53 protein-coding genes and 1 pseudogene (1 of these 54 running past the window's edge) are annotated in these 57,671 nt (G+C 55.8%); 38 read left to right on the forward strand and 16 right to left on the reverse strand.

Annotated elements, in window-relative coordinates; genetic code table 11:
• The 3 genes and pseudogenes from ACZCED_RS15005 to ACZCED_RS15015 form a co-directional block, all read right to left on the reverse strand.
• Positions 1–1,632 (reverse strand): tetratricopeptide repeat protein (locus ACZCED_RS15005; RefSeq protein WP_464861118.1); only part of this gene is annotated, 1,632 nt, incomplete at its 3' end.
• 91 nt (positions 1,633–1,723) lie between these two features.
• Positions 1,724–2,023: pseudogene (locus ACZCED_RS15010) on the reverse strand (O-linked N-acetylglucosamine transferase family protein); the annotation flags it as partial.
• An 86-nt stretch (positions 2,024–2,109) separates the two neighbouring features.
• The gene (locus ACZCED_RS15015; protein WP_464861119.1) at positions 2,110–4,431 is read right to left on the reverse strand and encodes a tetratricopeptide repeat protein; all 2,322 of its coding nucleotides are present in this window, start codon (positions 4,429–4,431) and stop codon (positions 2,110–2,112) included.
• Positions 4,432–5,075: 644 nt separating this feature from the next.
• On the opposite strand from ACZCED_RS15015, the gene ACZCED_RS15020 reads away from it, so the two are divergent.
• Positions 5,076–6,275 (forward strand): hybrid sensor histidine kinase/response regulator, encoded by a 1,200-nt coding sequence (locus tag ACZCED_RS15020; RefSeq protein WP_464861120.1) that lies wholly within the window; start codon positions 5,076–5,078, stop codon positions 6,273–6,275.
• Positions 6,276–6,517: 242 nt separating this feature from the next.
• On the forward strand, positions 6,518–7,105 hold the full coding sequence (locus tag ACZCED_RS15025; protein WP_464861121.1) for a hypothetical protein: 588 nt from the start codon (positions 6,518–6,520) through the stop codon (positions 7,103–7,105).
• Between the two features lie 28 nt (positions 7,106–7,133).
• On the opposite strand, the gene ACZCED_RS15030 is transcribed toward ACZCED_RS15025, so the two are convergent.
• From ACZCED_RS15030 to ACZCED_RS15055, 6 genes are all read right to left on the reverse strand, one after another.
• Positions 7,134–7,442, reverse strand: a complete 309-nt coding sequence (locus ACZCED_RS15030) for a PilZ domain-containing protein (RefSeq protein ID WP_462969822.1) — start codon at positions 7,440–7,442, stop codon at positions 7,134–7,136.
• Positions 7,443–7,594: 152 nt separating this feature from the next.
• Entirely contained in the window at positions 7,595–8,083 is a 489-nt protein-coding gene (gene ilvN, locus ACZCED_RS15035) for an acetolactate synthase small subunit (protein WP_462969823.1), read from the reverse strand.
• Positions 8,084–8,270: 187 nt separating this feature from the next.
• On the reverse strand, positions 8,271–9,803 hold the full coding sequence (locus ACZCED_RS15040) for an aldo/keto reductase (RefSeq protein ID WP_464861123.1): 1,533 nt from the start codon (positions 9,801–9,803) through the stop codon (positions 8,271–8,273).
• A gap of 4 nt (positions 9,804–9,807) precedes the next feature.
• On the reverse strand, positions 9,808–10,236 hold the full coding sequence (locus tag ACZCED_RS15045) for a DUF3783 domain-containing protein (protein WP_462969825.1): 429 nt from the start codon (positions 10,234–10,236) through the stop codon (positions 9,808–9,810).
• A gap of 44 nt (positions 10,237–10,280) precedes the next feature.
• Entirely contained in the window at positions 10,281–10,667 is a 387-nt protein-coding gene (locus ACZCED_RS15050) for a hypothetical protein (protein ID WP_462969826.1), read from the reverse strand.
• Between the two features lie 75 nt (positions 10,668–10,742).
• Entirely contained in the window at positions 10,743–11,444 is a 702-nt protein-coding gene (locus ACZCED_RS15055) for a YkgJ family cysteine cluster protein (RefSeq protein WP_464861124.1), read from the reverse strand.
• Between the two features lie 433 nt (positions 11,445–11,877).
• Between ACZCED_RS15055 and ACZCED_RS15060 the strand changes: the two genes are divergently transcribed.
• The 12 genes from ACZCED_RS15060 to thiS all read left to right on the forward strand — a co-directional run bounded on the left by ACZCED_RS15060 (position 11,878) and on the right by thiS (position 26,068).
• Positions 11,878–13,752, forward strand: coding sequence for a proton-conducting transporter transmembrane domain-containing protein (locus ACZCED_RS15060; RefSeq protein WP_464861125.1), 1,875 nt, complete (start codon positions 11,878–11,880; stop codon positions 13,750–13,752).
• Between the two features lie 78 nt (positions 13,753–13,830).
• Positions 13,831–14,751: a respiratory chain complex I subunit 1 family protein gene (locus ACZCED_RS15065; RefSeq protein WP_464861126.1), complete on the forward strand. Its 921-nt coding sequence runs from the start codon at positions 13,831–13,833 to the stop codon at positions 14,749–14,751.
• Entirely contained in the window at positions 14,748–15,389 is a 642-nt protein-coding gene (locus tag ACZCED_RS15070) for an NADH-quinone oxidoreductase subunit K (protein WP_464861127.1), read from the forward strand. Before ACZCED_RS15065 ends, ACZCED_RS15070 begins: the two co-directional genes overlap by 4 nt.
• Positions 15,390–15,400: 11 nt before the next feature.
• On the forward strand, positions 15,401–16,822 hold the full coding sequence (locus tag ACZCED_RS15075) for a proton-conducting transporter transmembrane domain-containing protein (protein WP_462969831.1): 1,422 nt from the start codon (positions 15,401–15,403) through the stop codon (positions 16,820–16,822).
• Complete coding sequence (locus tag ACZCED_RS15080) at positions 16,822–18,330, forward strand: hydrogenase large subunit (RefSeq protein WP_462969832.1); 1,509 nt, start codon at positions 16,822–16,824, stop codon at positions 18,328–18,330. The genes ACZCED_RS15075 and ACZCED_RS15080 overlap by 1 nt, the downstream gene beginning before the upstream one ends.
• 206 nt (positions 18,331–18,536) lie before the next feature.
• Positions 18,537–19,280 (forward strand): NADH-quinone oxidoreductase subunit NuoB, encoded by a 744-nt coding sequence (nuoB, locus tag ACZCED_RS15085; RefSeq protein ID WP_462969833.1) that lies wholly within the window; start codon positions 18,537–18,539, stop codon positions 19,278–19,280.
• A 653-nt stretch (positions 19,281–19,933) separates the two neighbouring features.
• On the forward strand, positions 19,934–20,959 hold the full coding sequence (locus ACZCED_RS15090) for a molybdopterin-binding protein (RefSeq protein ID WP_462969834.1): 1,026 nt from the start codon (positions 19,934–19,936) through the stop codon (positions 20,957–20,959).
• 78 nt (positions 20,960–21,037) lie between these two features.
• Positions 21,038–21,916, forward strand: a complete 879-nt coding sequence (locus tag ACZCED_RS15095) for an FAD binding domain-containing protein (protein ID WP_464861128.1) — start codon at positions 21,038–21,040, stop codon at positions 21,914–21,916.
• A gap of 87 nt (positions 21,917–22,003) precedes the next feature.
• Positions 22,004–22,456: a (2Fe-2S)-binding protein gene (locus ACZCED_RS15100; protein WP_462969836.1), complete on the forward strand. Its 453-nt coding sequence runs from the start codon at positions 22,004–22,006 to the stop codon at positions 22,454–22,456.
• An 87-nt stretch (positions 22,457–22,543) separates the two neighbouring features.
• Positions 22,544–24,901, forward strand: a complete 2,358-nt coding sequence (locus ACZCED_RS15105) for a molybdopterin cofactor-binding domain-containing protein (RefSeq protein WP_462969837.1) — start codon at positions 22,544–22,546, stop codon at positions 24,899–24,901.
• A gap of 119 nt (positions 24,902–25,020) precedes the next feature.
• Positions 25,021–25,782: a HesA/MoeB/ThiF family protein gene (locus ACZCED_RS15110; protein WP_462969838.1), complete on the forward strand. Its 762-nt coding sequence runs from the start codon at positions 25,021–25,023 to the stop codon at positions 25,780–25,782.
• Positions 25,783–25,849: 67 nt separating this feature from the next.
• Positions 25,850–26,068 (forward strand): sulfur carrier protein ThiS, encoded by a 219-nt coding sequence (gene thiS / locus ACZCED_RS15115; RefSeq protein ID WP_464861129.1) that lies wholly within the window; start codon positions 25,850–25,852, stop codon positions 26,066–26,068.
• 47 nt (positions 26,069–26,115) lie between these two features.
• Here the strand turns inward: thiS and ACZCED_RS15120 are convergent, their stop codons facing one another.
• Positions 26,116–26,910: an IclR family transcriptional regulator gene (locus tag ACZCED_RS15120; RefSeq protein ID WP_464861130.1), complete on the reverse strand. Its 795-nt coding sequence runs from the start codon at positions 26,908–26,910 to the stop codon at positions 26,116–26,118.
• A gap of 225 nt (positions 26,911–27,135) precedes the next feature.
• On the opposite strand from ACZCED_RS15120, the gene ACZCED_RS15125 reads away from it, so the two are divergent.
• Positions 27,136–27,834: a Crp/Fnr family transcriptional regulator gene (locus ACZCED_RS15125; protein WP_462969841.1), complete on the forward strand. Its 699-nt coding sequence runs from the start codon at positions 27,136–27,138 to the stop codon at positions 27,832–27,834.
• A 46-nt stretch (positions 27,835–27,880) separates the two neighbouring features.
• On the opposite strand, the gene ACZCED_RS15130 is transcribed toward ACZCED_RS15125, so the two are convergent.
• Together ACZCED_RS15130 and ACZCED_RS15135 are read right to left on the reverse strand one after the other, a co-directional pair.
• The gene (locus ACZCED_RS15130) at positions 27,881–28,003 is read right to left on the reverse strand and encodes a hypothetical protein (protein WP_462969842.1); all 123 of its coding nucleotides are present in this window, start codon (positions 28,001–28,003) and stop codon (positions 27,881–27,883) included.
• A gap of 16 nt (positions 28,004–28,019) precedes the next feature.
• A complete protein-coding gene (locus tag ACZCED_RS15135; protein ID WP_464861131.1) occupies positions 28,020–28,508 on the reverse strand; it encodes a response regulator in 489 nt (162 codons plus the stop codon).
• A gap of 668 nt (positions 28,509–29,176) precedes the next feature.
• On the opposite strand from ACZCED_RS15135, the gene ACZCED_RS15140 reads away from it, so the two are divergent.
• The 5 genes from ACZCED_RS15140 (at position 29,177) to ACZCED_RS15160 (ending at position 33,628) form a co-directional block, all read left to right on the forward strand.
• Positions 29,177–30,202: a TRAP transporter substrate-binding protein gene (locus ACZCED_RS15140; protein ID WP_462969844.1), complete on the forward strand. Its 1,026-nt coding sequence runs from the start codon at positions 29,177–29,179 to the stop codon at positions 30,200–30,202.
• Positions 30,203–30,269: 67 nt separating this feature from the next.
• Positions 30,270–30,758 carry a TRAP transporter small permease gene (locus ACZCED_RS15145; RefSeq protein ID WP_462969845.1) on the forward strand — a complete coding sequence of 163 codons (489 nt, stop codon included), beginning with the start codon at positions 30,270–30,272 and terminating at the stop codon, positions 30,756–30,758.
• Positions 30,755–32,071, forward strand: coding sequence for a TRAP transporter large permease (locus ACZCED_RS15150; RefSeq protein ID WP_462969846.1), 1,317 nt, complete (start codon positions 30,755–30,757; stop codon positions 32,069–32,071). The genes ACZCED_RS15145 and ACZCED_RS15150 overlap by 4 nt, the downstream gene beginning before the upstream one ends.
• 13 nt (positions 32,072–32,084) lie before the next feature.
• Positions 32,085–33,419: a phenylacetate--CoA ligase family protein gene (locus ACZCED_RS15155; protein ID WP_464861132.1), complete on the forward strand. Its 1,335-nt coding sequence runs from the start codon at positions 32,085–32,087 to the stop codon at positions 33,417–33,419.
• Positions 33,420–33,439: 20 nt separating this feature from the next.
• Positions 33,440–33,628: a hypothetical protein gene (locus ACZCED_RS15160; RefSeq protein ID WP_462969848.1), complete on the forward strand. Its 189-nt coding sequence runs from the start codon at positions 33,440–33,442 to the stop codon at positions 33,626–33,628.
• 140 nt (positions 33,629–33,768) lie between these two features.
• Here the strand turns inward: ACZCED_RS15160 and ACZCED_RS15165 are convergent, their stop codons facing one another.
• The gene (locus ACZCED_RS15165; protein WP_464861133.1) at positions 33,769–35,076 is read right to left on the reverse strand and encodes a transferase; all 1,308 of its coding nucleotides are present in this window, start codon (positions 35,074–35,076) and stop codon (positions 33,769–33,771) included.
• A gap of 110 nt (positions 35,077–35,186) precedes the next feature.
• Positions 35,187–35,765 (reverse strand): CBS domain-containing protein, encoded by a 579-nt coding sequence (locus ACZCED_RS15170; protein ID WP_462969850.1) that lies wholly within the window; start codon positions 35,763–35,765, stop codon positions 35,187–35,189.
• A 362-nt stretch (positions 35,766–36,127) separates the two neighbouring features.
• On the opposite strand from ACZCED_RS15170, the gene ACZCED_RS15175 reads away from it, so the two are divergent.
• The 18 genes from ACZCED_RS15175 to ACZCED_RS15260 all read left to right on the forward strand — a co-directional run bounded on the left by ACZCED_RS15175 (position 36,128) and on the right by ACZCED_RS15260 (position 56,228).
• A complete protein-coding gene (locus ACZCED_RS15175) occupies positions 36,128–36,682 on the forward strand; it encodes a CBS domain-containing protein (RefSeq protein WP_462969851.1) in 555 nt (184 codons plus the stop codon).
• A gap of 55 nt (positions 36,683–36,737) precedes the next feature.
• On the forward strand, positions 36,738–38,225 hold the full coding sequence (locus ACZCED_RS15180) for an SLC13 family permease (RefSeq protein WP_464861134.1): 1,488 nt from the start codon (positions 36,738–36,740) through the stop codon (positions 38,223–38,225).
• A 121-nt stretch (positions 38,226–38,346) separates the two neighbouring features.
• Positions 38,347–38,889 (forward strand): CBS domain-containing protein, encoded by a 543-nt coding sequence (locus ACZCED_RS15185; RefSeq protein WP_464861135.1) that lies wholly within the window; start codon positions 38,347–38,349, stop codon positions 38,887–38,889.
• Positions 38,890–39,285: 396 nt separating this feature from the next.
• Positions 39,286–39,756, forward strand: coding sequence for a universal stress protein (locus ACZCED_RS15190; protein WP_462969854.1), 471 nt, complete (start codon positions 39,286–39,288; stop codon positions 39,754–39,756).
• A 69-nt stretch (positions 39,757–39,825) separates the two neighbouring features.
• A complete protein-coding gene (locus ACZCED_RS15195) occupies positions 39,826–40,512 on the forward strand; it encodes a CBS and ACT domain-containing protein (protein ID WP_462969855.1) in 687 nt (228 codons plus the stop codon).
• A gap of 45 nt (positions 40,513–40,557) precedes the next feature.
• Positions 40,558–41,469: a universal stress protein gene (locus ACZCED_RS15200; protein ID WP_462969856.1), complete on the forward strand. Its 912-nt coding sequence runs from the start codon at positions 40,558–40,560 to the stop codon at positions 41,467–41,469.
• A gap of 79 nt (positions 41,470–41,548) precedes the next feature.
• A complete protein-coding gene (locus ACZCED_RS15205; protein WP_462969857.1) occupies positions 41,549–44,248 on the forward strand; it encodes a bifunctional acetate--CoA ligase family protein/GNAT family N-acetyltransferase in 2,700 nt (899 codons plus the stop codon).
• 185 nt (positions 44,249–44,433) lie between these two features.
• Complete coding sequence (locus tag ACZCED_RS15210) at positions 44,434–44,841, forward strand: response regulator (protein ID WP_462969858.1); 408 nt, start codon at positions 44,434–44,436, stop codon at positions 44,839–44,841.
• Between the two features lie 549 nt (positions 44,842–45,390).
• Positions 45,391–47,085 carry a sensor histidine kinase gene (locus ACZCED_RS15215; RefSeq protein ID WP_462969859.1) on the forward strand — a complete coding sequence of 565 codons (1,695 nt, stop codon included), beginning with the start codon at positions 45,391–45,393 and terminating at the stop codon, positions 47,083–47,085.
• A gap of 85 nt (positions 47,086–47,170) precedes the next feature.
• Positions 47,171–47,617 carry a response regulator gene (locus ACZCED_RS15220; protein WP_462969860.1) on the forward strand — a complete coding sequence of 149 codons (447 nt, stop codon included), beginning with the start codon at positions 47,171–47,173 and terminating at the stop codon, positions 47,615–47,617.
• Positions 47,618–47,870: 253 nt separating this feature from the next.
• Entirely contained in the window at positions 47,871–49,721 is a 1,851-nt protein-coding gene (locus ACZCED_RS15225; protein WP_462969861.1) for an SLC13 family permease, read from the forward strand.
• A gap of 26 nt (positions 49,722–49,747) precedes the next feature.
• The gene (locus tag ACZCED_RS15230) at positions 49,748–49,906 is read left to right on the forward strand and encodes a hypothetical protein (RefSeq protein ID WP_462969862.1); all 159 of its coding nucleotides are present in this window, start codon (positions 49,748–49,750) and stop codon (positions 49,904–49,906) included.
• Between the two features lies 1 nt (position 49,907).
• On the forward strand, positions 49,908–50,462 hold the full coding sequence (locus ACZCED_RS15235; protein ID WP_462969863.1) for a hypothetical protein: 555 nt from the start codon (positions 49,908–49,910) through the stop codon (positions 50,460–50,462).
• A 75-nt stretch (positions 50,463–50,537) separates the two neighbouring features.
• Positions 50,538–51,440, forward strand: a complete 903-nt coding sequence (locus ACZCED_RS15240) for a CBS domain-containing protein (protein WP_462969864.1) — start codon at positions 50,538–50,540, stop codon at positions 51,438–51,440.
• 343 nt (positions 51,441–51,783) lie between these two features.
• A complete protein-coding gene (locus ACZCED_RS15245) occupies positions 51,784–53,469 on the forward strand; it encodes an SLC13 family permease (RefSeq protein WP_464861136.1) in 1,686 nt (561 codons plus the stop codon).
• 34 nt (positions 53,470–53,503) lie between these two features.
• Positions 53,504–55,171 carry a sensor histidine kinase gene (locus ACZCED_RS15250; RefSeq protein ID WP_462968942.1) on the forward strand — a complete coding sequence of 556 codons (1,668 nt, stop codon included), beginning with the start codon at positions 53,504–53,506 and terminating at the stop codon, positions 55,169–55,171.
• An 11-nt stretch (positions 55,172–55,182) separates the two neighbouring features.
• Entirely contained in the window at positions 55,183–55,632 is a 450-nt protein-coding gene (locus tag ACZCED_RS15255) for a response regulator (RefSeq protein ID WP_462968941.1), read from the forward strand.
• 41 nt (positions 55,633–55,673) lie between these two features.
• On the forward strand, positions 55,674–56,228 hold the full coding sequence (locus tag ACZCED_RS15260; protein WP_462968940.1) for a CBS domain-containing protein: 555 nt from the start codon (positions 55,674–55,676) through the stop codon (positions 56,226–56,228).
• 111 nt (positions 56,229–56,339) lie between these two features.
• Here ACZCED_RS15260 and mutM read toward each other — a convergent pair whose 3' ends face one another.
• Together mutM and ACZCED_RS15270 are read right to left on the reverse strand one after the other, a co-directional pair.
• Entirely contained in the window at positions 56,340–57,176 is an 837-nt protein-coding gene (gene mutM / locus ACZCED_RS15265; protein WP_462968939.1) for a DNA-formamidopyrimidine glycosylase, read from the reverse strand.
• Between the two features lie 99 nt (positions 57,177–57,275).
• Positions 57,276–57,671, reverse strand: partial view of a GNAT family N-acetyltransferase gene (locus ACZCED_RS15270; RefSeq protein WP_462968938.1) — the 3' portion only. It continues 78 nt past the right edge of the window; 396 of the gene's 474 nt are visible here — the last part of the coding sequence; its start codon lies off the right edge, out of view; it ends in the stop codon at positions 57,276–57,278.

Consider the following 57,671-nt stretch of genomic DNA (forward strand, 5'->3'; position numbering starts at 1 on the left):
CGCCTGATTGAATGAACACAAGACAAATGCGTCTTCCGGCAATCCAAACATTTCTCTGGTATAAATTTGATTCGAAACAATCTGTTGGTAGTCGTTAACCTGATAACAATTCGGTAGATAGACAAGTTCTTCACTGTAATATCGGGTATCTTGTTTGGGAACAACAATCTGATCAGCAATGAGGTAATCAAAAAAATCGGCCCCTGATGTTCCGGCCATTCCCATATAGCGGACTTGAACAGGGGCAGGTCGTAAAGAGGCAATTTCAATTCGTCCACCGCGTGTATGGCCCATTAAATCGATCAAAATGTCTACTTTATCATTATAAATAGATTGAGCCGCTTCTAAGTGATGACAGCTGCGAATGTCGACAAACTTATCACTGCCCCTTTCAATTCGCTTCCTGTAGTCGCTGCAATCGTCCTCACCACTAGAATAGGCGTATATGTTAAAACGACTGCGGTCATGACGTTCGAATAGGCCGGCTATCAGATGTCCCAAGGCATGGTTGCGGAAATTAGAGGACAGGTAACCTATTGTTATTTTTTCACCACTCACTTTTCTATCGTCGAAAATAAAATTGCTTCTTGTTCCAGACATGCGTCGGTTGATGTCCTTGCTCCAGGATCTGGCCACCGCCAAATTTAAAGATGGATCATCATGGCGTGCCAAATTTATAAAAGGATTTTCGATAGGCCGACGGCCTTGTTCAATCGCCTTGATAGTATGTACATCGAGTTTTTCATTGAGTGCATTTAAATGACGCCAGTCGCATGTCCGCATAAGAGCATCGAATAAATTAAAAAGAAAGAGTTCCGACTGCGGCTTAATTTCAAGCGCCTTATGGAAGAATTTGACGGCTTCATCCGGCTTACCCATATCCGTAATGGCAGCACCTATGTTATTGAAAACTTCAGCATAATATGGATCGATCTCGATGGCTTTGCAGTAATGATCGATGGCCTCTACATACCGATCCTGGGATAGCAAAATACTTCCCATATTGTTATACGCCTTGGCAAAATTTGGATTTAGCTTGATAGCTTCCTCGTAACAATTAATTGACTCATGCGCCCGCCCGATTTCAGCCAGGACAATGCCCATATCACTTAGGGCTTCTGCAGAGTCTGGTCTGATCTCCAACGCCTTCTGATAATATCCAATCGCCTCAAGAGGTTTCCCTATTCTTTTTGCTGTGCTGCCCATATTGTGGAAAGCATCGAAACAGCACGGATTTATTTCTATCGCTTTTTGATAGGCGCTCATTGCGTCTTCATTCTGGCCGCCTTGGGATAACACGTTGCCCAAATTGTTGTATAGAATTTCACTTTCGGGTAAATTTTGAATTGCCATGCGGATCAGCGAGATGGACCTTGCATAATCTCCCTGTTTTGCCAGGAGGAGACCTAAAAGATGGAGAGCATCCGGATGCCGGGGATCTTTGTTCAAAATCGCCTGGTAGACGTCTGAAGCCTGCTGTATGTCTCCATTTTGTTGAAGCACGAGTGCTCGATTGAGTTCACTGCGGCTGTCATAAGTTGGCCGCCAGCGTTTTGTCGGCCACATTTTAGCATTGTTAGGTTTGTCTTTTCGATACGTTCTTCTTTTCTTTGTCGTCATTTCATTATCCATGAGTTGAATTCATCCCGTGATATCCATATAGCCATGCGATTTCAACAAGGTGTTTCAGCATACCCCTTTGAGTCCAAAAAGTGATTCCATTTCATTCGCAGACTTCAATCTGAGCGGGTGCTAGACCGGCACCGTAAGCTTGCCACATGATAGTATAAGCGTTTTCAAGGTTTCTTGTCGAACACGCCGCATTAAACAGGGGTTTGACCCGGTATTTTATCTGCAGATTTTTCCGAACCGAAAAGAGAAAGTCAGCATCCTGAGTTATTCGCACGGCCAAATCCTGATATGAAATCTGGTTTGGGGTGATCAATTCTGACATACCAATGGTTTTTAAAATACTGGCGAGCATGCAGGAAAAAAAGTGGTGTCCCATCACAGTTACCACCGGAACGTCGGCCCACTACTCATCACTGGTCATAGCAGCGCCATTTGCAATTCGAGTATCCGACATCGGGTTATTTCTTAAATTCCGTATCAAAGGGTGACCATTCTTGCTTTCTCACCTTCTTCAAATGCCTTCCACACAGCGTTATAGGCCTTTTCCAGGTGACCGACGGTCGCCACGGTGTTGAACAGGTGGCCGCTAACTTTTTGCATGGCTACTTTCTGCTTGAATGACGACATCAGTTGCCCCTCGCGCCTGAGTCGCACGGCCAATGCTTCGTATTCATCCAGGTTGCCGACAATCAACCCTTCGAGCCCGATTGCGTTGAGCAGGCTGGATGACATCCGGGAGGCAAAATGATTGCCCTGCATGGTGACCACCGGGATCCCCGCCCACAAGGCGTCGCTGGTGGTTGCCGCACCGCCGACCAACCGGGTATCCAATGCCAGGTCAGCCAGTCCTAGACGAGCCAGGTGATTTTCCTTGGGCAGCCGGTGGGAAAAGACAAGCCGTTCAGGATCAATGCCGTGGCCTTTGGCCTGGTTGATGAGATGCTGCTCAGCCGTTTGGCCACCCGGGGTCAGCCAGAGTACACTCGGGTCGGTTTGGCGCAGAATGCGCATCCATACCGAGAACATCGGTCGATCCAACTTATAGTGGGATGCAAACGAACAATAGACAAAGGTGTCGGCCGGCAGATTGAAATCCATCTTCGAATACCCGGCATCGGCGATGGGCTGTCGGTCGTGATTGATCTGGTAGCAATGCGGTAGATAAACCAGCTTTTCGCTGTAATAGCGGGTCTGCTCCTCGGGAACGACAACCCGGTCGGCGATTAAATAATCGAAAAAGTCCGCCCCGCTGGTGCCGGCCATCCCCAGGTACCTGACTTGCACGGGGGCCGGCCGTCTCGCGCAAATGCCCAGTCGATGCCCCTGCATGTATCCAACAAGGTCGACGAGGATGTTGATGTTGTCCGAACGGATCCGCTCGGCGGCCTGGCCATCATTCATTTCCCTCAAATCCACAAAGTGATCGCAATCCGTCGCAATCCGTTTTCGGTAGTCGCTGGCATCGTCCTTCCCGTATGAATAGGCGTAAACCTCAAACCGCTTCCGATCATGCAGCCCGAAGAGCCGGATCAGCAGGTGAGCGGTTGGATGATTGCGAAAGTTATTCGACAGGTAACCGATCTTCAAGCGGCCCGCTTTCAATCTGGCCGGAAGGCTTGCCTCATCCTCCGATCTCTCGGGTGACGCCATCACGCCAATTCGGGCAGACAGATTGCGGCTCCATGCCTGAGCCACCGCCAGGTTGGCGGCCGGATCGGCATGGCGGGTGATATTCAAAAATGGGTTTTCAGCCGGCCGCCGTCCTTCGGACAACGCCTTGCGGGTCAATTGATCCAGTTTTCGATCGATTTCTTCGAGTCCATCCCAAACACATGCCTGGCGCATCTGGTGGGCCAGGCTCGCATAGGCCGGTTCATAGCCGGGTTCTATCGTGATAGCTTTTTTACAGTTCGCCATCGCCGCTTCGTAGTCCCCACTATTCTGCGAAACGATGCTGATGTTGTGAAGTGCTTCAGGATAATCCGGGTTGATATCAATTGCCGCCTGATAGCATTTCAGCGCCTGCTCATCCTGGTTGATGCTCAACAGGACATTGCCCAAATTGTTGTGGGCTTCGGCCATCGCCGGGGAAATCGTCAGCAGGACGATATAGTTTTCGATGGCTGCCTCAATCCTGCCGACATCTTTTAACAGGTTCGCCAGATTGAAACGGGCATCGATGAAACCGGCTTTGATTTGAATCGCTTTTTGCATCGCCTGGATCGCTTCTTCCATCATGCCCATGGATCGATAGACATTGCCCAGGCTATAATGGATTTGGGCCAGTTCAGGATCGATTTGAAGTGCCGTTTGCAGGCAGGAAAGCGCTTTTTGATGGTCGCCCGTGGCATGGTAGGCCGCTGCCATGTTGTGATAACCGCCGGAATGATGCGGCTGAATGCCAACCACCTGTCGGTATGCTTCAATGGCCTCGTCAAGCCGACCAAGATGCTGACAGCTATTCCCTAAACCAAACCAGGCGTCGATGTTTCGAGGATCGATATCCACCAACTTTTTATAAGCATCCGATGCTTCGTCTACACGGTTGGAGGCTGTGAGGACCGCACAGAGGTTTTTTAAATATAATATGTTGGATGGCCGCTGACGAATGGCCTGTTCGATCCTCACCACAGCGATATTGACATTGCCCTGTTGATGGGCAACCAGTCCCGAAAGATGCAGAGCATCCGGATGATCTGGGAAATTATGCAGGATTTCCTCATATACGGCCACGGCTGCCTGAAAGCGACCGGCCTGATGGTGCCGGGTGCCTATTTTCAGTTTTGCGGTCACATTCATTTGGCGATCAACTCTATAAATTTGATTGATATTTCATTGGCTTGCATAACCATCACGAAGCCTCACCCCTTGCTTTGGAAACTGCACCGATTTGGTAACCCTCAAAGTTTTTTCTAAGTCAAAAAGGATTGCCTCCTGCGAGATAGCTCCCTACAATCATCACCATGTCCCGTCACTATTCTGACACCTTGCTGTTAAGGGATTGACAAAAAACCTTGGGTTTTTCACAATCGACAGTGTCTCCATCGTTCCATCTGACCTTATCGCAATAACCATACCAAAAAAGGCCACACCTTGGGTGTGGCCTTCTTAACACCGCCTAACAAACGAAGTAAGCGTTTAGGCTATAATATTATAGTTAGATGATCGCAGATGCGATGTTTGTGCCGGTTCTCATCTTTACCCTATACGAAGTGGCGAGTATTGTCGCCAGTTTGAGAAAGAGGGCTTAAGAGTCTAACATGCCGTGAATCCAGATTAAATAGGCTCAATGCGTCCGCCACAACTTCGGTGAATTATATGTGTGGCTTTCCGGCACTTGATTTTTGACTCTTTTCCAAGCTGTCTTAAGTTACCCTATCAACAAACCGATAAGCCTTATAACACCAAACAATCACATTCTTTCCCCGAAAAGCGACCTCAAAATGAATGCAACCGCCAAGCTCACAACAGACCGCCAGGACCTGAAGCGACAGATCCGCCAATTGGAATCCATCGCCGCCCTGTCCGGTGGCATCGCTCACGACTACAACAACCTGCTTACCGCCATCATGGGCAACATTTCCCTGGCGCTGGAACAGGTCGGGTCCGATACCAAGCTATCCAGTCTGCTGGAACAGGCGCTGGCAGCGTCGCGGGTGGCCAAAACACTCACCCGCCGGCTGATCACCTTTTCAAAAGGCGGACAACCGAACAAAAAACCAACCGACCTTGTCAGCGTGATTGAAAATACGGCCGCCTTCTCCCTCTGCGGATCCAACATCCGCTGCGAATTAGGGCACTCCAACGGCATCTGGCCCGCCCACACCGATGCGCAGCAGATCGGACAGGCCATCCACAACCTGGTGATCAATGCGGCCGAATCCATGCCTTCCGGAGGGACCGTATTCATTCGCTTTGAAAATACGACCGTCGACAGCCCCAACAGCATCCTGCCCCCCGGCAGATACATCGATATCGCCATCGAGGATCAAGGTGTGGGCATACCTCCCGAATATATCGAAAAAATATTCGACCCCTATTTTTCGACCAAGGCCAAGGGTGCCGTCAAGGGGACCGGCCTGGGACTTTCGATTTCCCATTCGATCATTTCCAATCATGGCGGTGAGATTACCGTCTGTTCGCGCCTTGGCGCCGGCACCACCTTTCACGTCCTCCTGCCCGCCTCGGAAGCACCGGCTGATCCGGCTCACCCCCTTGAGGCCCGGGAAAACGTCGAACCATCCGACACACCGGTGATGGGCCGGGGCAGAATCCTGGTGATGGACGATGAGGCGATGATCCTGGAACTGACCGGGAACATGCTCGGTCATTTGGGTTATGATGCGGACTTTGCCGAAGAGGGGCAGAACGCCGTGAGGAAATATAAGGCCGCCCTTGACGCATCAGCACCCTACGATGCAGTCATCCTGGACCTGACCATCAAAGGCGGCATGGGGGGCCAGGAAACCATTGCCATGCTCAAGGCGCTTGACCCCACGGTCAAGGCCATCGTTTCCAGCGGCTATTCCGACAACCCCGTGATTGCCAACTACAGACAATACGGTTTCTGCGAAGTTGTGGCCAAACCATACGAAGTGATTGAATTCAGCCGGAAACTCTATCGGGTGGTCAACGACACGTAACTTCAGTTGAACGTCAGGGGCCGGTTAACCACCGGCTGCGCGCGGGATGCAAACGAACAGGCGTTCCCGCGAAGGAAATGCAAGCGCCGGATACGCCCTGCCGGCTGGCCGGCCCTGCAGCCATAGTTAATCCGCTCGGACAAAACCGTCCCTTCAACCGATCCGGCCTGGATTTGCCTTGTTGCGTAACGTATCTATTATCACCAGAAAGATGCCGTTGAACCTGCAAAAGGAGGTGAAGGATGAAATCCAGGCACCGGCGTGACGTCGTCATTATCATTGGCATGGTCATGTTGACCGCTGCCTTCACCGGCTGTGCCCCGTCGACCCAGACGAACGGCAGCAAGACGACGGGTGGCAGCGCGGATCCGATGGTCGCCATCCTTACCCCGGACATCGAAAGGCTTTACCTCGCCTGGCATGAATTGGATCAGGCTTACAAGGATTTCAAATTCCTGGAAAGGGGATTTCTTTTTGATCCGGATGACCGGCAATTGGCCTACATCCAGAAGGCCGGTCTTTATATCCAGGACGCCGCTGTCAGGATCCGCCACCGGTGGGAGCAGCTTTCCGTGCTCGATTACATCCGCCCTGAGATGATGCGCGACTACCTGACCTTGAATGCCAAAGAAATGAAGTCGGCCGTCAAGGAGATTGAATACGATGAGAAATTCCTGACCATTTACGCAACCTTCATCACCCACGAGCCCGTCATCGACGAGCTGGACCGGGTGCGGGAAAGCATTAAAAAGAATAGGGGTGTGTTGATTCAGATTCTCGAGCGCCTGCTGTCGATTGCCGACACGACAACGCCGCCAACCGTTCTTTAAGCGGGCGGCCTGCCGAAAGGTGCATGGTTTACAAGAACTCGACGGCGAACCCTTCTCCGCTGGTCCACAGCACCCTGGCCCGCCGCTTGACGTTTTTTTTGCCGCTGGTGAAAGGGATGCTGATAATAATGACATCGCCTTTGTGGACCTGATTGACCGACAGGGTCAGTACAAACGCCCCGCCCATGCTGATGTCTTTCAGCGTTCCGGCAAAGGCATATCCTTTTAGGGAAAAAACGATATCACGGTTATAGCTTTTGCGTTCGTAGCGCCTTCTGAATTCTCCGGTCCCCATTTCAGCGTGTTTCCTTTCACCGTCGGTCCGCGGGTCGTCCATCTTGTTCCTGCAAACATTCTTGCAAACAGCGTTCCAATTGGGAAAGCATCGGAAAATTGCGATAATCAGGATTGAACCCTCCCGGCGACTTGCCGCGGGGAGGGTTCACCGTAAGGATGATATTCGATTTTCTGTTCGCTCGCATTCGCGCTTCAACCGGGTTCCCGGTAAAGGGCCAGTATGCCGGACCGGGCCACCTTCTTGATACCCATGGGCGCCAGCAGCCGCAGCAGGGCTTCGATTTTTTGCATCTGGCCGGTCACCTCGATAATATAGTGGGTCACTCCGGTATCCACGATACGCGCCCTGAAGCTGTCGACGATGCGCTGAATTTCAGGGCGGCACGACTCCTGCGCATTGACGCAGATCAGGGCCATTTCCCGCCTCACGGCTTCATCGCCGGTCATATCCCTGACCTTGATCACGTTGATCAGCCGCCGCACCTGTTTCATGATCTGCTCCATCTGATCCGGCGTTGCGTTGGTGGTAATCGTGATGCGGGACATATCCGGGTTGGCGGTGGGGGCGCCGCAGATGGTCTCGATGTTGTAGCCGCGACTGGCAAAAAGCCCGGACACGCGGGCCGTCACCCCCGGTTCGTTCTCCACCAGCATGGTGATCGTGTGTTTTTCAGTTTCCATGGAATTATCTCCACCGCACAGGGTTTTATGGGATTACCGGCAAAAACGGGGATGCGGTCGTTGTATCAAAATCGAATACGCAGGGCAAACAGTTAGACGGTCGGGGATCCTGGCGATTGCATGTGGGAAGGGTTTTTGAGGGATTGAGCAGACCATTGAAGGGTTATTCTTTGGCTCGACAGCACCTTCAGCTGGGAAAAATATCAAGCGCACCTTTTCGCAGCCGGTTCCACGAGTCGGTCCGATCGGCCGGGTCGGTCGATCGGTGCAGTTCGGTCAGCACGTCAGAGACATAGGCTTCTTTGCGCATGCCCACCAGGACGCTCGAAATACCCGCAGTCGAGGCGATCGCGCGGATGGCTTTCTGGCTCAACGTACCGGGTTGGGCCCACGCCTCGTCAGCCTGCCCGATCATATTGAGAATTTTCTTCTCCAGAGCCACGGCATCATCGGCATAAACGGAGGCCACGGCGCGAAAGGCACGGTCGAGGGTTTTTTCGTGGGATGGGATCCAGGCGGCCAGGTCGGGGTGGTTGTCGGCATGCGGCAGCAAAAAGTCCATCACCCCCTGCATGCGGGGCAGAAAGATGCCGTCCCTGGCCTCCCGCCAGCGTTCATAGGAGCCGAAGGTCCGCCAGTGATGCTTAAGGGTTTCGGCAAAGCACCCCTGCTGCTTGATACGGACGCGCAGTCCGCCGGGAACCGATTCCATACCGGGGAGAATATTTCGCCACAGCCGGGTTTCACTTTGGGCCAGGTCCTTGATGGAATGGATAATCTCCGAGTAGTCCATCCGGCTGCGCACCTCGATGCCGGCCAGACGAACCATGCGTCGGTCGGTAAACGCGTTCAAGGGGCGGTTGACGAGCACGCCGAGCCGCTTTTCCAGGGCCACATCCAGAACCGTTTTGCGGTCGGGCTGGTTTTTCTCCAGTGCCGCGCCCGTTTCGAACAGGTTGAAGGGAAGCTGGATCACCCGGAAGTGATGATCGCGGCCGATGGATTCGGCGATCTCCCATACCCGCTGCAGCGCAGTGAACTCGGGATCATCCGTGGGCGCGGGGAAGGTGTTGGAGCTGATTCCGTAAAACCGGACACGCCCCGATTGCACCGCTTCTTCCAGAAAATGGAAGGCCTTCCCGATCCGCCGGTAGTACTCTTTCTCTACACGCTCGCGCGCCATCCCCTGCTTGTGGGCCCACCCCAGGTAATACTCGGGGTTGTGCAGCAGGTATCCGTCCAGGGTCTCCAAACCCAGGCGATTCAGGGACCGTTCGATCTGATCGTCGAGAAATTCCGGGTGAATGCAGTGTTCCAGGCCATCCGCGTATTCGACGACATCCTCGAATGGATTGCCTGCTTTTTCGCGCTGGCGGCTCAGGACATAGTTGTTCCCCTGTATATAGCCGCCCTTGGAGACGATCACGACCTGTTCCCTATCGATCCGGCCCGCTTCGATCAGTTCCTTGAGCACCTGACCGACCAGCCGCTCCGAACCGCCGTCGGCATAGTTGGCGCTGGTATCGATGAGATTCACGCCACCGGTGAGGGCTTTTTCCAAGGCCTTCGCATGGGCGGTCACACCGGCATTGACCCGGTAGCAGCCAAACCCGGCACGGCTCACCCGAAGGCCGGTGCGGCCCAGTGGCATGAAGGCCGCGCCGGAAATGCGGTCGCCGATTTGTCGGGTGCCGTCAGGTGTGGCGTATCCACTGATCATCGGATTATTTCTTCCTGCGCCCGGAAAGGGCTTTTCGCTCGGCCTGCAGCTCGCTGAGCAGTTGTGCCAGCGGCCATGTTTCGGACGTCGGCGTCAGCGCGGCCCACAGGGGCTGCTGCATTCCTGATTTTCGGCAGACCGTCATCAATGTGTGAAGCTGGTTCTCCGTGATACCGGAAACGATGATGGCCCGGGGGAGCGCCGATCCCCTGCCCGCTCCGGCACCGTCGGGTAGGTCGAGCAGCACCGCCAGGGTCGCTTTCCCATTTTCTTCGTTGGCCCATACAACGCCAACCTCCTGCAGCCCGGCCATTTTCAAGACCGCCAAGAATTTGGGCTGAGCCTGAACGGAAAACCCGCAGAGCAGCAGTTTTGGGGTGCCATACATGCGCGTATCGGAATGGTGGACCTTTTCGAAAGTACCGTCTGTCATTTTAAAACTCCGGTCGAAGCATGGGTAGGTTCGCGGCCGAGGGGTCAGGAGACGTTGGTCTTGGGCCACTGTTTGATGATTTGCAGGGTTTCACGGACGAACGCGCAGCTGCATTTTACCGGACATGGTGAAAAGTCCGTCTCACTCAGACAATAACCCGGGCATTCGGGTTCACCGGTTTTTTTTATCTTATAAACCGGTCCGTCGTAAAGGTGTTCGAACAGCGAGACCTCGCAAGCCAGGGTAGTACCGCAGCCGTGGTTGAATAAAAAAAGCCCTAGTACCAAGTCGTCGAAGGTCGGCATGTATCCCACCAGTTCGATCGTCGGATCCTGGATGAAGGCATCCAGGTCGTCCCAGTGTTCCTGGCAATTGGTGCAGGTTTTAAATGTCGCGGCGTCATGAGCGGTCGGCAAGGCGCTTGTGGTCATTCTTCAACATCCTCTGGATCAGGTCAGCATTCGCGCGACCTTCATACACCATTTGTCAGCGGCATGCAAATGGGATCAAACGCCCCTGCACCCGGTCAACCGGGCATGCTTGCGACTGCCGGGGTACTGCCGGCAGATCGTGGGTCGGACGTCATGGATGTTGCAGACATAGCGGTTTGGCTCGGAAGAGCGGGCCAACCAGGGACAGGTTGGGGCAAAATCGTTGGTCCCGGGGGTCACCCAGATGCGGCAGGCAGTCACCTCTTTGCCTTGTCGAACCACGCCCACCCAGTCGAGGATGTCGGTTCTTCCGAGATCCTGCCAGCGCTGGTAATCGCTCACCCGGCAGCCGTCGCGGTAATCCAGCGTCCGGCAGCATCGGCCGCACTGGGTGCAGGTAAAATCATTCATGCCGGTGTCGATCCAGAGTCCGTGAAACGCCCCCGGTTCCGGTCCCGGACCGGCCGTGACACGCACGCCGAACACCAGGCGGCAGATCCGGGCAAGGTGTTGCGGGTCCGGCGGCAAGCGATTCAGGCGATCCATGATCTGTTTTTTCAAATCCGCTTCGCTGGACGGAATCAGTTTGGAATTGGCGGAAGCTTTTGCCCATACCGAGCGGCTGCGGGCATTCTTCAGAACATAGGCCCCGTCCCCGAAAACCATGGGCCATATCACGGCAAGCAGGTTAAGTTGGGAACCGTAATGCGCGAAATCGGCACGAACGGCGTCCAGGGCCTCGTCGAAGGTTAGAAAGAGTCTCTCTTTTTTCGGCATTTCACCTCCCCCCGATCAGATGGAAAGGGAACGCAGTCACACGACTAGTTTTAGCACGCCTGCCTGTTTCAGACAAACCCTTTACCCATCGGCATTGAAGATTTCCTGCGGCCAGCCGTGGGAAATACACTCGCCAAAGCGGTTCACATACGAACAATCTCGGATTTCTTGAATTCCGATATTGACTTGAAGCATGTTTTTGCAATAGGTTCCCTTGAATTATCCTGTAACCGTTTAGCCTAGCCGTACCAACTCCATATCCCGCGAAAAAAAACTTGATTTCCGGCAGCCGAGTGTCACGAGCACCGTTATATAGCCCGGCAGTGGGATCAGGAGGACTGAAAGGGAGCGAATGAATCTATTTTTTCTTTCAATAATGATCATTGCTGCAGGCGGCATCCTTCCTCTCTTGTCGTTCAGGCAGTTCACCTTGATGAAAATCCTGGGAGTTCTGGGAATCGGCGCCGGCTGCTGTCTGGGTATGCTAGACGCCTTGTCCAGGCTTAGCTACGATGGATCCGCCAGCACCTCGATTGCATATCTCAATACGCTCTCGCTCGCCTTTCAAATCGATGGCCTTTCCGCGCTTTTTCTGTTGGCCATCTTTGCCGTTTGTCTGCTGGCTGCCCTCTATAGCTTCCATTATATGAACCAACCGGAAAAGGCCCTTCGCACGGCCACCAACTATTTCTTCTTCAGTCTGTTGGCAGGTGCCATGGCCCTGGTGGTTGTCGCCGACAACATGATCACCTTCTTGCTGTCATGGGAAATCATGTCCCTGTCCTCCTTTTTCCTGGTGATCTATGATCACCAGGCACCGGAAAACAGAAAGGCCGGCTATCTCTATTTTATCTTTTCCCACGTGGGGGCCATGTTTATTTTTGCCGCCTTCGCCATTCTGTACGGGCAGACGGGCAGTTTTGGATTTGAGGCGGCCGGCCTCACCGATGCGACCAAGATCCTTATATTCAGTCTGGCCTTTGTCGGATTCGGCTCCAAGGCCGGCGTGTTTCCCTTTCATGTCTGGCTGCCTCACGCCCACCCGGCGGCCCCCTCTCACATATCTGCGGTGATGTCCGGCGTGATGATCAAAACAGGCATCTACGGTATCCTCAAAATGTATAGCATCCTGAACCTGCATACACCGGTAATTGGCGGAATCGTTTTGATTGCTGGAATGGTGACCGGTATTTTAGGCGTGGTTTACGCACTCGGCCAGAATGATATCAAACGGCTCTTAGCCTACTCGAGCGTTGAAAATGTCGGCATCATTTTGATCGGTCTGGGTGTTGGGATGATCGGTGTGGCGCTGGGCAATCCGATTATGGCGGTCCTCGGTTTTTGCGGGGGAATGCTGCATGTGTTGAACCATTCCCTATTCAAATCGTTGCTGTTCATGGGAGCCGGCGTCGTGGTCCATAAAACGGGGACGAAATCGATCAATGCCTTGGGCGGCCTGCTTAAAAATATGAAGATCACCGGCGCCACTTTTCTCATTGGTGCATTGGCCATTTCGGGCCTTCCGCCCTTCAACGGATTCGTTGGTGAATTTTTTATTTACATGGGCGGCTTCCGTGGGGTCGCAGCCGACTCTCAGGCATTTGTCATCAGCCTTTGTGCCATCGTCAGTCTGGCGGTCATCGGTGGGTTGGCCCTGGCCTGCTTTACCCGTTTGCTGGGTGTCGTTTTTCAGGGCGAGCCCCGAAGCCAGGTCGCTGTGGATGTCAACGAAAACGGAGCTTTCATGTTGATACCCATGGTCATCCTGGCAGCTGCCTGCGTCATCATCGGCATCTACCCCGGCGCCTTCATGTTCATGAGCCTGAAAGCGGTGGCCGCGCTGAAACTGGGGTATGGCCGCGTACCCATCGAACCCTTTGCCCAGATGTCCGCCAACATTACCCTGGGAGCAACCCTCTTTCTGGCTGCGTTGCTGATCATTCTGGCCCTTCGTCGGTTTCTTTACCAGGGTAAAACCATCGGACGCAGCGGCACTTGGGGCTGCGGGTTTACCCAGCCCACAACCCGCATGCAATACACCGGGACCTCCTATGCCGCATCGATTCTGGAATTCTTTAAACCGGCAGCACCGCTTGAAGAAGCCCACCCCTCGGTCAAGGGCCTGTTTCCGGAAAAGACCTATTACCAGAGTCGCGTGCACGACATTATCGAGTTGAACATGAACCGGGCCATCGTCACCCCTGTCCTGTGGCTGTTCGATAGACTGCGCTGGATTCAGCACGGAGATATCCATCTGTATATCGGATATATCCTGCTGGCCATCGTCATCCTGCTGTTTTTCGTTTAATCGATAAAATGGCTTGACGTTGCCTTACCATCAGGATCGGACGATGACTGTTGACCCCATTAAGAATGAGAAAAGCTCATGATTGAATCCGTCTTGCTCTGGGCATTGGCCGTGATGACTGCACCGCTGTTTGCCGGTATCATTTTCAAGGTGAAGGCATTTTTCGGTGGCCGTAAAGGCTCACCGGTGCTGATCAACTATTACACCCTGATCAAACTGTTTAAAAAAGGATCGGTGTACAGCAAAAGCACCACCTACATCTTCCGATTGGGCCCACTGGTCTCATTGGGATCGGCAGCCACGGTACTGCTATTTCTGCCCATTGCCGGACATGCGCCAGTCCTCACCTTTAACGGTGATGTGATTTTTATCCTTTATCTGCTGGGGATCGGCCGCTTTTTCACCATTGCCGCCGCCATGGACACCGCTTCACCGTTCGAGGGCATGGGCGCGGCCAGAGAAGCCTACTTTCCGATCATCTGCGAAGCCAGCATGTTCATGATCCTGATCCTGTTTTACCGGTTGACCGGCGATCTGAACCTGGCCGCCTACTTTTCCGGCGCCCAGCCCTTCGGTTTCTGGCAGACGGCAGGCTCGCCCATGCTTTTCGTTGTGATCGCTTTTTTCATCATCCTGCTCACGGAAAACGCCCGGGTGCCGGTGGACGACCCGGCTACCCACCTGGAACTGACCATGATCCACGAGGTCATGGTGCTGGATCACAGTGGTCCGGATTTCGGATTCATTGAAATGGGTGCGTTCCTGAAAATGTTTTTCTACGCAACGATTGTTTCTCGCATGATACTGCCCTTTGAACTGGGCCATCCGGCATTGAATCTGGGGCTATTCTCCCTGGGTCTGTTGATCGTCTATGTAACCGTGGGCGTCACGGAATCGGTCATGGCACGCTACCGCATGGACCGCGTGCCCAAGTTTGTGCTCACGTCTTTCGCCCTGGCCTTTTTTGCAACCGTTATCACCCTGGAGTTTATAAAATGATTCATCCGGTCGATACCATCCTATCCCTGGCGCTGCTGTCGATCCTCTTCTCCTTCGGGTCCAGCCGCCTGCCGGGCCTGATTAAAGTAATGGCCTTTCAGGGCGTGGTGGTGAGCATCGTACCCCTGACGATCGGTCATGAAATGTCAACCGGCGGCGTCGTCTTCACCATCGTGACGTTGACCATCCGGGGCATCATCATTCCCGGATGCATCTACCTGGCCATTAAAAAAGTAGCCATTGGACGTGAGGTGGAACCCATCGTCGGCTACCACGCCAGTATCCTGGCCGGTTTGCTGCTGATCGTCGGCGCCACCTTTGCCAGCCATCGCATTGATGTGCCCTATAGCGGTGTCAGCGCCCTGCTGCTTCCCGCGGCCATCTCCCTTCTGGGGGCCGGCATGTTTCTGCTCATGGCCCGCCGCAACGCCATCGCCATGGTCCTGGGCTACATCATGATGGAAAACGGCATCTACCTGGTGGGCACCACTTTCTCCACGCGGGCCCGTCACATCGTGGAATTCGGCATCCTGCTGGATGTGCTGGCCGGTGTCATGATCATGGCCGTCATCCTGCAGAACATCAAACAGACCTTTGACGACGTTGATACGGCCCGCTTGCGAACCTTAAAGGAATAGGTGGTCATTTCATGCTTGAAATCGTTTTTTTGATACCATTTTTTACCGGTACCGCCGCATTCTTTCTTCCTGATAAAATCGGGAGGTGCCTGCTGGTGCTCACCGGCGCCGTTCACCTGATGCTCTCCGTGATGGTCTGGGCAGGCCAACTGGCGCCCTCGTTTCCAGACTATTTTGCGGTCACGCCGGAAGGATTGCTTTCCCTGCTGGTCATCTCCCTGCTTTTTTTCCTGATTTCCATTTACACCATCGCCTATCTCAAGGCATCCGACATCCATTCGGAAAACATTTTCACCGGGTCCATGCTGCTGTTTTTGTCTACCATGACCATGGTGACCCTGTCCGACCATATCATGGTGATGTGGATTGCCATCGAGGCAACCACCCTGGCCAGTGCACCGCTGATCTACACCCACCGCTCGGCAGCCTCCCTGGAGGCCACCTGGAAATATGTGCTCATCTGCTCGGTGGGCATCGCCATGGCCCTTTTGGGATCGGTGCTGGTTACCGTGGCTATGGACGTGGGCAAGGTGGGCGCCCCCATCTCGTTTTCGGCCATGACCGAAGTGGCCAAACAAATGGACCCCATGTGGCTGAAAGCCGGCTTTGTCTTCATCCTGGTCGGCTACGGCACGAAGATGGGGCTGGCCCCCATGCACACCTGGCTGCCCGACGCCCACAGCGAAGCGCCCAGCCCGGCCTCTGCCCTGCTCTCCGGTGTGTTGCTCAACTGTGCCTACCTGGGTATCTTCAAGACCAACAAGATCATGCACGCGGCCGGCCTGGCCGGTTTTTCCGGCCCCATTCTCATCGTATTCGGTCTGGTCTCGATCGTGGCCGCAGCCACCTTCATCCTCAAGCAGACCGAATACAAGCGTATGCTGGCCTATTCCAGTATCGAGAACATGGGCATCATCGCCTTCGGCACCGGCATCGGCGGGTTGGGCGCCTATGGCGCAATGATCTGCCTGATCCACCACAGCCTGATCAAATCCAGTCTTTTTCTCACTTCCGGCAATATTCTCCTGGGATTCGGCAGCCGGTTCATCGAAAAAACCGGCAACCTGGTGGGCCGAATGCCAAAGACATTCGTGGCCTTTTTCGGTGGTTTCGCCGGCATTTCGGGGTTTCCGCCCTTCGGGATCTTCATCGGTGAACTGCTGATCATCATGGGGGCCTTTCGAACCGGCAACTATCTGAGCGCCGGTATCTTCATCCTCAGCCTGTGCGTGATCTTCGCCGGTTTTGCCAACAATATCATGAAGATCTCTTTTAGCGCCTCAGATGCCAACGCCCGGATCAAGGAAGAGGCCAGCCTGGTCTGGCCCCAATACGCACTGCTGGCAACCTCTTTGGTGCTGTGTTTCTGGATGCCGGACACCTTGTACCAGACCATCATCCATGCGGTGAATGCCATCGGTGGAGGATTTTAATGACCATGAATTTCAAAACCATTTCCAATGGAGAACCCATCGCCATCGAGAGTATTCCCCACCTCTCCTTTGACGACTTCTCAACCCAGGCGGTTGCGATAGTTTCCAATGGCGGCAAGGTGGTCCAGTGCTTTGCTTTCCAAACGGAAGAAGCGGTCAGATTAATGGCCGTGCTTCGCACCGATGACCTTCTCGTTGCATCCTGTGATGCACCTGAACGCTATCCCGCCTTAACGGTCCAATGCGAACCCTTTCACATGTTCGAGCGCGAAATCGCCGAGCAATACGGCATCGTGCCCGAGGGCCATCCGTGGTTGAAGATGGTGCGCTACCATGCCAATGGTCGCGGCGTCGACGATGTTTTCGGAAACGACTACAGCGAAGACATTCCGGGCAAATACGACTATTATTCCGTAGCCGGAGATGAAATCCATGAGGTAGCCGTGGGCCCGGTGCATGCAGGGGTGATCGAGCCCGGCCATTTCCGCTTCAACTGCATCGGTGAACGGGTGCTCAACCTCGAAATCCAGTTGGGCTACCAGCATCGTGGGGCGGAGGATCTCCTCCTGAAAGCGGATCGCAAACGGCTGCCGTTCATCGCCGAGAACATCGCCGGTGACACCTCCGTGGGTCACAGCCTGTGCCATGCCCAGGCCGTGGAAGCCCTTTCTGGCACCCGGATTGATGAAGGTGCCAAAATCATTCGCACCATCGGCCTGGAATTGGAGCGCATCGCCAACCATGTGGGTGACCTGGGCGCCTTGAGCGGTGACGTGGCCTTCCTGCCGCCGGCCAACTACTGCGGCCGCATGCGCGGTGATTTTCTCAACATGAGCCTGCTCTTGTGCGGCAACCGTTTCGGCAAAGGGTTGGTCAGACCCGGCGGTGTGCGGTTCCCCATGAATGACGACAACCGTCGCGATCTGACTGCCCGGATCGGTGAAATCAAACCCCAGGTCAAGCATACGATCGACCTGCTCTTTTCCACCTCCAGCGTCCGTTCCCGTTTTGAAGGCTGTGGAACCGTAAGCCGGAGCGATGCGGAAAGACTCGGCCTGGTGGGCCCGGCCGGTCGCGCCTGCGGGTTGGTCTACGATGTACGCCGATGCTTCTCCACCGAACGCTATGAATACTTGCACATTCCGGAAAATGCGGAAACCACTGGAGATGTCTATGCCCGGGCCAAGGTCAGGGCGGACGAGGTCATGCAGTCCATCGGGATCATTGAAATCCTTTTATCCCGGCCAGTTGAAACAGAGATCATCGACGGTGCTGAAATGGAACTGGCACCCGATTCATTCGTCGTCACCCTCAACGAAGCCTGGCGAGGAGAGCTGTCGCATTGTATCCTCACCGACAGTCAGGGTAACATCCGTCGATACAAAGTAAAGGACCCTTCGTTTCATAATTGGAATGGCCTGTCCATGTCATTGAGAGATACGGGTATTTCGGATTTTCCGCTTAACAACAAAAGCTATAACCTGTCGTATTGCGGGTTTGACCTTTGACGGTTTCGCAAAACGTCCGATATCTGCGGTACGCTTCATCTCTCGTCACTGCGGCGTACCGCCAGTACGCCTCATTCATCGAGATTTGTATGCCTCGATCTCGAAGGTTTTACGAAACCGCCGGGAAACCAACTTTTTAGGCTTTCATCATCTATAAATGAGAATTTAATTCACGAAGATATCCATAACGGCAGAGCGAATCCATTATGCTAAATGTACTCAAAAACAGGTTCGAACAAGGCTGTAAAACCTCCAAGTACCCGAAAGAGAACGTCCAGCTGCTGCCCCGCTACCGGGGACGTCCGCAAATCAACCCGGATGCGCCGGCAGCGATGGCATCCGCATGTGCGGCAGCCTGCCCCCAGGATGCCATCGACGCAGCTGCCAAAGCCATCGACATGGGTCGCTGCGTCTTCTGCGGTACCTGCGAACGCCTTTCCAGCGGCCAGTTCATCACCTTCACCCAGGACTTTGCCGTCGCCGTTGCCCAAAAAGAACACCTGATCACCGCCGGTGATATCCCGGATCTGGCGGCTCACTCCCGGCAGCACTTCAAGAAACTCTTTGGCCGGTCGCTCCAGCTTCGCCAGGTGTCGGCCGCCGGCTGCAACGCCTGCGAAGCCGACCTGAACGTGCTGGCCACCCCGTTTTTCGATCTGGCACGCTTCGGCATCAACTTCGTGGCCTCCCCGCGCCATGCCGACGGCATCGTGGTTACCGGCCCGATTTCCCGCAACATGAAAACCGCCCTTCTTCAGACTTACGAAGCCGTCCCCGAACCGCGAGTGGTGATCGCCGTGGGCAGTTGTACCCTGACCGGCGGTCCATTCCGGGGCAGCCCCGAAATCACCGAAGGGCTGGATACCCTGCTGCCCGTGGACCTGTACATTCCCGGCTGCCCGCCGCACCCCATGAGCAACCTGCATGCGCTGTTGACTTTTTTCAAGTAAAGGCGCTGCTGCGCAGCACCGTAGGGATGAAAACCGATTTGTCGTTCCCTCGCTACCCCCGCCGCAAGCGACGGTGAATGACCTCGCTTTTACGGTCGGGGCTCTTCGCAGGATGGTGGCAGGTAAAAAGAACGCCGTGGGGCAGGACATCGTTCTTCCCGCAGAGCCGGGAGTGCGGCGAAACACGCGCACCCCGGACCATCAGATTGGCTATCGATAAATGGCTGTCGGATCCTTCAGGCACCCCGAACAAAGACGCCCGGAAACACCCCGCCCCACGCACACGAAGATCGATCATTAACGCCATTGACGGCCGGCCCGGTCCACCGAAGGGTTCCCCACATGCGGTGCGAAATGAATCGATCACGCCATATGCCTATTGGGTCCGCCCTGGGGCGGCAACGGTCCGCCTGGATTATGATGTTCATTATAGTGAACTATTTAGTATTTCATCGATAAAACTTGAACGATTTAATCAATGGGAATAATTATTATAGGCACCAGTTAATAATTTTCTAACTGTTTTATTAGAATGTTGGCAAAGAATAGGCTTGACACGACGATTTTGTGGGTAGTAATGATCAAGTTCAATATAATGAATATTTTTCAATTCTATACCGGCCTGCGAAATTTTTCCCAAATGGGAGTCAGACATGAAAACCGTTTCTGTTGAAGATGCCGTCGGAAAGGTGCTGTGCCACGATATCACCCAGATCGTACCGGGTTCTTTCAAAGGACGGGCCTTCAAGAAGGGGCGAATTATTCAACCGGAGGATGTTCCGAAACTGCTTGATCTCGGCAAAGCGCATGTTTACGTCTTCGACAGGCAAGCCGGCGGGCTCCATGAAGATGAGGCCGCCCGAAGAATTGCCGTCGCAGCGACCGGAAACGGACTCCGCCTGACAGAACCAGTCGAGGGCAAGGTAAACCTGGTCGCCACACAAAGCGGATTGCTCAAGGTGAACACGGATGCCTTGTACCGCATCAATGACATCGACGATGTCATGTTCGCCACCTTGCACACCCACCATCATGTAGCTGCTGATCAGGCAGTGGCCGGAACGCGAATCATCCCCTTGTATACTGATGAAAAACGGATAACAGCGGTTGAACGGATTTGCCGGGAAAATTTTCCATTGATTCAGGTCAAATCGTTCACTGCGCTAAAAGTCGGAATTGTTACGACGGGGAGTGAAATCTATCATGGTCGCATCGAAGACCAATTCGGACCGGTACTGCGTGAGAAGTTCAGTTCGTTTGGCAGTGAGGTGATCAAGCAGGTATTGGTCTCCGATGACATTCGCATGACCGTGGATGCCATCAAGGGGCTCATCCGCGACGGCGCGGAATTTGTCGCGGTGACCGGCGGCATGTCCGTGGATCCTGACGATCAAACGCCGGCGAGTATCCGCGCCGCGGGCGGCAAGGTGGTCACTTACGGCGCGCCCGTTTTACCGGGTGCCATGTTTATGCTTGCCCATATCGGCGATGTCCCCGTGGTTGGATTGCCCGGCTGTGTCATGTACCACAAGGCCAGTATCTTCGATCTGGTGGTGCCCCGCATGCTGGCAGGTGAAACGGTAACCCGGGCCGATATCGTTTCCATGGGCCATGGCGGATTCTGCTCCAACTGCCCGGATTGCAGGTATCCCGCCTGTTCATTCGGGAAAACCGGGTGATCGGCGATTGCTTGTACCGACGGCACCCATGTCATAGACGACGTCTTAAGAAAAAGAATCTTATCACAGGAGGGACAGATGCTGCTGCCCATGTTTGATTTCCATGAACCGACTTCGATCGATGAAGCCTGTGAGATCATGGCCACTTACGGTGCCAAGGCCAAACTGCTGGCAGGCGGCACCGATCTGATGGTCAACATGAAGAAGAAAATCCTGGCTCCGGAACATCTGGTCTGCCTGTCACGGATTTCTTCCATGCAGGGTATCGAAGAAAAGGGCGATCAGATCATCATCGGTGGACGCTGCACGGTGGCCGAACTGGCCGTCGAGAGCCTGGTTGAAAAAAAACTGGGTGCCCTGCGCGCTGGCGCCAACGCCCTCGGTTCACCCCTGGTGCGCAACCGGGCGACCATCGGCGGCAATATCGGCTCGGCCCGACCCGCAGCCGACCTGCCCCCGTCATTGATTGCCTACGGCGCCACCGCCATGCTTGAGAGCCGCAGAGGAAAAAGAGCGCTCCCACTGGGAGATTTCTTTAAGGGGCCCGGGTTTACCGAAATCGATGTCGATGAAATATTGACCGAGATCCGGGTACCGGTGCCCGGCCCGGGCGAGGGTGCCGGTTACATCAACCTGGGCGTGCGCAAGGCCCAGGACTGCAACATTGTCAATGTCGCTTCGTTCATTGCGTTAGATGAAAAGGACGGATGCGTAAAAAAAGCACGCATCGTCATGGGTTCGGTGGGCCCGACCCCGCTTCGGGCCGCTGCCGCGGAAGCCGTGCTGATCGGCCAGAAGCCCGATGAGCGCCTGTTTATCAAAGCCGGTGAAGCCGCCAGGCAGGATTGTACACCCATCGATGATTTTAGAGGCGCGGCCAGCTATCGCAAGGCCATGGCAGGGGTCTTGACCAAACGCACCCTGGACATTGCCTACCGACGAGCCGTCGGCGCCTGACCGCTTTCCTGTTGATGCAGGCATGGACCCAGCGGTTGGGTTATTCCCGATAACGTTCTGGAAATGAGAACAAACGAGGCGTAAAAAATGAAAAAGCTGATCAAACTGACGGTGAATGACCGTGAGCATGAAATAGCGGTTGAACCCAATCTGACCCTGACCAATCTCATCCGGTACGAGTTGGGCCTGACGGGAACTAAAAAGGGATGTGAGACAGGCGATTGCGGCGCCTGCACCGTCATATTGGACGGGATACCGGTCAATTCCTGCCTGGTGCTGGCCGTTCAGGCCAACGGACGCACGGTCGAAACCATCGAAGGGCTCGAAACCGAGGAGGGACTCCATCCCCTGCAGGATGCTTTCGTGGAAAAAGGGGCCATCCAGTGCGGATTTTGTTCTCCCGGGATGATCTTGTCCGCCAAGCATTTGTTGGATCATCACCCCAACCCGGAGGAAGGCGACATACGGGCGGCCATTTCTGGAAACCTATGCCGCTGCACCGGTTATCAGAAAATCATCGAAGCGATCAAAAGCGTTTAGTCCGCTGTTTGCCGGCCGTCATCATGGAGACGATAGACGCTTTAAACGCCTCCGGATTTGACCAACCGATTATGGAAGGAAGCAGTTATGAGTGGATATCATGTGATCAACAGCCGGGCCAGGAGACTCGATACGCCCGCCAAGGCCACCGGTCGGGCGGTATTTGTGGATGACATCAGCAAACCGGGCATGCTGCACGGCGCCCTGCTGCAAAGCCCCCTTGCCCATGCCCGAATTCTCAGCATCGATACCTCGGCTGCGGAGCGGCTGCCCGGCGTCAAATGTGTCGTTACGGCCAAAGAAGCCGGATTGACACCTTACGGCGTAAGCCCCGCGCGATATGACGAAACGCTGTTCTGCCATGACAAGGTCCGCTATGTTGGCGATGAAATTGCCGCCGTGGCAGCCATCGATCTCGAGACTGCCGAAAAAGCGGTGGCCTTGATCAAGGTGGCGTATGAAGAATTGCCGGCGGTGTTCACCGTCGAAGATGCCATGGCCGAAGGTGCGCCCCAGTTGCATGAGAAATATCCCGGCAACATTTGCGCGGAGGTGCACCAGGAGTTCGGCGATGTCGCCGCAGCCTTCAAGGCGTGTGACCTGATCAAGACCACCACGGTCAAGAACAAGCGCCAGGATGGCGGTTTCATCGAACCCCAGGGGTGTCTGGCCGAGGTCGACCACGCGGGCAACCTGACCCTGACCAGTTCCACCCAGGTGCCGCACTACGTCCAACGCACGGTGGCCATGGTGCTGGGGTTGGATGTGGGCAAGGTCCGCGTGATCAAACCATACGTGGGCGCCGGATTCGGCATCAAAGCCGCGGCCAACCCCATGGAGCTGGCATGCTGTCTGCTGGCCATCAAAACCGGGAAACCGGTCAAAATGAATTACACCCGAGCGCAGGTCTTCATGTACGGCCGGGCCCGGCACGGATTTACTCACAAAATGAGCATCGGTGTCAAAAAAGACGGCACTCTCATGGCCCTGGAGCACGAGGCCTACCTGGACGGCGGCGCCTATTCCAGCTTCGGCATCGCCACGGTTTACTATTCGGGCTCGCTGCTGGGCGGGCCCTACAAGCTGCCCAACATGAAATACGACGGCTACCGCATATACAATAACAAACCGGCCTGCGGCGCTCAGCGGGGGCACGGAGCGGTGATCGCCCGGGCCGCCTTCGAACAGCAGTTGGATATGATTGCCGAAGAACTGGGTATCGACCCGGTGGAGATCAGGCAGAAGAACATGATGAAAACCGGCGATACCACCTGCAACGATCTCAACATGAGCAGCTTCGGCATGGCCGAGTGCCTGGATGCGGTCACCAGCGGATCGGCCTGGAAAAGCAAAAAAGGTAAGCTGCCGCCCGGCAAGGGCATCGGCCTGGCGTGCGGGTTCTTCGTCTCCGGTGCCGGTTTTCCGATCTATCGGTCCGATACCTACCACGGGACGGTGATGGTGAAACTGACCGAAGACGGCGGCACCGTTCTGGTCTACACGGCGTCGGCGGAAATCGGCCAGGGATCGGACACCACTTTTGCCATGATTGTCGCCGAAGCCCTCGGCGTTCCCCTGGAATGTGTCCGGCTGGCATCCGGCGACACCGACATGGGTGTGGACCTGGGCGCCTATTCCAGCCGCCAGACCCTGATGACCGGTCATGCCGCCAAAGAGGCAGCTGAAGATGTGAAACGTCAGGTGGTCGAGATTTTGGCCGATGAATTGAACCTGCCGATAGAAGCGATCGACATCAAGAACGGCCACATCGTTTTTGACCGCGACGATGTGGATTTTTCCCAGATGCGTACGCGCTACATCAAGGAGCATCGCGGCTGGTCGGACAATCCGGATTCCGGGCCGCTGACCTTCAAGGAGGCTTCGCGGATCGCCTATCTGGCCAAAGGATCCATCGTCGGCACCGGCAAATACAAACCCCAGTTTCTGGGAGGCAAATACAAGGGCGCCGCCGTCGGCACGTCACCGGCCTATGGATGCAGCGCCCAGGTGGTGGAAGTCGATGTGGATCTGGAAACCGGCCAGGTGACTATTGAAAAGGTCACCGACGCCCACGACTGCGGCAAGGCGATCAACCGCACGTCGGTGGAAGGACAGATGGAAGGCTCCGTCTCGATGGGCATCGGCGAAGCCATGCACGAGGAAGTCAAGTTCGACGACAAAGGCCATATAATCAACAATGACCTCGCCGAGTATAAAATGGTCACTGCCCTGGATATGCCGCCGGTGGAGGCCATCGTCGTTGAAACCAACGAACCCAACGGCCCTTTCGGCGCCAAGGAGGTGGGGGAAGGTGCCATCATGCCCACCATTCCAGCCGTTTTGAATGCGGTTTATGACGCCACCGGCGTTCGGATTTACGAACTGCCCTTGACACCGCAGCGCATTTTCGAAGCGCTGCAGCAAAAAAATGCGCAGAAGGGCTGAAACGCGTGCGGGGCCGGATGAACAGTCAACAGCCAAATCATCAATGAAGGGGCTGCCCATGGGCAGCTTCCTCCATTGGACCGTGGCCATCGGGTTATTGGCACACGTGAGGAAGACCCATGCCGTTTTGCCTGTCAAAGGAAGAGAAACGCCGCTACCGGCGACAAATGAGCATACCCGAAATCGGCGAACGTGGCCAGCAGCGCATCAAGCAGGCCACAGTAATGATTGCCGGACTGGGCGGGCTGGGTTCCATCTCTGCCTATTACATGGCGGCCGCCGGCGTCGGTCATTTGAGGATCATAGATATGGACAGGGTTGTCGGTCACAACCTGAACCGGCAGATCCTGCATACGACCGCTGATCTCGGAAAACCTAAAACGGTTTCCGCTCTGGCGAAGCTGAAATCGCTGAACCCCTGGTGCCATATCGAAACCATGGCCGCACGAATCACCGGCGAAACGGTGGGTCCAATGGTGAGCGGCTGCAACCTGATACTTGACGGCACCGATACCATCGACACCCGGAGAGTGATCCACCGTGCTGCCTGGGAAAAAAACATTCCCTTCATTTTTGGCGGCGTAAATGGATTTGATGGTATGGTGGCAACATTCATCCCGGGCCGGTTCGCTTGCCTGGAATGTATCTTCCCCGCCGATAGGCACACTGAACCCGAAGCCGTCGGGGTTGTCGGACCTGCGGCCGGGGTGATTGCCTCCCTGCAGTGTGTGGAGGCCATTAAACTGTTGATTGGCAAGGGAGCGGGGCTGTCAGGGTCACTGATGCACGTTCACGGCCTGGACATGCGCATCAAAAAAGTCGCTGTCGATCAAAACCCGGACTGCCGCATCTGCCATCGCAAACAACCTGTTGAAAGTTGACCGAGGACCTTTATCTTCATCCGGTCAAGTCGGCCGGTCAACCCACACAATCATCATGAAAGACCCTATGGAAAAAAATGAATATATAGAAATCACGATTAACGACGTGCGGGAACGGGTGATGGCCGGCAGCACGCTGGAAACGCTGATAAGCAATTTCGGGGAGACGGACCCGGATTTAATCGTGGAGTTAAACGGGCGATTCGTCTACCCCCGGGCGTATGCAACCACCATCGCCAAACAGGAAGACCGGCTTGAATTTATCAACCCGAATTTCGGGGGTTGAACCCGTTTGCGAATAAATTAAATCGATAGCTACCAGATAGATATATTCTAATATACAAGGGTTTTATTCATTGTTTTGTGAAGTTTTGCTTTTACATCAGTGATCCGGTCAATGGCGTCCTGAATTTTTTCCGTATCCATGCTGCTCGACAGCCCCACCGCCCAGATGGCCATGGGGGGACCGATTATGTTATTCAACGCCACGGCTATCGCTTTAACGCCGATCAGATATTCTTCATCGTCGATGGCATGGCCATTCGAACGTACCCGCTCCAGTTCGGCCAAATAGTCGTTCTCATTTACAATTGAGCGGGGTGTATGTTGAGGGAGTCCTTTCTCACGAATCAACTGTTTTACTGCATCGTTTGTTTTTGCGGCAAGAAACGCTTTTCCTGCAGCACCGGCAAAAAGCGGCAAGGTGGTTCCCGGGGATGCCGATATCTTTAACGGGTCCTCGGACTCTGCCGCGGCCATAATCAGTATGCCGTTGCAGATGAACGCACCGACTACCATTGTCTCTTTAATTTGATCTCTCAATGAATCGATAATGGGGTGGATCGAATCGACCATTTTAGGGTAATTAAAGCTTGAAAAAGCCAGGTCCATAACTGTCGGCCCCAAATAGAGTTTGCGACCGTCCGGCCCTTGCGCGAGTGCGCCTTCACGGAGCAGGGCGTGGACCAGGCCATGGGTCGTGCTTTTACTGTATCCCAATTGCATCGCAAGATCGGTGAGGCCAAGATGCTGGCGGGATTCAGCCACTTTGCGTAACACGTGAAAGGCTTTGTGCACGGCCGGGGCCTGGTAACCTGGCAGTTTGTCCGCTGAAGTCGTCTTTCGCATCGGTCCCGCTATGTCGACAATCACTAAAGGTATCTGGTAAAAAGCGTGTTTATTGCAATGAATTTATATCTGTATGCATCAATCAAGTCAACAGATAACGGCGAATTGAATTAACATCTTAATACTTGAATATATAGTATATAATGAGGTTGCCGGTTCCCTGCCCGATTAAGGGCGTGGAACTCAATCTTTCACTATGATGAATTTTGGTTGGATCGCCATGATATGAACGGTATCGGGATGCTTGGATTGGATGAAATGGCCGTGGTTTTCGAACAGTCGATATGTTTTCGAGGACTCAAGCCCCAGGCGCGCCATGCAATGGCCGCCAAGGCCATATCCATACCATTTGCCAAAGGCGATACCATTTTCCATGCCAACGACCCGCAACGCCATTTCTACCTCGTTGCCAAAGGGCTGGTGCGCGTCAGCATCTGCTCGTTGGAAGGGCATCGGCTGACCTATCTGCTGGCCGTGGCCGGTGAACCGCTGAACCTGGTCAGCACGTTCTCAAAAAAACCCCGCATGATCGAGGCGAGAGCCATGAGAGATTCGATGGTCGTTTTGCTGAAACAGACCGATTTCATCGCCTTTGCATTTCAACACCCTTCAGTTATCTCCGCAATCATCACCGTGCTGGGAAATGCGGTGGACAGCGCCAACAGTCGTATTTTGGACATGGTGGGTAAAAATGTGGATCAGCGCATGCGCCGCATCTTGCATGCCTTATACCTGAAATTCGGACCCACCTTACGATTTACCAGCATCGAGATCGCGGAAATGATCGGTACGACCGTCGAGTCATCGCTACGGGCGTTGTCCAAGCTGCGCAAAAAGGGATTGATCACCACCCAAAGAAGCAGAATAGATATTCTCAAACCCGAAGCGTTCGCCGATTCCGACAGCGGTATGTTGTGGCTGTGAACCGTGATAGCGAGCAGATCGTCCTCGGGGTGCCGCGGGGAAGGGGTCAATCGACCCCAAGAATGACTGTCGGCATGACGATGACAGGGGAATAGCATGATGGGCTTGCTTTTGCGTCCCAACGAAAAGCGGCCATGACCGCATCACTGGAACCATCTTTTGCTTTCATGCCGCGTCGCCTGCGTTCAATAGAACGGGAACCTTTCCCAGAAGGCCTGATCCGGTTTCTGCCAATCCGCACCAAAGCGTTTTTCCAAAAAGGAACCCATCCGGCCATACCATCGCGTCCATGGATTTTTCCCTTTTTCCTTGTCTTCCATGATGTCATTCAAAAAGGACGCAACATTGATCATCTCTTCTTTCGGCAGATATGAAGCGGCACCCCCTTGGTAGGACTTCAGTAGATTGTCGGGACTGAAGGCATGAGCGGTCAGCATGACGGTGGTGAGGTTCTTTGCTGTGGCGATTTCAAGCAACTCATATCCGCCGACCCCCATGATGTCCAGGATGACGATATGGAAATAACGATTTTCGAGAAGTGTCCTAGCATCCGCAAAGCTGGACGCCCGGGTGAGTTGGCACATTCCCAACAGGTCTTCCAGGCTGTCCAGAACATCCGGCTCATCGTCAACCATCAGGATTCGCTTGTTTTCGATATACGGGTAATCTGACATGATGCATTCTCTCCGGTCTGGGTTCGATGGGTGTTGCACAACCCTTTTTCCAATAATACTGCCGTTTAACGGCAATACAAGAGAACTGCCCTTCTTTGGCTCGATCGCCTGCGGACCTCATTAATCCAGCCATCCCGGTTGCCGCCCTTTTCACTACCCAACGATTGAAAATTCACCGCGGCAAGCCACGGAGAATCTTCACCGTAAGCATAAAAAATCGATTTCCAGTTCGCTCGCCAACCCCGCCGCAAGCGACGGGGAATGTGCTCGCTATCGCGGTTTACGATGCGACCTCAGTGATACCCCCGGCTGAGGCGCACTATTTTTCCATGAGTATGATGGGTGTCATAGACAGAAGGCGATGGTTACCAGTAAATCATTATGAAATTTTTATATAATTAATGAATAACATTCACTTTTCGGCAACGGCATGGCGCTGTTTGTATCTTTCATGGCATTCAGAACGCAACGCTTGACTAGTTACGATGGCCTGTTGCCAAATGTGGCCATCTATGCAAGATTTACTGTTTCTATATCGTTTTCATGAACAGCTTTCCCCGATGACCAAATGATATTCGCCTGGCCCGCGCATCCGACGGGGTGCCATGGGGCACCGTGAACGGCGCAAGGCACACACGTGTCCACCCATAACTGGTAAGGAGGTTGCCATGAACCATCGTATTGCCGCTTCGTTTTTGGCGTTGTCGATCAGTCTTGTATGCTTCACCGCGATGCCGACCGTCACCCAAGCCGGTCCTGTCAAACTCACCTACAGCAATTTTTTCCCGCCGAGTCATGTTCAGAGCATACTGGCCGAGTCCTGGTGCAAAGAGGTCGAAAAGCGGACCGGCGGAAAGGTCACCGTCGATTATTTCCCGGGGGGAACGCTTACCAAGGCCCAGCAATGTTATGATGGCGTAGTGGAAGGCTTATCCGATATCGGTTTTTCCGTTCTGGCATATACCCGGGGCCGTTTCCCGCTCATCTCGGCCGTTGATTTGCCGCTCGGGTATCACAGCGGCGCAGTCGCCACGGAGGTGATCAACCGGGTTTACAAGAAATTCCAGCCCAAGGAATTCGATGACGTCAAGGTGATGTACCTGCATGCCCACGGCCCGGGCCTGGTTCATACCAAGGGCAAGGCGGTGCGCAAACTGGAGGACATGCAAGGCCTGAAGTTCAGGGCCCATGGCACCAGTGCCCTGGTTGTCCAGGCGCTGGGCGGCACCCCCGTTCCCAAGCCCATGCCGGAAACCTACGAAATGCTTCAAAAAGGAGTGGTTGACGGAGCGCTATACCCCATGGAATCCAACAAGGGCTGGAAACTCGGCGAGGTGACCGACTATATGACCGCTGCTTTCGATTCGGCCTACACGACATCTTTTTTTGTGGTCATGAGCAAAGATAAATGGGAATCGCTGCCGGCCGATGTCCAGCAGGCGATCGAGGCAATCAATGCCGAGTGGGCCGTCAAACACGGCGAGGCGTGGGATACCAGTGACATGCTGGGGATGAAGTATTTCCTCAGCCAGGGGGGCGAGATCATCGGCCTCGACGAGAAGGAACAGGCCCGCTGGAAAAAAGCGGTCGAACCCATCATCAGTGATTATGTGGTCGATGCCAAAAAGAAGGGGATCGGCAACGCCCAGGAAGTCGTCGATACCATCGTCAAGACCCTGGGCGAACTTCAGTAAGTCCCTTTCAAAAGGAGCCGCCCAGGCGGCTCCATTATTCCCCACCCTAAACAGTGAACGAGTGGAAATGAACATCCTGATCAAGTTATCCGGACGATTGCGGAACGTGTTGAAGGGTCTGGGCGCTGTCTGTCTGATGGGGATGACCCTGCTGACCTGTGCCGATGTGGTCGGCCGCTACCTGGGGCACCCCATCTTGGGATCGGTCGAGATCGTCGGTTTCATGGCCACGTTGACAGCGGCCCTGGCCCTGCCCTACACCCATCAAGCCAGGGGGCACGCCGGCGTCGAAATCCTTGTTCGCCTGCTTTCCACGCGGACCCAGGCCATCATCGAACTGTGCACCCATGCGGTCAGTCTGCTGCTGTTTGCCGTCGTCACCTGGCGCATGACCCGCTATGCCGCAACCATTCATCGTTCCGGCGAAGTGTCCATGAACCTTGAATTCCCCCTGCATTCAATTATTTTTCTCACCGCTTTCTGCTTTCTGGTGCTCACGTTGACCATCCTCGAAGACGTCATCAACAATATCAAACTGCTAATGGGTAAGAAATGAGTCCTACACTGGTTGGAATCCTTGGCCTGCTGATCATGCTGGCGATTTTCCTGACCCGGATGCCTGTGGCCTACGTCATGATCCTTGTAGGTTGGGTGGGTTTCAGTTCGATGATCTCCGTTAAAGGCGGCTTGAACCTGCTGTCCAGAAATATCTATGAAACCTTTTCATCATACGGCCTGACCACCATCCCCTTATTCATTCTGATGGGCCAGCTGGCCTTCAACAGCGGCATCGGCAAACGGCTGTATGCCACGGCCTACAAATTTTTAGGCAGCACGCGGGGCGGGCTGGCCATGGCCACGGTTACCGCCTGTACTGCCTTCGGGGCGGTATGCGGGTCGAGCCCGGCTACCGCCGCCACCATGGCCACCGTGGGATTGCCGGAGATGAAACGCTACCGCTACGCGGATGAACTGAGTTCCGGATCGGTGGCCTCCGGCGGGGGACTGGGCATGATCATGCCGCCCAGCGTGGTGTTGATCGTTTACGGCATCCTGACCGAGCAATCCATCGGCGCGCTGTTCGTGGCCGGCATCCTCCCGGCCATCGTCATGACGATTCTTTTCATTATTACCATCTTTATTCACTGCCGGCTGTATCCGGATCAGGGTCCCCCCGGCGAAACATTCACCTGGGGAGAGAAATTCCGATCACTGACCGGCATGGGTGACACCGTACTGGTCTTCATCCTGGTGATGGCGGGCCTGTTTTTCGGATTTTTTACACCGACGGAAGCGGCAGCCGTGGGTGTCTTCGGGGTTCTGGCCGTCTCTGTTGTCCGCAGGCAACTGAGTTGGGATGGTTTCGTCAAGTCCTTGTACGAAACCCTGCGCACATCCTGCATGGTCATGTTTCTGATTGCCGGTGCCGTGGTATTAGGCAAATTCCTGGCCGTTACGCGGATCCCCTATGACATCGCCGCCTGGGTCGGCGATCTCGACCTGCCGCCATTTCTGATTCTGGCTACTGTTGTCGGCGTGTATCTGCTCGGCGGCTGCATTATGGACGCGCTCGCCCTGGTGATGCTGACGATCCCCATTTTTTATCCCATCGTGATCACGCAACTGGGCTATGACCCCATCTGGTTCGGCGTCATCATCGTACTCGTGACCCAAATGGGCGTAATCACACCGCCGGTCGGCATCAATGTCTACGTCGTCTACGGGGTCGCTCAGAGTGCGGTAGGAGGTATTCCGCTGGAGGCGATTTTCAAAGGCATCATTCCCTTCCTCATCGCCATCATCGCAGGAACGATCCTCATGACCCTATTCCCCCAGATCATCACCTGGTTACCCGATCTCATGTACTGACCGATGGAGGCCCATGATGCTTGCCAACCAGCCATACTGGAACCCGGTTCTGGAAACGGCGGACCCGGAGCGCCTGCGGGCGCTGCAATTGAAAAAATTTAAAAAAATTTTCCGTTGGGCCTATGACCAATCGCGGTTTCACCGCGCGCTGTATGACCGGGCCGGTATTGGGCCTGAGGATATTCGAAATCGTGAAGATATCCGCCATGTGCCCAAGGTGGAAAAATCCATGATGCGCGACATCCAGCGCAAGGACCCCTTTCCTTATGGGGATGCACTCTGCGTACCCCTGGAGGCGGTCACGGCGTTTCGCCAGACCAGCGGGACCACCGGACAGCCGGTGTATCAGGCGGATACCTGGCAGGATTGGGAGTGGTGGGCCGAATGCTGGGCTTTCATCCTGTGGGCACAGGGGTACCGTCCATCGGATCGCGTGTTCATACCCTTTGGTTACAATATTTTTGTGGCCTTCTGGGCCGGTCATTACGCCGCCGAAAAGATCGGGTGCGAAGTCGTGCCCGGCGGCGTGTTGGACACCCAGGCCCGCATTCTGAAAATCCAGGAATTGAAAGCCACCGCCATGATGGCCACGCCCACCTATGTACTGGGCATGGCCGATACGGCCATAAGAAAAATGGGCATCGACCCATCCGGTCTGGGCATCAAGAAAATCACCTGCGCCGGTGAACCGGGCGCCAGCATTCCCGCCACCAAGAAGCGAATGCAAAACGCCTGGAACGCCCGGGTATTCGACCATGCGGGGGCGACGGAGATCGGGGCCTGGTCCTTTGAATGCGAGGCCCAGCCGGGAGGGATGCACGTCAACGACGCCTTCTTTCTGGTGGAAATCGAGGATATGGAAACCGGTGAAATCATCGATGAGCCCGGGCGTCGCGGCAAAATGATCATCACGGCACTGGATCGGTTCGCGCAACCGTGCGTTCGCTTCGATGCCAAGGATATCATTGAATGGGATACGGCCACGTGTGCCTGTGGTCGCACCTTCCGCCTGATCAAGGGGGGCGTCGTCGGACGGGCCGACGATATCACCAAGGTCAAAGGCGTACTCCTGGCCCCATCGGCCATTGAAGAAGTGGTCAGGAGCATAGACGGCCTGGGCGATGAGTACGAAGTGATCGTAGACAAGCTGGGAGATGTGGACCGCATCAAGCTCAAAGTGGAACTGCAGAGCGGTCAGGAAGATCGCGTCAAAGCGATCGAAGGCCAGCTCAAAGACCGTCTGCGCTTGAAGACCAACCTGGGGTACCGCATCGAATTCTACGACTACGGCCGGCTGCCCAGGTATGATGTCAAGGCCAGGCGGTTTAAGGATATGCGCAAACATTGATAACAAGGAGTCGTATGGCGATGGAGCCAATCCATGATTTGAAAAAAATGGATGCCGAAATCCGTCACATTAAATCGGCCGCCGAGAAACTCAGCCGCATGGGAGAAAATTTCCCGGCGCTGGCCAGAAATGCCCACCGCATTCTCGCCAGTGTCAAAATGCTGGAACTGAATATCTGCGACCCGGTCGCTCTGGACATGGATGACTGACGGCAGTGCGTCAACCCGATTGCCCTTGCATCCGAAGACCGGATCCAGCAGCGCAGGTGAAAGGCATCAAAAGCAAAGAGGCATTTTCAGGAAACAGCGCAGGCCCTGTCACATTGGTATGGCAGGGCCTGCGCGTATTTTTACGGCTGGATGATAATGGTCGGGTACAAGCCTTCCTTATCCCCCTTGGGATAAGGCTGAATGGTGTTAAAGGAGATGTTCTGGTTGCGCTGGGCGTGTCCGCGATTCAAATTTCCATCGTAAAAGGCACCGTTGGCTTCCAGAATATGGTGAATCCGCTCTTGAAATGCCGACACAAAGCTGCCTCCACTGCCTTCGAACAGCATGCTGCCCTTACATATTCGGGTGTCGATCTTTGAAAAGGCCTTGAGCGACATGGTGTTGGTTTCAAGGTCCTTGGCTTCATTGATCAGCCCCCATACCAGATGCCCGGGTGGAATGGTCAATGCCTTATGCGTATCGATGATCGTGTGGGGCATAATAATGCTGTCCTGACCGATGCTGAGCCTGGCGTTGGGTCGCCCCCGGAGAAAGCTATTGAATCCCACAAACACATTGGTCTCCAGGTCCGCTTCGATAATCTTGGCACCATGGGCGGTGACGTTGTTACCCATGAGTTTGGAGTTGATAATATAGCAGTTCTCCTGGGCATTGGCCCCCCTGCCGAGCCAGGAATTCTGGAGAAACGCACGCTGAGCCACCAAAACATTATCTCCAATATGGGTTTTAGGCTTGATGACGGCGAAGCGGTCCAGAGACGCACTCGGGGGAACCGTCACCGGCTGTTCGATGTTGACCACGTTAAACACCCGCTGAAACGCTTCCTTGCGATCTTCCACAAAATCCATGAATACGCCTTGAGGCGGGCTGCCGCTGGCAAAATAGATATAATTGTTCAATTGATTGATTGGATGGCGGTACATGAAATTGAAGTCACCGGGCTTGCGGACCCAGACGGTTCCGGGTTCGATACTCAGATGGTTGATTTCCCCGGCTTGCACATAGGAATAAGCGCCGATGACGCAGTCCCGCATGGTGGTCAGATCCACCGTCGAAAAGGGCCCCAGATAACATCCGTCCAACGGTGATCCATGGATGTTGGCATAGTGGGTGGAAACCGTGTCCCGGATAAAAAACGTCTCGAGGGTCTCCGGGTCATGGGAAAAATTGTGCACCAGGGTCTTGATCAGAAAGCAGTCATCGATCGTAATCTCTTCATCCTGATCCACCGGGATATTGAACTCCTGATATTGAAACAGGTCTCCCTTTTTTTTCAGTTCGTCACCCCGAATGTCGCTCTTGTACAGCAGGGAGTTGGTCACCCGGCATCGTCCTAAGAAATAGCTGCCGGAGAGGTTGGCGTGCTTGAACACCAGGTTCAGCGGATGATGGGGGGTGATGCCGTAAAAGGCATAAAATTTCGTCATCTGCTGCGTGGGGATAAGCTTGTAAACCAGAGGGTTTACATCAAAATCCCGTTCCCGGAGATTAATGTTAACGCGTTGGATGATCCGATCAAATAATTTTTCTAATTCTCTCATCGTTGCGCCCCGCCTGATCGTTGTGATTCGGATTCCTTCATGGCATTAAAAACCGCACTGAATACATCGGCCAACCGCAATACGCCGACGATATGAGTGCCCCGGGTGACCAGCAACGACAGATTGGAGCCGCTGGTCAACTGGTGCAAGGCATTGTCAACGGATGTGTTTTCATCCACAAACTCTCCTTCGGTGGGAGGCTGCATGAAGTCGGTCACTTTCAATTTGGCCGCCTTCGAATATACATCCAGAATCGGTGGGGAGTTTTTTAGGTATTCTTCCTGTTGCAGGGAAACGGCTTTGCGGGTGAACCCGAATTGCTTGAATTTCCGGATTTGGTCCAAATTGGCATCCCTGGGTTCCAGGGCGCAGAGGAAGTCCATCTGGCTGAGCCTGCCGATGACCCGTTTGTCCTTGTTCAGGATCAATACGGCCCTGTGGGAATATCGGCTTTGCTGATAGCTTTCCTGGGCCTTTTCCAGTGCGAGCACCGATTCAAACAGGGTCGCATCCTCGGAAACGGTAGCGTACTCCGAGATCGGCACCATTAAATCTTTGACGCGATAGTTCTTCACTGGGAGTCTCCGGATGAGAGGTTAATTCCAATCTTGAACCCGTCTTCAAGGCAGTCGTTTTTTGGCGTAACTAACATGAATGTGATGTTAAATCAATCGAAACCCCTATTATCACAAAATTAGTCAGGAAAGGGGTTGACTGACGTTCGATATGGCTTTGCGTTTCAGCCACTTCTCCGAACCATCCCTGCCTGTCGGCGACGCTAACGTATCAAAAGTGAACACCATTTTCTTGATCTTGCCCCTGCCCTGTGGTAGACAACCGCTGGCGTTCCAAAAATTTTTCCCCCACGCACAAATCGATACGATTTAAATGGGTTGAGAAGCCCCATAGAAAAATAACGAAGAGAGGAGGATCAGATTTGAAAACAAAACTGGTAAAAGACCTGATGATACCGCTGTCGGAATACGCAACGGTATCTGAAGATGCCACCCTCAGCGATGCCGTTGCGGCCTTGAAGAAATCCCAGGCGGATTTTGACCAGGCCAAGTACCGGCACAGGGCGATCCTGATCATCGGTGCCGATCAGCAGATCGTTGGCAAAGTAAATTTCCATGGAATCTTAAAAGCCCTGGAACCCAGGTATGAGGACATGTTTTCCGACAACGGCCCCATGCACATGGGATTCACCCGCAAATACCAGAAAGCCATCTTCGAGTCCTTGAAGCTGTGGCAGGACCCGCTGGACAAGATCTGCGAAAAGGCCGCCCAGATAAAAGTCAAAACCTTCATGGCCACCCCCAAAGAGAGCGAGATGATCGAGCCCGATTCCCCCTTGAGCGAGGCCATCCATCAACTGGTCATCGGTCACCACCAGTCACTGCTGGTGACCAAAGACAAGCGCGTGGTGGGGGTGCTGCGGCTGACCGATGCGGTGGAAGTCGTCATCGACGCCATCACGGCCTGTCACCAGTAGGTCAACGCAGCCAAAGGTCTGGCAACACATAGCTTTGCATTGGAGGACACAATAAATGAGCAGCGACACAGCAGCGACCCCAGCAGGCGGGCTTGGCTGGAAGAAATATATGTTTATGGCCATTGGTATAATCCTGTTTGCCATTGTTTACTATTCACCGCCCTGGCCGGATGCCCTCGATCCGGAGGGAAAAGCCTTTGCGCTCTCTCCGGAAGGCAAGGGCGCGCTGGCGGTGTTTCTGCTGGCCGCCACATGGTGGGTGTTCGAGGTGGTACCCATCGGCGTGACCAGCCTGACCATCGGTGTCCTGCAGGTGCTTTTCTTTATCCGCCCGGCCAAGGACGCCTTCAAGGATTTCATGGACCCCAGCGTGCTTTTCATCTTCGGTTCGATCGTGGTGGGCCTGGTTTTCACCAAGACCGGCCTGACCCGCCGGATCGCCTACAAGATGCTCGGTATCGTCGGTGAGAAAACCAGCATGATCTACCTGGGGTGCTTTGTCCTCACCGCCGCCTTGACCCACATCATGGCCCACACCGCCGTGGCGGCCACCATCTACCCGTTGCTGGTGGCCATCTACGCCATGTACGGCGAGGGGGACAAGCCGACCAAATTCGGCAAGGGCCTGTTTATCGGCATGGCCTACATCGCCGGCGCCGGCTCCATCGTCACCCTGCTGGGTGCCGCCCGCGGTGCCGTGGCCCTGGGCTTTTTCAATGAAGTCGCCGGAAAATCCGTCGGTTTTTTTGAACTGTCCTACTATATGGCGCCCATCGGCTGGCTGATGACCTTTCTCCTGTGGGGCTTTTTCATGGTGGTCTTGAAACCGGAAAAAAGAACCATCCCCGGCCTGCGCGAGAGAGCCAAAAGGCTGAGCGAGGATATGGGGCGCATATCTAAAAACGAAGTGACTGCCGCGGTCATCGTGGGTTCCGCCATCCTGGTACTGGGCGTATCGGCCGTGTTGAAATCCACCATGCCCGAATTTACACCGCCCCACAAGACCGCCGTGCTGCTGACATCGACGATTCTCTTCTTTGTCACGGGGCTTTTGGACATCAACGACCTGGAAGAGATTCCCTGGAACATCATCCTGCTCTTTGCCGGGGCCATGAGCATCGGGTTCTGCCTCTGGCAAACCGGTGCGGCCGAATGGATGGCCGTGAACTGGCTGACCATGTTCAAGGAGTCGACCGGATTCATCTTCGTCATGAGCATCGCCTTTTTCGTCATGATGATGACCAACTTTATCATGAACGTGGCGGCCATCGCCATCTCCCTGCCGGTGGCCCTGGTCATTGCGCCCTACCTGGGCGTGTCCGGTGAGGTCATCCTGTTTGCCTCCCTGGTGGTGGCCGGCATGCCCTTTCTCCTGCTGGTGGGCGCCGCCCCCAATGCCATCGCCTATGACTCCAAGCAGTTCACCACCGGCGAATTTTTCCTGTGGGGCATTCCGGCCAGCGTGATCTTGATGATCGTCACCGCCTTTGCGGTAAAAGTGCTCTGGCCGCTCATGGGCATGCCCATTACGACCGGCGGTTGACACGTGTAATCGTCACCACGATATCATCGACGCATCCCTGCCGCGTCATCGGCGGCAGGGATGTTTACCATCGTGCCCGCGGCGCTGTTTGGCCGGCTAACGATTTCAGCGAGGTAAACCAATGAAAAAAATTTTCGCAAAAGCGTTAATGATCCCCATCTCCAACTATGTGACGGTAAAAAAGTCGGACACCCTGGTTGACGTCCTGCAGGCCCTTGAATCGGCGCGCCAGGTCAATGCCCACGCCCATCGGGATGCCATCGTGGTCGACGACGGCGGCAACTTTCTGGGAAAAGTCACCATGATCGACATCTTCCGTGCGCTGGAGCCCGGCTACAAGAAAATCATGAAAGGGCGTGCGACCGGTACCCTGACCAACGATTTCGTCATGAAAGCGGTCAAAGAGTTCAATCTGTGGATGGAGCCGGAGCAGGATATCTGCCAGCGCGGCAGTATAAAAACCGTTGCCGAGGTCATGCATGTTCCCGATAAAGTCGAATTCATCCAGGAAAACGACACCATCGAAAAGGCGCTGAACCTTTACGTCATGGGCGTTCACCAACCCCTGATCGTCAAGAACGGCAACACCGCCACCGGTGTCCTGCGCTTCGGGGACATATTCGAAGCGGTCAGGAAAGCCCTGCTGGCCTGCCATATCGACTGATCGTTGGGTTTTTGAATGCCCCCCGCCACGGATGCCATGCTGCGTTCGAAAAGCGTGGATGGATTTCATCCATCCACGCTTTGCCTTTCTTGGGTTCCGGGTTCATCTTCACGGGGGCATGGTTTTTGGTTTTCAGCCCTCCAGAATCCGACCGTCGACCTTCAACCTCAATCCCTTGATCGGCGCCCTACCCTTTACACCCTGGAAAAAAGCCCGACACGCCTTTCTCCCCATTGAGTTTTCCATTCCTCTTTAATTCAATAATAACATATTATTATAAGCTGTTATGCACTCTTCATATCCAGGGCTGAAATGGCATGTCCATTGCTCAATGGTTTTTCATAGTGAGCATTCGTCATCTACCATTCAAACTGACCATATAGAAAGGAGCAACCCATGACACAGACAATGAAGATTATGGCGGCGGTGGATTTGTCGGATTATTCCGCAGCGATTGTCCGGTACAGTGTGTGGCTGGCCATGCGACTGGAAGCGGACCTGATGCTGGTCAATGTGATCAATCAGCGTGACCTGGACATGGTTCAGCGGGCCATGACCGGATATGAGGCCTTCTCTTATCCGAATTACCTTTCCGAACAGGTGAAAAGCCGCGAGACCAGCATGAAAGCGATCATCGAGGCGGTTTATCCGGACATGGTCAATTGCAGCTACCTGGTCCAGGCCGGCATTCCCTACCGGGAACTGCTCGCGGTGATTGAAAGCGAGAAGCCGACGCTGATCGTCATGGGCACCAAGGGGCGCAGCAACCTGGCCGACGTGGTGGTCGGTTCAACGGCACGCAAGATGTATCGTCGCTCGCCGATCCCGTTGCTCACGGTGCCGGCCGGCTTCAAAGAACTGCCCTGAGAAAAAGCCAAATGCCTGTCTGTCCCTTTTGGGGCTCGATACGGCAAAGCACAAGAAAAGGAGGAAACCATGCTGATCAGATACTGGATGAGCACGCCGGTGGTAACCGTAGAAAAAAAAGAGTCCATGCAGCAGGCGGCCACCTTGATGAAAGAGAACCGCATCCGCCTGCTTCCGGTGGTCGACAAGGGCAGGCTTTGCGGCATCATCAGCGACCGTGACCTGAAGCGTGCATCGGCGTCGGATGCCACCAGCCTGGATGTGCACGAACTGCTTTACCTGATTTCAAAAATAAAGATCGCCGACATCATGACCCGCAATGTGATCACGGTGCATCGGGACTGGACCGTTGAGGAAGCCGCGGACCTTCTGCTGTCGCGCAAAATATCCGGCGCACCCGTCGTCGACGACGATGGCCAGTTGTGCGGAGTCATCACCCAGACGGATCTGTTCAAGGCCACCTTGTACATTACCGGCCTGAAAAAGCAGGGCTTTCACCTGGCCTTCGTCCTTGAAGATACCCCCGGCTCGATCATGGACATCGTCAATGTCATTCGGGAATTCGGCGGGCGCATGGCCAGCATCCTCTCTACCTATGAACGGGCGCCCGCCGGATACCGCAACGTCTACTTACGGTTTTATGGCATGTCGAGAGATCGAATCGATGAGATGCTGAGTATTCTCAAGGCCAAGGCCAAGCTGCGCTACATGGTGGATCACCGCGAAAACCGGCGCACGCTGTTCGATACCCATTGATGCGAATATGAGCAGTAACACGTCCAACCATAGGAGGAGTAACCGATGGCACCCAGACAAAAACGCCTGCTGCTGGCCGTGGACGGTTCCGAACGGGCCTTGCAGACCGTGCGCTACGCAGCGGAAGAGGAAGCCTTCAAAGACATGAAGATCGTTCTGTTCCACGTATTCAACAGTATTCCGGATGCCTATTACGATCTGGAAAAAGAGCCCAAGAGCGTCAAGGTGGTCCGCCACGTGCGCAGTTGGGAGGTCCAGCAGAAAAAAAATATCCGCACGTACATGGAGAATGCCAGGCAGATGCTGCTGGATGCCGGGCATCCCGAGACGGCCGTTGAAATAAAAATCCAGAATCGCAAGAAAGGGGTGGCCCGGGACATCATCAGCGAGGCCCAAAACGGTTACGATGCGATCCTGGTCCGCCGCCGGGGTTTCACCGACCTGAAGAACGTCACCGTGGGCAGCGTCACCAACAAACTGATGGAAAAGCTTTCCTTTATACCAGTACTCATCGCCGGCAGAAAACCGATCAACAAAAAAGTGCTGGTGGCGGTGGACGGTTCCCCCTGCGCCAACCGGGCGGTAACGTTCGTGGCCGATTTGCTCGGACCGCTGGATGGTTATCTCGTGCGATTGGTCCACGTCATTCGCGGCGGTTCAAAATCGGACGTGTTGGCCTTCGAAGAGAATGGTCTCACGGACACCGGTTCCGTCTTCAAAGAGCCGGTGAAACTTCTGACCGCTGCCGGATTCGATCCCAAGAACATCTCCACCAAGACCATTACCGGTGTGCTGAGCAGAGCCGGTGCCATCGTCAACAGCGCAGAAAAGGGTGGCTGGGGCACCATTGTAGTCGGCAGGCGGGGGTTGTCCGGTGTCAGCGACTTCTTCATGGGCCGGGTGAGCAACAAGGTGGTCCATGCGGGGCGCAAGGATACGGTATGGATCGTGACATAATAGCTGAGTGCTGAGTGCTGAGTGCTGAGTGAAAAAAATTGTCGAATTGATGTGTCAAGCATGAATGGCGAGGAGAACGATGAGCGTAGACGGACTGGATGTTGTTTTCCACCCCACATCCATCGCCCTGGTCGGTGCTTCGGAAAGACCGGGGTCGGTGGGACAGGCGGTGATGCGCAATCTGATCGACAGTGGATTTAACGGCCCGGTATACCCGGTCAACGAACGACAGGCGTCGATCATGGGCAAAAGCGCCTATTCCGCCTTGAGCCGCATTGAAGAACCGGTGGACCTGGTGGTGGTGGCCACCCCCATGACCACGGTGCCTGAAATCATCGCCGAGTGCGGCCGGATCCAAGCCGCCGGCGCGGTCATCATCTCGGCCGGTGGAAAGGAAACCGGCCAGCAGGGTCGTCATCTGGAAGCCAGGATCCGAGAAACCGCTGCAGGAGCGGGGTTGAGAATCATCGGGCCCAATTGCCTGGGCATCATGTGCGGGGCTTCCCGGCTGAATGCCAGCTTTGCCGCACGGATGCCCCTGGACGGCAAATTGGCCTTCATATCCCAAAGCGGAGCAATCTGCGCGGCCATTTTGGACTTTTCGATCAAAGCGCATATCGGTTTCAGCCACTTTATCAGTCTGGGTTCGATGCTTGACGTGGATTTTGGCGACATCATCGATTACCTGGGGGCGGATCCGACAGTCAGCAGCATCGTCATGTATGTGGAGAACTTGACCCGTCACCGCAATTTTATGAGTGCCGCCCGTGCGGTGAGCCGCGTCAAGCCGATCATCGCCTTAAAGGCCGGAAGGAGCCGGGCCGGTGCAATGGCAGCCGCTTCGCACACCGGCGCCATGGCCGGTGAAGATGCGGTCTACGATGCGGCGTTCCAGCGAGCCGGCATCGTCCGGGTCAGAACCTTCGAAGAGCTTTTCGACGCCGCCGAGATTCTCTCCCGCAAGCATCGGTTCAAGGGTCCGGGCCTGGCCGTGCTCACCAATGCCGGCGGACCGGGCGTCATGGCAGCCGATGCGCTTTCCGACTACGACATGGAGCCGGCAACGTTGCATCCGGAAACCATCCAGGCACTGGATGCGGCCCTGCCTGAATACTGGAGCCATGGAAACCCCGTTGATATCCTGGGCGATGCCTCACCCGAGCGCTATCAGGCGGCCGTTTCGATTCTCATCCAGGCCAAGGAGGTCCAGGGCCTGCTGGTCATGCTGGCGCCCCAGGCCATGACCGATGCCGGCAATGTCGCACGGCTTTTGGTCGATCAACTGACCCATGCCAGCATCCCTGTGCTCACGTCCTGGATGGGTGGCGTAGACGTGGAAAAGGGACGGGAAATCTTCAACCGGGCCGGTATTGCCACCTTCGACACCCCGGAACGGGCCGTGCGCGCATTCATGAACCTGCATCGCCATGCCCGCAGCATCGAAATGCTCCAGCAGATTCCACCACGTCTATCCACGCGGATCCGCGTGGACCGGGAGGCCGCCAGCCGCCTGGTTGAAAAGGGCCTGGCCTCCGCAAACGGCCTGCTCATGGAAACGGAAGCCAAATCCCTGATCACGGCCTATGGCATTCCGGTGAATCCAACCGCTGCAGCTGTTTCAGCCGACGAAGCCGCCGCCATTGCACACGGGTATGGATTTCCCGTGGTAATGAAAATTCTGTCACGGACCATCATTCACAAATCGGATGCCGGCGGTGTCGCTTTGAATCTGAATACCGGTGACGAGGTAAAAAAGACCTTTACCGATATGGTCGCCAAGGCGCACACCGCATTCCCGCATGCTGAAATCGAGGGTGTGACCATTCAGCCCATGATCCCCACACCGCACGGCGAACTGATTCTGGGGGTCAAGAAGGATCCGGACTTCGGCCCGGTGATCCTGTTCGGTATGGGAGGCGTGCTGGCCGAACTATTGAACGACCGTGCCATCGCCCTGCCTCCCTTGAACCGTCTGCTGGCCGCCCGACTCATGGAGGGCACCCGCATCGACCGACTGCTCAAAGGCTACCGCAACCACCCGCCAGCCGACCGTGAGCGCCTGGAGGAAGTATTGATTCGCCTTGCCCAATTGGCCACCGACTTCCCGCAGATTGCCGAACTGGACATCAACCCGATGGTCATTCAACACGGCCGGCCGATCGCTGTCGATGCCCGCGTCGTTATCAAGCCGGCGAGTGTCCCGGCGCCGATGCATCTGGCGGTCAGTCCCTATCCGGCCCAGTATGAATCCCGGGTACGCGTGGCGGACATCGGCGAGCTGCTGATTCGCCCCATCCGTCCTGACGACGCCCCGTTGCTGGTGGAATTGTTCGACACGCTGTCGCCCCAGAGCATCTACTACCGGTTCTTTTCTCCCATGAAACAGCTTTCACCCACCATGCTGGCCCGTTTCACGCAGATCGACTACGACCGTGAGGTCGCCCTGGTGGCCATTTTAGAGTCGGGGAATTCGGAGAAAATGCTGGGGGCCGCCCGCGTTATCCTGCAGCACAACCTCAAGGATGCGGAATTTGCGGTCCTTGTGGGTGACCCCTGGCACGGCAAGGGCATCGGGGCCAACCTGTTGGCCACTTGCCTGAACATCGCCCGGGACCGCCGGTTCAGAATCATCTGGGGGACCGTGCTGGCCGAGAACAAAGGCATGCTGGCATTAGGCCGCAAGCTTGGTTTTTCCATCAAGCGCGGCGGACAGTCCGGTGAGTTCGATTTGACCCTGGACATGACCCAGTTGCCGTCCGGGACCTCTTTTTCAGCCTGAACCGCGCTGACCGACGAACTGAAAATCGATTTTCACCATGCGGTGCTGAGCCGTTCTGCCGGAACAGACAGACGATTTCACGCAGCTTGTCGGTGCGACGCAACGGTCCCGCTCGTCGGAGCCGCAGGGAGGCTTCAATCACGACGGATAGACATGCATGCCAGGCCTCATATAGATGGCTGAAAATGGGAATAAGAAATAAAATCCTCATCGCCGATCGAAATCCGCATATCAGGGATTATCTCAAGCGCGAATTGTCGTCCTGCGGATACCATGTTTACCCGGTCGAAAACCCAAAGGAACTGCTGAAGCTGATATACAGCCGCAGCGCGATCGACCTGCTCGTGCTGGACCCTGACTTTCCGGGTGTGGACCTGATCGAAACGGCCAGGAAAATCGCAAACCGGATCCCTCAGCTGCCGGTGATCCTCTATTGCATTCGAGGAGCCGACGATCTCTCCAATTTTAATACGGGAAACGTGTTTCGTGTTGAAAAAAACGGCCAAAGCATCGACGTTCTCAAAGCGGTCATCCACAATATGCTGCGCCATGCCGCCGCCCATTCGACGTCTTCCCTGAAGGTTCGGTGCTGAAGCAGCCGACGGCCGTCGTCTTCCGTTCAGGACATCTGCATCTTACCCGACAGGCTTATACAATTTGCAAAACATGCTGACATGGCGATTCTATTACCCCAGCCTGGTGTTCGAGCAGGAGAATGAACAACACCCTGATGCACGGGTATTGACCGGAAAGATAAAGCTGCACGTTCAATGGCGCACGTCCGTATCATGGCTGCAGGGAGTAGAGAAAATGTTGCGATAAACCCGTCTTTGCATTCCAGGCGCCGCCCCCTCGCATTGATCCTCTTTTTTGCTCTCTCTGACGGCAGGCGACTCACCCTACCGGCCGAGTTTATCCATACACCGGGGAACCGAACAGGGATCGACCGCTGCAAACCATGATGGTCCGCTGTTTACAGGTTGTAAAGAATACGGACAGACAGGAAGGTTTGCAGGTCGTGCCCGAAGCACATTTCTATCTTGATTCATTACCTATTTTGGCGGCTTTGCAATCAACATGCCCTTGGCATCAACCTTGCTCAACCGGAAAAAAACGACCTTTACCGACGAGCGGCTGACCCAATGAAAAAATCTCCATATACCAGCGTCAGGCGTTTTGTGCTGATCAACATGATTGTCGTACCGTTTTTACCGTTTCTGATCGTCATCGGCATCGGCTATCATCATTTTTCCAGTTCCATTGAAAACAGCACCATCGCATCCATGAAACGCATCGTGGGGGATCATCGGCAGATGATTTCCTCCTTTTTGGATGAGCGCAAAAACGATCTGGAACTGATCGCCAACACGGTCAGCTTCGATGAACTGGCCCGGGCCGACCGGCTGGCAGTCATTTTCAGCCAGCTGCAGAAAACCTCGAGCGCCTTTTCGGATCTGGGCATCTTCGACGAAAACGGATTGCACGTGGCCTATCACGGTCCGTACGATCTCACCGGCAGGCTCTACCGCGATACCGCCTGGTTTATGGAGACGATCAAAAACGGCGTCTACATCTCCGATGTCTTTCTGGGCTATCGCAACATTCCCCATTTTATCATCGCCGTGGCCGGTACACAAAACGGACGTCCCTGGATTATCCGTGCAACGGTGGACTCCCAGCGCTTCAATACGCTGGTGCGGCAGGTGCGCATCGGCAAAACCGGAGAGGCCTACCTGCTCAACAGCCAGGGGGTGCTCCAGACGGATCGGCGCAGCGGCGGCGAATTGATGCAAAAGCCTCCCGAGGCTATCCCGACGCCCCCGGCCGGCGACGACATCCACACCCGGATCCACGGCCAGGACGGTCAGAAAACCTTCCTTTACGCCACGGCCTGGCTCAAGAACCAGCAATGGCTGCTGGTGGTCCGCCAGGAAAAATCGGATGCGTTTCAGGCCCTGCGCGCCTCGTGGCTCCCGGTGGCGCTGATCTCGCTGTTCGGCGGTATATGCATCGTGTGGGCGGCGTTCACCCTGACCGGCGCCATCGTCCGTAAAATGGAAAAAACCGATGCCGAAAAAGCATCCTTGAGCCAGCAGCTCGTGGGTGCCTCGCGCCTGGCCGAACTGGGCGAAATGGCCGCCGGCTTTGCGCACGAAATCAACAACCCCTTGCAGGTGATCAACTCCGAGCTGTCTCTGGTTCGCGTGCTCGAGGCTGAAATGATCGAGGCCGGTCAGCTTATAAAGGGGGAAAACCACTCACAGATTGCCGACAGCCTGGATCAGATCAAGATCCAGATCGAACGCTGCGCCAAGATCACGCGGGCCATCTTGAAGTTCGGCCGGCAGGGAGAAGGCCATCTCGAGTCCCTGGAATTGGACAGGATCGTGCCCGAAATCATCGCCATGGTGCAGAAAAAGGCGGAAGTTCACGGAATCCAGATCGAGCGCAGCCTGCCTGAAGCTCCCATAAAAATCCAGGCCGACCCGGCGAAGCTCCAGCAAGTGCTGCTGAACCTGTTCAACAACGCCATGGACGCCATCATCGAAAAAAGCGGCAGCACGGGCGGCCTCATCCAGGTCAGCGTTCGCCAAGGAACCAACGGAATGGCTGCCGTTGACGTGAGCGACAGCGGCGCCGGGATCGCGCCCGAAAACATGGAGAAAATATTTTCTCCCTTCTTCACGACCAAGCCGGTGGGCAAAGGCACGGGGCTGGGCTTGTCCGTCTGCTACGGCATCATCGAGCAGATGGGAGGGAAATTGACCGTTTCCAGCCAGCTGGGGGTCGGCACTGAATTTACCGTGGAGCTGCCGGCTGGCCAACCGAAGCGATGAGCACCCACGTTAATATAAGGGAACCGGAGAGCGGCGGAACGATGGGCCGACCGTGGGCCAACTTAGACAATAAGGAGAACAGGGCATGGACAAGCTCAAATTGATGATCGTCGATGACGAGGAACGTTTTCTGGCAACCACGCAAAAGCTCCTCCAAAAAAAAGGGGTCGACGTGGTGACCGCGTCCAGCGGGGCCGAAGCGCTGGAGAAGCTGCGGGGTCAAAGCGTTCACGTGGTGATCCTGGACGTAAAAATGCCGGGCATGGACGGTGTGGCCACGCTCCGGGAGATCAAGCGGCAGTTTCCCATGGTGGAGGTGATCATGCTGACCGGCCACGCCACGGTAGAGTCGGCGGTGGAGGGACTCAAAACCGGCGCGGTGGATTACCTGATGAAGCCGGCGGACCTGGACCAGATTCTTGAAAAGGCCAACGACGCCTTCAGCCGGCGCATCGGCATCGAGGAGAAGATCCGGGTGGCCCGCATGCGCGGCCTGATGAAAACACCCCGGGAAATCCTTAAAAACACCTGATATCCGATCGTTGAATGGGGTGTATTCCCGGATCATCCTGGTGGGCGGATCCGGAAAGTTCAATACCTGACAGGCGATGAACAGCGTCATGCACAGGCAAGACAAAGCAGAATCTGTCGAAAAAGCGCATTTAGATGTGCAGGTTGAGCCGGGTTTGCTCCCTGAACGGCTAACCGCAATCGTTTCCCCCAATCATTGCTAAACGAACCGTTCCATCAGACGGAACGACGCCACTGAGGTTGAAATACTGGCCATGGTAAAACAGGAAAAAAAGAAGACCGGATACGATAAGTATATCGACTGGAAAATTTTCAGCATCCCCGTGGTGCTGCTTTTTGCATTACTGCTCATGCCCACGCCTTACGGCATGAAAGACGTGGGCACCGAATACCGCATCGGCCCCAAGGAGGTGGTCAATCACATTACCAGGGAACTGTTCGGCACCGGTCGTACCGATGCCCAGCAGTGGCAACTGCTGGCCGCCCAGATGATGGAGCAGAACATGAGCATGGGTGCTCTCTCCCGGGACCGCTACCTCAAGCGTGACCTCAAATGGGCCAAGAGCTACAAGATCAACGCCGACCAGGCCAACTTCGACAAGGCGCGGACCTTCATCGACACCCAGGTGAGCGACGACCAGTTCCTGCAGCTGATGCAGAACGCCCTCGCCCTGCGCAAGGAGGGGCTGAAGTACGAGAACCTCTCCGACAAGGACAAAAAGGATGCCGACACCGGCGCCTGGCATATCCAGGTGACCGCCGCCATGATCGTCTTCGTGGTGCTGTGCTTCCTGACCGAGTGCATCCCCCTGCCCAGCGTGGCCTTCTGCATGGGCCTGATTCTGGTGGCGACCGGCATCTATTCGCGGAAAGAGGTGGCCATGCTCTACTGGGACGATGCGGTGTGGTTCATCATGGGCAGCCTGATGTTCGCCGCCGCCTTCGTCAAGACCGGCGTGGACAAGCGGGTCTGCCTGATGATGTTCAAGAAGCTGGCCGTTCCCAGCGTGCGCTGGATCACGCTGGTCTTCTTCATCATCATCGCGCCCCTGGCGGCCTTCATTTCCGACCACGCCCTGGCGGCCATGTTCCTGCCCATCGGCATGCTGCTCTACCAGAACAGCCTGACCAAAGAGATTCCCGAGGATCCGGAATTGGCCAAGATGCTGATGATCTCCATCGCCATGGCCTGCAACATCGGCGGGCCAGGCGCCCCCTCCGGCGGCGCCCGCAACGTCATCATGATGACCTACCTGAACGACATGTTCGGCATGGACATCGGTTACTTTCAGTGGATGACCTACTGCTTTCCGCTGGTCTTCATCTCCATACCGATCACCTGGTTTATGGTGAACGCGCGCTTCAAGCCCAAAATCAGCTCCCTGGCCCCGGCGATGCATCAGCTGGAACAGGAAATCGGCAAGATGGGGCCCTGGAACCGCCAGCAGATTGGTGCGCTGATCATCTTTTTGGTGATGCTCTTCGGCTGGCTCACCGAGAAGACCTTTTTCGACATGGGCATATTGCCGGTGCGCCTGGGCATCGGCGTGATCGCCCTGGCCGGTGCCGTGGCCTACCTGTTTGCCGGCATCACCAACTGGCGCGACTACCAGGAACGCGTGGACTGGGGCGTGGTGTGGCTCTACGCCGGAGCGATCATCTTCGGCCGCACCCTGGACGGCACCGGTACGGCCTACTGGCTGGCCCGCAGCTTCCTGGAAGCGCTGCAGCCGCTGGGCATCGATTCCGGGCTGCCCCTGCTGGCCAGCGCCAGCGGCCTGACGGCGATCATCACCAACCTGATGGCCGACGGTCCGGCAGCGGCCGCCGTGGGTCCCGTAACCCTCAACATGGCCGGCCTGGCCCATCCCGGCACCACCTACGTGCCCTTCATGGCCATGGTCACGGCGATCAGCTCGTCGTTCGCCTACTGCCTGATCATCGGCACGCCGCCCAACGCCATCGTCTATGCCAGCGGCTACCTGGGGCCCAAGGATTTCCTGCGGGTGGGGTTGCCCATGTGGGTCATCTCCCAGGTCCTGCTCCTCGCGCTGGTGGGCCTGTACTGGGTGTTCAGAGGTTTTTCCGGCCTGCCGGTCTTCTGACCGGACGGCCCAAGGAGATACGCGTCATGCAACGGATAGAGACGGATCAACGAACGAGCGCTGCGCCGGCGGGTGTCCGGCGCAGCAGAATCGAGTACACCAAGGAGACCGAGCGGCGGGTTTTTTTCGCCATGACCGTGCTCATGCTGGTTGCCGGTATGCTCTATAAAATAGGGGTGTGGTAAAATGACGACATTTGTTTCCGAACAAGCCGGACCGTGCGGCAAAACCAACCTCATGGGTGCGCTGTCCGGGCTGACCATGTCGCCACGGCGCTGGTTTGCCGAATCTTTTCCCGTGGTCACCCCACACGAGGCGACCGCCATGCTGTTGCTTGCCGGCCTTTTTCATGCCGCCGTCGGCGCCCTGCCCCTGTCGGGCACAGGAACCCTCGTGCGCGCCGGGATACTGATGGCCAACGCCCTGGGCATGACCGTTCTGCATGCTGGCATGGCCTGGCTGGTCAGCAGGGTCGTCGGCGAGCCGCGCATGCGCTTTGCTAGCATCTGGAAGGTCTTTGCCATCGGCGCGAGCCCCACCCTGCTGATCGCATGGATACCCTTTACCTTTTTTTTCACGGAACCCTGGAGATGGGTGCTGGTCGCCCTGGGAATGATCTACGGCCTGGGCATGGGCCGGCTGAGAACCGCCCTGGTCCTGCTGATCGCCGGATCGCTGACGACCCTGCTGATGCTGTCGATCCTGCGACTGGTGGGGTCCCCCATCGCACCGGCGGCTTAGCGAATCACGGGGCAGTTCCCGGTGAACCCGATCAAAACAATCATGATTGACGGTTGTCCCTAATGGAGAACAAACATGAAAGATAAGATCAAAGTGTTAATGGTCGACGATGAAGTTCAGTTTCGTGAAACCACAAAGAAAATTTTGAATAAAAAGGGTTTCGAGACCCTCATGGCCGCCACGGGGCTGGAAGCCCTGGCCCAGCTGGCCAATGAACCGGACGTTGTCGTGTTGGACATCCGCATGCCCGGAATGGACGGCAACGAGACCCTGGCTGAAATCAAGCGCAAAAAGCCGGCCATCCCGGTGATCATGCTCACCGGTCACGGCGAAGGGGAGCTGGCCAAAAAAGCCCTGGCTCAGGGGGCCTTCGATTTTCTTTCCAAACCATTTGACGTCGAGGCGCTGGCCATGCGGATCCTGGATGCCTGCAAACAACCGGCGGCCGATGAAACCGGAAAAGACGAACACCGGGTGCGGGATGTCATGATCCCGGTGGAGGGATACACCAAACTGCTGGAGAACCAGACCGTGGCCGAGGGCATCATGGCGCTCAGGGACTCGTTCTCACCACAGATTCACACGTGCAGCATCATGGAAACCGGCCATCGCAGCCTGCTGGTGTTTGACGATGGCGGCGACCTCAAAGGCATTCTGGCGATCATCGATCTGCTGGAGGCCATCATGCCCGCTTATCTGTCCGCCCCCAAACCCTCCACGGCGGACAGCCTGCAGTACTCCCCCATGTTCTGGACGGGTATGTTCACGCGCGAGGTGAGCCGATTGGCCGACACCCCCGTGGGACAGTTGATGTCTCCGACCCCGCCCACCATCGATGCCGACGCCAACCTGATGGAGGCGGCTTACCTGATGGTCAAGAACCAGTGCCGCCGCATGGTGGTTATGGAAAATGACCGGATTGCCGGGGTCATCCGTGAACAGGACCTGTTCTTTGAAATGGAGCGGGTCTTGCGATAGCCAGTGGGGCCGGGATTGCCGGATTATATGGTTGATGGTCCGCACATCAGGGGCTGCCCGCTGCAACCGACGTGCGCACGTGGATTCCTGCACGGCCATAACGCTTCCGGTTTCTTTACATCCTGTAAAGAAACCGGACAGTGCGGCGTGCCGAAAATGAATGGTCGTATTGTCGTAAAATTATTATTCCTATCTTTTCTTATAGTTAAATTATTTTTTCACAATATCGAGTTTTGGCATAATCGTTGACAGTCGAGTCAAAGACCGGCCACCGGCCAGATCCGGGACACGGAAATAGATAGACGATGGGATTGCCCATTTTTCGATTTGCCAAGGAGGATACATGTCAAACCACAGCACTGCCGATCACGCCTACGACCCGCTTCTCGCCGACCTTGAGGATCGTGCCTGGTCATGGAAAAACAGGCCCGGATACAAGCCGATCCTGTTCATCATCGCCGCCCTGGTGTTTACCTTCGCCGTCATGATGCCGCCGACCCAGGGCATGCTGGAGATGGTCCAGACGGAAAACCCGTCCGGGTATGCCTTGCCCCAGGGAACCAGGACGATTACCGATGCCGTGAACAAGAAACTGCGTCCCGAGGCGTTCAAGACCGACAATGCGGCCAAAGCGGTGGCCTCCGAGGAAGACGGGCACAAAAAGATAAAGCCCCTGCTGACCGCCTACCAGGTGGCCCAGATGGCCAAGCTGACCGTCTGCATCCTGTTTCTGGCCGCCTTCCTGTGGGGCACCGAGTCGCTTCCCATCGGTGCCACGGATATCCTGGTGGGGGTATTGCTCTACCTGTTCGCTATTCTGCCCATGAATGAAATCTCCAGGGCCTACATGACCGACGCGGTTTTTTTCATCTTCGGCATCCTGGCCGTGGCCGTGGGGGTGGCCAAGACCGGCCTGGACAAGCGCATCGGCCTGATCCTGCTCAGCCGCATCAAAAGCGCCAAGGCCTTCGCTTTCGTCTTCATGCCCCTGCTGGCCATCTCAGCCAGCTTCCTGTCCGAGCACGCCCTGGTGGCCCTGCTCATCCCTGTGCTGATGGGCATCTACAAAGTCACCTGCAAGATGTACGGCGTCAAGAAGGACCGCGCCCTGGCCATCTTCCTGCTGCTGGGCGTCTGTTTCGCCGCCAACCACGGGGGTCCGGGTTCGCCGGCCGCCGGCGGCCGCAACGCCATCATGGTCGGCTACCTGGCCGACTACGGCATGCCCATCACCTTCCTGGAATGGATGAAATACGGCATGCCCTTCGTGCCGATCATGTCCTGGGTGATCGGCCTGTATATGTACCTGGCCCTGAAGCCCAAGTTCCTGGTCAGCAGTGTCAACCCCAGCGAAGTGGTCAAACGCGAAGTGCAGGACATGCCCAAGTTCGGCGGCCAGGAGGCCATGATGGCCGTCATCCTGGTGCTGCTGGTGGCGGCGTGGATCATCATCGGCGAGCATGCGGGGCTGGGGGGTCCCACGCTCTACGCGGTGATGGCCATGTTCGTGTGCCGCATCCTGCGCTGGGACGACATCCAGAACGGCGTGGCATTCGACGTGGTGGGCCTCTACGCCGCCGCCTGCGCCATGGGCGTGGCCCTCAAGTTCACGGGCGGCGCCCTGTGGCTGGCCAGCAGCTTCGTCAGCGTCCTGCCCGATTTTCTCACCAAGGGGGACGGCCTGGTGATCGGCGTGAGCCTGCTCACCGGCACGATGACCAACTTCATGAGCGACGGCGCCACCGTTGCCGCATTGGGACCCATTGTCCTGCCCATGGCCACCCTGGCCAACGTGAGCATCTGGAAGGTGGGACTGATCACCTCCTTTTCCTCGTCCTTCGCCAACTTCCTGGTGGTGGGCACACCCAACAACGCGATCTGTTTCGGCATGGGCAAGGACCCGGAAACCGGCGAGCGGCTGCTCGACGTCATGGATTTCGTCAAATACGGCCTGCCCGTCACCATCCTGGCATGGCTGGTGCTCTGGGTATGGACGGTCCTGGGTTACTGGAAGATCATGTCGTGGTAGCCGACCGCGTCCGTGAAGGCAAAAGGGAAGTTCGATGAAGCAGGCCCTGTACAAGAAACTGCGCTTGAAACTGATCAGCATCACCCTGGTGGTGTCCATCGGCCCCCTGATCCTGCTGGGATCGGCCATCTACTTTCAGTTCGTCAAGCTCTACAAGGAGCGCATCAAGGACCAGATCAGTCACCTGGCCCGTTCCCAGAGCAATGCCGTGGACGTTTTTTTAAAGGAGCGAACGACCATCCTGGGGATGATCGTCGAGACCCAGTCCTTCGAATCGCTCAAGGTGCAGGAAAACCTGACCCGGCTGTTCCAGCAGATCAACCAGCGGGCCGAAGGGCTGGGGCTGGTCGACCTGGGGGTCATCGACAGCCAGGGCAACCAACTGGCCTACGCCGGCCCTTATAAACTGAAGGATCTCAATTACTTTCAACAACCCTGGTTCGACGAGGTGCTGCGCCGGGGAAAGTATGTAAGCAATGTGTTCATGGGTTTCCGGCAAGTGCCCCACGTGATCATCGCCATCAAGGGATCCTGCGCGACCGACTGCTGGATCCTGCGGGCCACCATCGACTCGGACATTTTCAACCGCCTGGTGAGAAACGTCCAGGTGGGCACCGCCGGCGATGCCTATATCGTCAGCCGCGACGGCATCTTTCAGACCCATCCCCGGTTTGAAGGAGCGATTCTGGGCCCGTCCGAGATCGATCCCCGGCAGTTTGGCCAGGGCACCATGGTCCTCGAACAAAAACATGCCGGCAGCGATACCCGTTATGTGGGCGGTTCATGGCTCAAGGATGGGGAGTGGCTGCTGGTGATCAGCCAGATCGCCGGGCAGGAGGCCGGCTGGCTCAGCCGGGTGCGCGACACGGAGATCCTGATCATTTCGGGTGGCTGCATGATCATATTCATCGTCATCGTCCTGATATCCAACACCCTCGTCCGGCACCTCGAACAGACCGACCTGAAGATGAGCGAACTCAACGCCCAGCTCATCCAGCAGGACAAACTGGCCGCGTTGGGTAAAATGGCCGCAGGAATCGCCCACGAAATCAACAACCCGCTGGCGGTGATCGGCGAAAAAGCCGGCTGGATGGAGGACCTGCTGGCCGAAGAGGAGTTCAAGACCAGCCAGAACTACAACGAGTTTGCCGCCTCCATTGCCAAGATCGAGGAGCACGTGGACCGGGCGCGCAAGATCACCCACAACATGCTGGGCTTTGCCAGGCGCATGGAACCCCGTCTGGACGATGTGGATGTCAACCGCGTGCTGGAGCAGACCATCGATCTCTTGTCCAATCACGCCCGGATCAACGACATCGATATCCGCAAGCATTTTACGCAACCCCTGCCGATCATCGCCAGTGACCAGTCCCAGCTTCAGCAGGTATTCATGAACCTGATCAACAATGCCATTGACGCCATCGGCTCCGACGGTAAAATTGAAATCGAGACCGCCCTGGACAAGGACATTATCACCATCAGCATTCAGGACAACGGCCCGGGGATCCCGGAATCGGTCAAAAAGAAAATCTTCGACCCGTTCTACACCACCAAGACCACCGGCAAAGGGACCGGTCTGGGCCTTAGCATCAGCTACAGCATCATCGAAAAATTGGGCGGACGCATCACCGTGGAGAGTAGCCAGGGCAAAGGAGCGACGTTCGTCGTGTCGCTGCCGGTGGTAGTGCCGGAAAAAAAATAGGGAGGAAACACATGCATAATTTCAGAGTATTGGTTGTTGATGACGAAACGGATTTTGTTGAGACCATTGTCAACCGCCTCAACAAGCGCATGCTGGACGCCAAGGGGGTGGAAAGCGGGGAGGCCGCCGTGGACCTGTTGAAACACGAACTCTTCGACGTCGTGCTCCTAGACATCAAGATGCCCGGTGGCATGGACGGCATCGAGACCCTGCGGGAGATCAAGCGGCTCCAGCCTTTGGCCGAAGTGCTGCTGCTCACCGGCCACGCATCTGTGGAAACCAGCATCGAGGGCATGAAACTGGGCGCCTTCGACTACCTGCTCAAACCCATGAAGTTTGACGATCTGCTCATGAAGATGGCCCAGGCCTTCGAAAAGAAGGCGGCCCATGACAAGAAGATCCGGGATGCGAAGATTCATGAGCTGACCCGCTATCCCAGCCGGGTCTTCGATCAGGATTAAAGCCGATCGCGTATACTGAATCGCCCAAGAGAGGGATCCAGATGAAAAAAATAAAAGTATCCGAACTGATGGTGCCCTTGTCGGCGTATGCCAAGGTACCCCTGTCCGCAACCCTCGGGGATGCGGTCGGGGCGCTGATCCGGGCCCAGAAGGGGTTCGACCCGTCGAGATATCCGCATCGCGCCGTGCTGGTGGTCAACGACAACCACGAGGTTGTCGGAAAGATCAGCCAGGCCAACGTATTAAAGGCCCTGGAGCCCAGGTACTTCGACGAACTGGGAATGGACGGAGACATGGGCATCCACCGGCTCAGCAACTATTTTTTGAAATCCATGGTCGATAAATACAATCTGTTCGACGAACCCTTTGACGAGGCGTGTAAAAGAGCATCCCAACTGCCCATAGAAAAGGTGATGTATTCGCCCAGGGCGAGTGACTATATCGACAAGGACGACACCCTGGGTCTGGCCATCCACCGGCTGATTTTGGGCTGCCATCAGTCCCTGCTGGTTCGCGACAAAAGCCGGGTGATCGGCATCCTCAGGCTGACCGACATCTTTGCCGAGGCCGCCGCTGTCATGCATCCTGCCGGATAGACCGGCCTGAAGCGCCCGCCGGTCAAGGCTGCAACCGGAGCCGGCGGGCACTCCCCTGCCCCCCTTTGGCCCAAGCAAACGATCGCATGGATGCCATGGGTTGCCCACCCGTCAACGGCGATGTTTCTGACAATCCGGACAGATGTGGCTGCTGCGCTGGGCCACCACGATTCGTGCGACAGTGGCGCCGCAGCGCGGACAGGCTTTGCCGGTACGGCGAAAGATGTTGAGGGCTTCCGCGTTTCCCCCCGGACGACTGCCCGGCAGGTAGAAGTTGCTCTGGCCGGTGCCCAGAGAGGTGCCCAGGTTCCTCAATCCTTTGTTGAGGACTCGGGGAATGGCCAGGTGCAGGGCCCGGACCTCCTGCAGCGTGAGTGAACGGCTGATGCGTTGCGGGTGAATCCCGGCCTCCCAGAGGGCTTCATCGACGTATATATTGCCCAGGCCGGCGATAACGTGCTGGTCCAGGAGCAGCGGTTTGATCTGGCGATTCGCCGTCTTGAGCATTGCCGACAACCGTTCGGCCGTGAAGCTCGCTTCCAGCGGTTCCGGCCCCAGTCGGCCCAGGATATTCTCCGGCGCCGCGGTCAGCCAGATGCGGCCGAATTTGCGCGTGTCCTGAAAGCGCAGGGCATGCGTCCGCCCGATCTTAAGGATCACGTGCTCATGTTTATTGCGCGGCGCGTCCCGCGGCCCCCAGTTCAGCCGCCCGGTCATGCGCAGGTGGACCATCAGGGTCAGTCCGCCGGACAGCTCGAACACGATATACTTGCCCCGGCGGGTGATCTGCCGGATCGTCCGCCCCTTGATGGTTTGGCAAAACGCCGCCGGGTCCGGTTCCGCGATGGTTCGGGGCCAATACACCGCTGCGCCGGTGATCCGTCTGCCGGGAATGTTCTCCTCGCGCAGGGCATCGACGACGCTTTGGACTTCGGGCAGTTCAGGCATGGCGGCGGCAGGCTCCGGCACTGATCGCACTTGGCGTTTGCGTTGACATGGGTGTGGCTCCCACGAGCGGTGTGTTGAAAAGGGTCATGCGCGCAGCCGTTAGTCGAGTGTTTTGAAAGCGTGCACGAAGTAGGGCCTGAAGCCATGACGCGCCCACACCTTTTCCGGGCGCGGGTCTTCGGATACGTAGGCCAGTTCGAGCCGGTCGATGTCATTTTTTCGGGCAAACGTTTCCGCCTCGTTCATCAGCAGGCGGCTCAAGCCACGCCCGCGAAAGTCAGGCGAGACATCCAGGTCGATGACATACAGGTAACGCCTCTGGACGAAAATCGGCAACGCGTCTTCGATGCGGCAGGTCACGTAACCGGCCAACATGTCGTCTTGCAGGGCCACCCAGGCTAACCGTCGGGCAGTGGCCAATTCATCCTTTAACATGCCGGCCAGTTGTTCCGGATCGATGCCCGGCGTAAAGACCGGTTCAAGTCTGGCGACTTC

It is taken from the genome of Desulfosarcina sp. (assembly GCF_055467485.1).

What these genes read in the sequence shown, in the direction of transcription:
- ACZCED_RS15190 (WP_462969854.1), top strand. Translation starts at nt 39,286, where the DNA reads ATGACACAGACAATGAAGATTATGGCGGCGGTGGATTTGTCGGATTAT.
- ACZCED_RS15150 (WP_462969846.1), top strand. Translation starts at nt 30,755, where the DNA reads ATGAGTCCTACACTGGTTGGAATCCTTGGCCTGCTGATCATGCTGGCG.
- ACZCED_RS15155 (WP_464861132.1), top strand. Translation starts at nt 32,085, where the DNA reads ATGATGCTTGCCAACCAGCCATACTGGAACCCGGTTCTGGAAACGGCG.
- nuoB (WP_462969833.1), top strand. Translation starts at nt 18,537, where the DNA reads ATGCTAAATGTACTCAAAAACAGGTTCGAACAAGGCTGTAAAACCTCC.
- ACZCED_RS15015 (WP_464861119.1), bottom strand. Translation starts at nt 4,431, where the DNA reads ATGAATGTGACCGCAAAACTGAAAATAGGCACCCGGCACCATCAGGCC.
- ACZCED_RS15130 (WP_462969842.1), bottom strand. Translation starts at nt 28,003, where the DNA reads ATGAAAGCAAAAGATGGTTCCAGTGATGCGGTCATGGCCGCTTTTCGT.
- ACZCED_RS15045 (WP_462969825.1), bottom strand. Translation starts at nt 10,236, where the DNA reads ATGACAGACGGTACTTTCGAAAAGGTCCACCATTCCGATACGCGCATG.
- ACZCED_RS15185 (WP_464861135.1), top strand. Translation starts at nt 38,347, where the DNA reads ATGAAAAAAATTTTCGCAAAAGCGTTAATGATCCCCATCTCCAACTAT.
- ACZCED_RS15055 (WP_464861124.1), bottom strand. Translation starts at nt 11,444, where the DNA reads ATGCCGAAAAAAGAGAGACTCTTTCTAACCTTCGACGAGGCCCTGGAC.
- mutM (WP_462968939.1), bottom strand. Translation starts at nt 57,176, where the DNA reads ATGCCTGAACTGCCCGAAGTCCAAAGCGTCGTCGATGCCCTGCGCGAG.
- ACZCED_RS15220 (WP_462969860.1), top strand. Translation starts at nt 47,171, where the DNA reads ATGGACAAGCTCAAATTGATGATCGTCGATGACGAGGAACGTTTTCTG.
- ACZCED_RS15215 (WP_462969859.1), top strand. Translation starts at nt 45,391, where the DNA reads ATGAAAAAATCTCCATATACCAGCGTCAGGCGTTTTGTGCTGATCAAC.
- ACZCED_RS15125 (WP_462969841.1), top strand. Translation starts at nt 27,136, where the DNA reads ATGAACGGTATCGGGATGCTTGGATTGGATGAAATGGCCGTGGTTTTC.
- ACZCED_RS15100 (WP_462969836.1), top strand. Translation starts at nt 22,004, where the DNA reads ATGAAAAAGCTGATCAAACTGACGGTGAATGACCGTGAGCATGAAATA.
- ACZCED_RS15110 (WP_462969838.1), top strand. Translation starts at nt 25,021, where the DNA reads ATGCCGTTTTGCCTGTCAAAGGAAGAGAAACGCCGCTACCGGCGACAA.
- ACZCED_RS15195 (WP_462969855.1), top strand. Translation starts at nt 39,826, where the DNA reads ATGCTGATCAGATACTGGATGAGCACGCCGGTGGTAACCGTAGAAAAA.
- ACZCED_RS15065 (WP_464861126.1), top strand. Translation starts at nt 13,831, where the DNA reads ATGATTGAATCCGTCTTGCTCTGGGCATTGGCCGTGATGACTGCACCG.
- thiS (WP_464861129.1), top strand. Translation starts at nt 25,850, where the DNA reads ATGGAAAAAAATGAATATATAGAAATCACGATTAACGACGTGCGGGAA.
- ACZCED_RS15080 (WP_462969832.1), top strand. Translation starts at nt 16,822, where the DNA reads ATGACCATGAATTTCAAAACCATTTCCAATGGAGAACCCATCGCCATC.
- ACZCED_RS15235 (WP_462969863.1), top strand. Translation starts at nt 49,908, where the DNA reads ATGACGACATTTGTTTCCGAACAAGCCGGACCGTGCGGCAAAACCAAC.
- ACZCED_RS15025 (WP_464861121.1), top strand. Translation starts at nt 6,518, where the DNA reads ATGAAATCCAGGCACCGGCGTGACGTCGTCATTATCATTGGCATGGTC.
- ACZCED_RS15140 (WP_462969844.1), top strand. Translation starts at nt 29,177, where the DNA reads ATGAACCATCGTATTGCCGCTTCGTTTTTGGCGTTGTCGATCAGTCTT.
- ACZCED_RS15020 (WP_464861120.1), top strand. Translation starts at nt 5,076, where the DNA reads ATGAATGCAACCGCCAAGCTCACAACAGACCGCCAGGACCTGAAGCGA.
- ACZCED_RS15070 (WP_464861127.1), top strand. Translation starts at nt 14,748, where the DNA reads ATGATTCATCCGGTCGATACCATCCTATCCCTGGCGCTGCTGTCGATC.
- ACZCED_RS15230 (WP_462969862.1), top strand. Translation starts at nt 49,748, where the DNA reads ATGCAACGGATAGAGACGGATCAACGAACGAGCGCTGCGCCGGCGGGT.
- ACZCED_RS15250 (WP_462968942.1), top strand. Translation starts at nt 53,504, where the DNA reads ATGAAGCAGGCCCTGTACAAGAAACTGCGCTTGAAACTGATCAGCATC.
- ACZCED_RS15255 (WP_462968941.1), top strand. Translation starts at nt 55,183, where the DNA reads ATGCATAATTTCAGAGTATTGGTTGTTGATGACGAAACGGATTTTGTT.
- ACZCED_RS15245 (WP_464861136.1), top strand. Translation starts at nt 51,784, where the DNA reads ATGTCAAACCACAGCACTGCCGATCACGCCTACGACCCGCTTCTCGCC.
- ACZCED_RS15145 (WP_462969845.1), top strand. Translation starts at nt 30,270, where the DNA reads ATGAACATCCTGATCAAGTTATCCGGACGATTGCGGAACGTGTTGAAG.
- ACZCED_RS15040 (WP_464861123.1), bottom strand. Translation starts at nt 9,803, where the DNA reads ATGATCAGTGGATACGCCACACCTGACGGCACCCGACAAATCGGCGAC.
- ACZCED_RS15165 (WP_464861133.1), bottom strand. Translation starts at nt 35,076, where the DNA reads ATGACGAAATTTTATGCCTTTTACGGCATCACCCCCCATCATCCGCTG.
- ACZCED_RS15160 (WP_462969848.1), top strand. Translation starts at nt 33,440, where the DNA reads ATGGAGCCAATCCATGATTTGAAAAAAATGGATGCCGAAATCCGTCAC.
- ACZCED_RS15180 (WP_464861134.1), top strand. Translation starts at nt 36,738, where the DNA reads ATGAGCAGCGACACAGCAGCGACCCCAGCAGGCGGGCTTGGCTGGAAG.
- ilvN (WP_462969823.1), bottom strand. Translation starts at nt 8,083, where the DNA reads ATGGAAACTGAAAAACACACGATCACCATGCTGGTGGAGAACGAACCG.
- ACZCED_RS15060 (WP_464861125.1), top strand. Translation starts at nt 11,878, where the DNA reads ATGAAAATCCTGGGAGTTCTGGGAATCGGCGCCGGCTGCTGTCTGGGT.
- ACZCED_RS15095 (WP_464861128.1), top strand. Translation starts at nt 21,038, where the DNA reads ATGCTGCTGCCCATGTTTGATTTCCATGAACCGACTTCGATCGATGAA.
- ACZCED_RS15240 (WP_462969864.1), top strand. Translation starts at nt 50,538, where the DNA reads ATGAAAGATAAGATCAAAGTGTTAATGGTCGACGATGAAGTTCAGTTT.
- ACZCED_RS15030 (WP_462969822.1), bottom strand. Translation starts at nt 7,442, where the DNA reads ATGGACGACCCGCGGACCGACGGTGAAAGGAAACACGCTGAAATGGGG.
- ACZCED_RS15260 (WP_462968940.1), top strand. Translation starts at nt 55,674, where the DNA reads ATGAAAAAAATAAAAGTATCCGAACTGATGGTGCCCTTGTCGGCGTAT.
- ACZCED_RS15135 (WP_464861131.1), bottom strand. Translation starts at nt 28,508, where the DNA reads ATGTCAGATTACCCGTATATCGAAAACAAGCGAATCCTGATGGTTGAC.
- ACZCED_RS15205 (WP_462969857.1), top strand. Translation starts at nt 41,549, where the DNA reads ATGAGCGTAGACGGACTGGATGTTGTTTTCCACCCCACATCCATCGCC.
- ACZCED_RS15050 (WP_462969826.1), bottom strand. Translation starts at nt 10,667, where the DNA reads ATGACCACAAGCGCCTTGCCGACCGCTCATGACGCCGCGACATTTAAA.
- ACZCED_RS15225 (WP_462969861.1), top strand. Translation starts at nt 47,871, where the DNA reads ATGGTAAAACAGGAAAAAAAGAAGACCGGATACGATAAGTATATCGAC.
- ACZCED_RS15210 (WP_462969858.1), top strand. Translation starts at nt 44,434, where the DNA reads ATGGGAATAAGAAATAAAATCCTCATCGCCGATCGAAATCCGCATATC.
- ACZCED_RS15105 (WP_462969837.1), top strand. Translation starts at nt 22,544, where the DNA reads ATGAGTGGATATCATGTGATCAACAGCCGGGCCAGGAGACTCGATACG.
- ACZCED_RS15090 (WP_462969834.1), top strand. Translation starts at nt 19,934, where the DNA reads ATGAAAACCGTTTCTGTTGAAGATGCCGTCGGAAAGGTGCTGTGCCAC.
- ACZCED_RS15075 (WP_462969831.1), top strand. Translation starts at nt 15,401, where the DNA reads ATGCTTGAAATCGTTTTTTTGATACCATTTTTTACCGGTACCGCCGCA.
- ACZCED_RS15120 (WP_464861130.1), bottom strand. Translation starts at nt 26,910, where the DNA reads ATGCGAAAGACGACTTCAGCGGACAAACTGCCAGGTTACCAGGCCCCG.
- ACZCED_RS15200 (WP_462969856.1), top strand. Translation starts at nt 40,558, where the DNA reads ATGGCACCCAGACAAAAACGCCTGCTGCTGGCCGTGGACGGTTCCGAA.